At 19.0% G+C, this 57,671-nt stretch carries 50 protein-coding genes, 1 tRNA gene, 1 other RNA gene and 1 other annotated feature (2 of these 53 only partly in view); of the genes, 18 read left to right on the plus strand and 34 right to left on the minus strand.

Going from position 1 to position 57,671, the window contains the following annotated elements; translation table 11 throughout:
• Window positions 1–78, minus strand: a sequence feature (mutual gap in cmsearch alignment for this rRNA model is longer than 100); it reaches 1,495 nt to the left of the window's first position.
• Between the two features lie 203 nt (window positions 79–281).
• Window positions 282–1,094 (minus strand): glutamate racemase, encoded by an 813-nt coding sequence (murI, locus tag GJU00_RS01760; RefSeq protein WP_168893590.1) that lies wholly within the window; start codon window positions 1,092–1,094, stop codon window positions 282–284.
• Window positions 1,095–1,223: 129 nt separating this feature from the next.
• Here murI and GJU00_RS01765 point away from each other — a divergent pair, with 129 nt between their 5' ends.
• The gene (locus GJU00_RS01765; protein WP_168893591.1) at window positions 1,224–2,378 is read left to right on the plus strand and encodes a cysteine desulfurase family protein; all 1,155 of its coding nucleotides are present in this window, start codon (window positions 1,224–1,226) and stop codon (window positions 2,376–2,378) included.
• A 38-nt stretch (window positions 2,379–2,416) separates the two neighbouring features.
• Here GJU00_RS01765 and pykF read toward each other — a convergent pair whose 3' ends face one another.
• The 8 genes from pykF to murJ form a co-directional block, all read right to left on the minus strand.
• Window positions 2,417–3,826: a pyruvate kinase PykF gene (gene pykF, locus GJU00_RS01770; RefSeq protein ID WP_168893592.1), complete on the minus strand. Its 1,410-nt coding sequence runs from the start codon at window positions 3,824–3,826 to the stop codon at window positions 2,417–2,419.
• 39 nt (window positions 3,827–3,865) lie between these two features.
• Entirely contained in the window at window positions 3,866–4,330 is a 465-nt protein-coding gene (sufE, locus tag GJU00_RS01775; RefSeq protein WP_168893593.1) for a cysteine desulfuration protein SufE, read from the minus strand.
• Window positions 4,331–4,332: 2 nt separating this feature from the next.
• Window positions 4,333–5,565 (minus strand): SufS family cysteine desulfurase, encoded by a 1,233-nt coding sequence (locus tag GJU00_RS01780; protein WP_168893594.1) that lies wholly within the window; start codon window positions 5,563–5,565, stop codon window positions 4,333–4,335.
• Complete coding sequence (locus GJU00_RS01785; RefSeq protein ID WP_168893595.1) at window positions 5,555–6,844, minus strand: SufD family Fe-S cluster assembly protein; 1,290 nt, start codon at window positions 6,842–6,844, stop codon at window positions 5,555–5,557. Before GJU00_RS01785 ends, GJU00_RS01780 begins: the two co-directional genes overlap by 11 nt.
• Window positions 6,816–7,559 carry a Fe-S cluster assembly ATPase SufC gene (gene sufC / locus GJU00_RS01790; RefSeq protein ID WP_168893596.1) on the minus strand — a complete coding sequence of 248 codons (744 nt, stop codon included), beginning with the start codon at window positions 7,557–7,559 and terminating at the stop codon, window positions 6,816–6,818. Before sufC ends, GJU00_RS01785 begins: the two co-directional genes overlap by 29 nt.
• Window positions 7,560–7,592: 33 nt before the next feature.
• The gene (gene sufB / locus GJU00_RS01795; RefSeq protein WP_168893597.1) at window positions 7,593–9,035 is read right to left on the minus strand and encodes a Fe-S cluster assembly protein SufB; all 1,443 of its coding nucleotides are present in this window, start codon (window positions 9,033–9,035) and stop codon (window positions 7,593–7,595) included.
• Between the two features lie 4 nt (window positions 9,036–9,039).
• Window positions 9,040–9,426 carry a HesB/IscA family protein gene (locus tag GJU00_RS01800; RefSeq protein WP_168893598.1) on the minus strand — a complete coding sequence of 129 codons (387 nt, stop codon included), beginning with the start codon at window positions 9,424–9,426 and terminating at the stop codon, window positions 9,040–9,042.
• Window positions 9,427–9,641: 215 nt separating this feature from the next.
• The gene (gene murJ, locus GJU00_RS01805; RefSeq protein ID WP_168893599.1) at window positions 9,642–11,189 is read right to left on the minus strand and encodes a murein biosynthesis integral membrane protein MurJ; all 1,548 of its coding nucleotides are present in this window, start codon (window positions 11,187–11,189) and stop codon (window positions 9,642–9,644) included.
• Between the two features lie 172 nt (window positions 11,190–11,361).
• On the opposite strand from murJ, the gene ribA reads away from it, so the two are divergent.
• Window positions 11,362–11,955: a GTP cyclohydrolase II gene (gene ribA / locus GJU00_RS01810; protein WP_168893600.1), complete on the plus strand. Its 594-nt coding sequence runs from the start codon at window positions 11,362–11,364 to the stop codon at window positions 11,953–11,955.
• Here the strand turns inward: ribA and sbcB are convergent.
• Window positions 11,947–13,371, minus strand: a complete 1,425-nt coding sequence (sbcB, locus tag GJU00_RS01815; RefSeq protein ID WP_168893601.1) for an exodeoxyribonuclease I — start codon at window positions 13,369–13,371, stop codon at window positions 11,947–11,949. The genes ribA and sbcB overlap by 9 nt on opposite strands.
• Window positions 13,372–13,427: 56 nt before the next feature.
• Between sbcB and GJU00_RS01820 the strand changes: the two genes are divergently transcribed.
• A tRNA-Ser gene (locus GJU00_RS01820) sits at window positions 13,428–13,512 on the plus strand.
• Between the two features lie 63 nt (window positions 13,513–13,575).
• Entirely contained in the window at window positions 13,576–14,151 is a 576-nt protein-coding gene (locus GJU00_RS01825; RefSeq protein WP_168893602.1) for a DedA family protein, read from the plus strand.
• A 16-nt stretch (window positions 14,152–14,167) separates the two neighbouring features.
• Here the strand turns inward: GJU00_RS01825 and GJU00_RS01830 are convergent, their stop codons facing one another.
• From GJU00_RS01830 to parC, 17 genes are all read right to left on the minus strand, one after another.
• A complete protein-coding gene (locus tag GJU00_RS01830) occupies window positions 14,168–15,634 on the minus strand; it encodes an NADH-quinone oxidoreductase subunit N (protein WP_168893603.1) in 1,467 nt (488 codons plus the stop codon).
• Window positions 15,635–15,675: 41 nt separating this feature from the next.
• On the minus strand, window positions 15,676–17,190 hold the full coding sequence (gene nuoM, locus GJU00_RS01835) for an NADH-quinone oxidoreductase subunit M (RefSeq protein ID WP_168893604.1): 1,515 nt from the start codon (window positions 17,188–17,190) through the stop codon (window positions 15,676–15,678).
• A 63-nt stretch (window positions 17,191–17,253) separates the two neighbouring features.
• Entirely contained in the window at window positions 17,254–19,110 is a 1,857-nt protein-coding gene (gene nuoL, locus GJU00_RS01840) for an NADH-quinone oxidoreductase subunit L (protein ID WP_168893605.1), read from the minus strand.
• Entirely contained in the window at window positions 19,107–19,409 is a 303-nt protein-coding gene (nuoK, locus tag GJU00_RS01845) for an NADH-quinone oxidoreductase subunit NuoK (protein WP_168893606.1), read from the minus strand. The genes nuoL and nuoK overlap by 4 nt, the downstream gene beginning before the upstream one ends.
• Before the next feature lie 46 nt (window positions 19,410–19,455).
• Window positions 19,456–19,953, minus strand: coding sequence for an NADH-quinone oxidoreductase subunit J (locus GJU00_RS01850; RefSeq protein WP_168893607.1), 498 nt, complete (start codon window positions 19,951–19,953; stop codon window positions 19,456–19,458).
• A gap of 26 nt (window positions 19,954–19,979) precedes the next feature.
• A complete protein-coding gene (gene nuoI / locus GJU00_RS01855) occupies window positions 19,980–20,522 on the minus strand; it encodes an NADH-quinone oxidoreductase subunit NuoI (RefSeq protein ID WP_168893608.1) in 543 nt (180 codons plus the stop codon).
• Window positions 20,523–20,540: 18 nt separating this feature from the next.
• Window positions 20,541–21,515, minus strand: a complete 975-nt coding sequence (nuoH, locus tag GJU00_RS01860) for an NADH-quinone oxidoreductase subunit NuoH (RefSeq protein WP_168893609.1) — start codon at window positions 21,513–21,515, stop codon at window positions 20,541–20,543.
• Window positions 21,512–24,232 carry an NADH-quinone oxidoreductase subunit NuoG gene (gene nuoG, locus GJU00_RS01865; RefSeq protein ID WP_168893610.1) on the minus strand — a complete coding sequence of 907 codons (2,721 nt, stop codon included), beginning with the start codon at window positions 24,230–24,232 and terminating at the stop codon, window positions 21,512–21,514. The genes nuoH and nuoG overlap by 4 nt, the downstream gene beginning before the upstream one ends.
• Window positions 24,233–24,315: 83 nt before the next feature.
• Entirely contained in the window at window positions 24,316–25,596 is a 1,281-nt protein-coding gene (gene nuoF, locus GJU00_RS01870) for an NADH-quinone oxidoreductase subunit NuoF (protein ID WP_168893611.1), read from the minus strand.
• Window positions 25,544–26,083, minus strand: a complete 540-nt coding sequence (gene nuoE, locus GJU00_RS01875; protein WP_168893612.1) for an NADH-quinone oxidoreductase subunit NuoE — start codon at window positions 26,081–26,083, stop codon at window positions 25,544–25,546. Before nuoE ends, nuoF begins: the two co-directional genes overlap by 53 nt.
• An 11-nt stretch (window positions 26,084–26,094) precedes the next feature.
• Window positions 26,095–27,918 carry an NADH-quinone oxidoreductase subunit C/D gene (gene nuoC / locus GJU00_RS01880; RefSeq protein ID WP_168893613.1) on the minus strand — a complete coding sequence of 608 codons (1,824 nt, stop codon included), beginning with the start codon at window positions 27,916–27,918 and terminating at the stop codon, window positions 26,095–26,097.
• A 37-nt stretch (window positions 27,919–27,955) separates the two neighbouring features.
• The gene (locus tag GJU00_RS01885) at window positions 27,956–28,621 is read right to left on the minus strand and encodes a NuoB/complex I 20 kDa subunit family protein (protein WP_168893614.1); all 666 of its coding nucleotides are present in this window, start codon (window positions 28,619–28,621) and stop codon (window positions 27,956–27,958) included.
• 29 nt (window positions 28,622–28,650) lie between these two features.
• Complete coding sequence (ndhC, locus tag GJU00_RS01890; RefSeq protein WP_168893615.1) at window positions 28,651–29,034, minus strand: NADH-quinone oxidoreductase subunit A; 384 nt, start codon at window positions 29,032–29,034, stop codon at window positions 28,651–28,653.
• A gap of 29 nt (window positions 29,035–29,063) precedes the next feature.
• Window positions 29,064–30,368 (minus strand): threonine synthase, encoded by a 1,305-nt coding sequence (thrC, locus tag GJU00_RS01895; protein WP_168893616.1) that lies wholly within the window; start codon window positions 30,366–30,368, stop codon window positions 29,064–29,066.
• Window positions 30,365–31,306: a homoserine kinase gene (gene thrB, locus GJU00_RS01900; protein WP_168893617.1), complete on the minus strand. Its 942-nt coding sequence runs from the start codon at window positions 31,304–31,306 to the stop codon at window positions 30,365–30,367. The genes thrC and thrB overlap by 4 nt, the downstream gene beginning before the upstream one ends.
• 24 nt (window positions 31,307–31,330) lie before the next feature.
• The gene (thrA, locus tag GJU00_RS01905; protein ID WP_168893618.1) at window positions 31,331–33,790 is read right to left on the minus strand and encodes a bifunctional aspartate kinase/homoserine dehydrogenase I; all 2,460 of its coding nucleotides are present in this window, start codon (window positions 33,788–33,790) and stop codon (window positions 31,331–31,333) included.
• Between the two features lie 328 nt (window positions 33,791–34,118).
• On the minus strand, window positions 34,119–36,362 hold the full coding sequence (gene parC, locus GJU00_RS01910) for a DNA topoisomerase IV subunit A (protein WP_168893619.1): 2,244 nt from the start codon (window positions 36,360–36,362) through the stop codon (window positions 34,119–34,121).
• 178 nt (window positions 36,363–36,540) lie between these two features.
• Here parC and GJU00_RS01915 point away from each other — a divergent pair, with 178 nt between their 5' ends.
• A complete protein-coding gene (locus tag GJU00_RS01915; RefSeq protein WP_168893620.1) occupies window positions 36,541–37,599 on the plus strand; it encodes a 3-deoxy-7-phosphoheptulonate synthase in 1,059 nt (352 codons plus the stop codon).
• Between the two features lie 33 nt (window positions 37,600–37,632).
• Window positions 37,633–38,703 carry a bifunctional chorismate mutase/prephenate dehydrogenase gene (gene tyrA, locus GJU00_RS01920; protein WP_168893621.1) on the plus strand — a complete coding sequence of 357 codons (1,071 nt, stop codon included), beginning with the start codon at window positions 37,633–37,635 and terminating at the stop codon, window positions 38,701–38,703.
• 99 nt (window positions 38,704–38,802) lie between these two features.
• Here tyrA and bamD read toward each other — a convergent pair whose 3' ends face one another.
• Window positions 38,803–39,522 (minus strand): outer membrane protein assembly factor BamD, encoded by a 720-nt coding sequence (gene bamD / locus GJU00_RS01925; protein WP_168893622.1) that lies wholly within the window; start codon window positions 39,520–39,522, stop codon window positions 38,803–38,805.
• A gap of 74 nt (window positions 39,523–39,596) precedes the next feature.
• Between bamD and GJU00_RS01930 the strand changes: the two genes are divergently transcribed.
• From GJU00_RS01930 to GJU00_RS01945, 4 genes are all read left to right on the plus strand, one after another.
• Window positions 39,597–39,785, plus strand: coding sequence for a S4 domain-containing protein (locus GJU00_RS01930; protein WP_168893623.1), 189 nt, complete (start codon window positions 39,597–39,599; stop codon window positions 39,783–39,785).
• A 35-nt stretch (window positions 39,786–39,820) separates the two neighbouring features.
• On the plus strand, window positions 39,821–40,552 hold the full coding sequence (locus GJU00_RS01935) for an RluA family pseudouridine synthase (RefSeq protein WP_246208895.1): 732 nt from the start codon (window positions 39,821–39,823) through the stop codon (window positions 40,550–40,552).
• 113 nt (window positions 40,553–40,665) lie between these two features.
• Complete coding sequence (locus GJU00_RS01940) at window positions 40,666–41,343, plus strand: DsbA family protein (RefSeq protein ID WP_168893624.1); 678 nt, start codon at window positions 40,666–40,668, stop codon at window positions 41,341–41,343.
• Window positions 41,344–41,385: 42 nt separating this feature from the next.
• A complete protein-coding gene (locus GJU00_RS01945) occupies window positions 41,386–42,246 on the plus strand; it encodes a 5'-3' exonuclease (protein WP_168893625.1) in 861 nt (286 codons plus the stop codon).
• 52 nt (window positions 42,247–42,298) lie between these two features.
• On the opposite strand, the gene yihA is transcribed toward GJU00_RS01945, so the two are convergent.
• The gene (gene yihA, locus GJU00_RS01950) at window positions 42,299–42,904 is read right to left on the minus strand and encodes a ribosome biogenesis GTP-binding protein YihA/YsxC (RefSeq protein ID WP_168893626.1); all 606 of its coding nucleotides are present in this window, start codon (window positions 42,902–42,904) and stop codon (window positions 42,299–42,301) included.
• Window positions 42,905–43,023: 119 nt separating this feature from the next.
• Here yihA and typA point away from each other — a divergent pair, with 119 nt between their 5' ends.
• Entirely contained in the window at window positions 43,024–44,850 is a 1,827-nt protein-coding gene (gene typA / locus GJU00_RS01955) for a translational GTPase TypA (RefSeq protein WP_168893627.1), read from the plus strand.
• A 43-nt stretch (window positions 44,851–44,893) separates the two neighbouring features.
• Here the strand turns inward: typA and ssrA are convergent.
• Together ssrA and smpB are read right to left on the minus strand one after the other, a co-directional pair.
• Window positions 44,894–45,256, minus strand: a transfer-messenger RNA (tmRNA) gene (gene ssrA, locus GJU00_RS01960).
• Window positions 45,257–45,263: 7 nt separating this feature from the next.
• Window positions 45,264–45,740, minus strand: a complete 477-nt coding sequence (smpB, locus tag GJU00_RS01965) for an SsrA-binding protein SmpB (RefSeq protein ID WP_168893689.1) — start codon at window positions 45,738–45,740, stop codon at window positions 45,264–45,266.
• Between the two features lie 287 nt (window positions 45,741–46,027).
• Between smpB and grpE the strand changes: the two genes are divergently transcribed.
• The 3 genes from grpE (at window position 46,028) to rpmG (ending at window position 47,164) form a co-directional block, all read left to right on the plus strand.
• Window positions 46,028–46,672, plus strand: a complete 645-nt coding sequence (gene grpE / locus GJU00_RS01970; RefSeq protein ID WP_168893628.1) for a nucleotide exchange factor GrpE — start codon at window positions 46,028–46,030, stop codon at window positions 46,670–46,672.
• 97 nt (window positions 46,673–46,769) lie between these two features.
• Entirely contained in the window at window positions 46,770–46,988 is a 219-nt protein-coding gene (gene rpmB, locus GJU00_RS01975) for a 50S ribosomal protein L28 (protein WP_168893629.1), read from the plus strand.
• An 11-nt stretch (window positions 46,989–46,999) separates the two neighbouring features.
• Complete coding sequence (gene rpmG / locus GJU00_RS01980) at window positions 47,000–47,164, plus strand: 50S ribosomal protein L33 (protein WP_168893630.1); 165 nt, start codon at window positions 47,000–47,002, stop codon at window positions 47,162–47,164.
• A gap of 92 nt (window positions 47,165–47,256) precedes the next feature.
• Here the strand turns inward: rpmG and rpmE are convergent, their stop codons facing one another.
• Window positions 47,257–47,478 (minus strand): 50S ribosomal protein L31, encoded by a 222-nt coding sequence (rpmE, locus tag GJU00_RS01985; protein ID WP_168893631.1) that lies wholly within the window; start codon window positions 47,476–47,478, stop codon window positions 47,257–47,259.
• A 104-nt stretch (window positions 47,479–47,582) separates the two neighbouring features.
• On the opposite strand from rpmE, the gene priA reads away from it, so the two are divergent.
• The 4 genes from priA to nrdB all read left to right on the plus strand — a co-directional run bounded on the left by priA (window position 47,583) and on the right by nrdB (window position 55,955).
• Window positions 47,583–49,673, plus strand: coding sequence for a replication restart helicase PriA (priA, locus tag GJU00_RS01990; protein ID WP_168893632.1), 2,091 nt, complete (start codon window positions 47,583–47,585; stop codon window positions 49,671–49,673).
• 55 nt (window positions 49,674–49,728) lie between these two features.
• Window positions 49,729–51,615 (plus strand): tRNA uridine-5-carboxymethylaminomethyl(34) synthesis enzyme MnmG, encoded by a 1,887-nt coding sequence (mnmG, locus tag GJU00_RS01995; protein WP_168893690.1) that lies wholly within the window; start codon window positions 49,729–49,731, stop codon window positions 51,613–51,615.
• An 890-nt stretch (window positions 51,616–52,505) separates the two neighbouring features.
• Window positions 52,506–54,788 (plus strand): class 1a ribonucleoside-diphosphate reductase subunit alpha, encoded by a 2,283-nt coding sequence (gene nrdA, locus GJU00_RS02000; protein WP_168893633.1) that lies wholly within the window; start codon window positions 52,506–52,508, stop codon window positions 54,786–54,788.
• A 36-nt stretch (window positions 54,789–54,824) separates the two neighbouring features.
• Entirely contained in the window at window positions 54,825–55,955 is a 1,131-nt protein-coding gene (gene nrdB / locus GJU00_RS02005) for a class Ia ribonucleoside-diphosphate reductase subunit beta (RefSeq protein WP_168893634.1), read from the plus strand.
• Window positions 55,956–56,047: 92 nt separating this feature from the next.
• Here the strand turns inward: nrdB and GJU00_RS02010 are convergent, their stop codons facing one another.
• Complete coding sequence (locus tag GJU00_RS02010) at window positions 56,048–57,436, minus strand: basic amino acid/polyamine antiporter (RefSeq protein WP_168893635.1); 1,389 nt, start codon at window positions 57,434–57,436, stop codon at window positions 56,048–56,050.
• Between the two features lie 119 nt (window positions 57,437–57,555).
• Window positions 57,556–57,671, minus strand: the final stretch of a protein-coding gene (locus tag GJU00_RS02015) for a Nif3-like dinuclear metal center hexameric protein (protein WP_168893691.1). The gene runs 631 nt beyond the window's last position; 116 of the gene's 747 nt are visible here — the last part of the coding sequence; its start codon lies beyond the right edge, outside the window — the gene reads right to left on this strand; it ends in the stop codon at window positions 57,556–57,558.

Here is a 57,671-nt window from a genome sequence, read left to right on the forward strand (position 1 = left end):
ATTTCGCTGCCGCTCGACTTGCATGTGTTAGGCTTGCCGCCAGCGTTCAATCTGAGCCATGATCAAACTCTTCAATTTTAACATAAAACTTTAATAAAATAAATTTACAAATTTTATTAAAAAAAACTTATAAATTTATAATTGCAATGATACTCTCTCAAAGAGTGTCCTTAAAAGTCTTTTATCAATTTTTAAAGAACTATAAAACAGTATTATTATCTTACAGATTCATAATGAATAGTCAAGTATTTTATTTAAAATTTCAATTAAATTTAAATATTTTATAATTTTAAATTAGAAAAAATTGTAAAATTTTTTTTTAAAAATAAAATTTTTATTTTTTTAATATATTTATTTTTTTTAGTGTAAAAAACAATATTTTTTTTTTTACTTAAAATTTCTGAATTATAATTCATATTTTTTCTAAATGTTAAAATAATATTTTTTTTTGAATCTAAAAAACATATTTTTCTAGGTAAAATAATTTTTAATTCATTTAAAATTAATGGAAAATGTGTACAACCTAAAATTATAGTATCTGGAAACACTTCTAAAGAATACCAAGGTTTAAAAATTTTTTTTATTTCATTTATAATAATTTTATATCCTAATAATTTTTTTTCTGCTAAAAAAACTAATTTTGAAGACGATATAGTTTTTATTTTATATTTTTTATTTAAAATATTAATTTTTTTCTGTATTTTATTATTTTTTAAAGTTGTGTTTGTTGCTAAAAGACCAATTACATTATTTTTTGTTTTTTTTATAGCTAGATTAATAACAGGATTAACTCCAATAATTGGAAAAGTAAAATAATTTCTTATTTTTGGTAAAATAGAAACACTAGCGGTATTACAGGCAATAATAGCTAATGAAATATTATAATGATATGATATTTTTTTTAAAATTTTAATTACGCGTTTAAAAATAAAATTTTTTGATTTATTTCCATAAGGAAAATATTTATTATCTAATAAATAAATAAAATTTATATTAAAAAAGATATTTTTTATATAATTATATATTGTAATTCCACCTAATCCAGAATCAAAAATAAATATTGTGTTTTGTGATTCTAAAAATAATTTTTTCATAAAACATCCTAATTTATTTACAATATTTACATATAAAATATATAATATTATTAATTAATAATAAAATATATATTATATGATATATAAAAATTTTATTAAAATATTAAAAAAATATTAATAAATTATATTATGAATAAATTTATTTATTTAGATTATGCTTCTACAACTCCTGTTGATAAAAGAGTTTTAGAAAAAATGAATGATTATCTTACTATAGACGGGGTATTTGCTAATCCATCTTCTTCTCATTATCTAGGAATAAAAGCAAAAGATGAAATTGAACATGCTAGAATTAATATAGCAAATATTCTTGGTTGTATTAAAGAAGAAATCTTTTTTACATCTAATGCTACTGAATCTATTAATTTAGCTATTAAAGGGATTATATATAATTATCTTCCTAATAATAAAAAAAATATTATTACTAGTAAAATTGAACACAAAGCTGTCTTAGAAACCTGTGATTTTATAAAAAAATTAGGAATAAAAGTTATATATATAAAAAATTCAAATACAGGAAGTTTAGATATAAATTTATTAGAAAAAAAAATTACAAAAAAAACTATTTTAGTTTCTATAATGCATATTAATAATGAAATAGGAACAATTAATAATATTAATAAAATTGGTAATATATGTAAAAAAAAAAATGTACTTTTTCATGTAGATGCTACACAAAGTGTTGGTAAATATATATTAAATTTAAAAAAAATTAATATTGACTTATTATCATTTTCTTCTCATAAATTTTATGGTCCAAAAGGAATTGGTGTGTTATATGTAAAAAAAAGTAAATTTAAAATAATTTTAACACCTTTATTACATGGAGGAGGACAAGAAAAAGGATTAAGATCAGGAACTTTAGCTACTCACCAAATAATTGGTCTGTCAACAGCATTAAATCTTGCTAATAATGAAATAAAAAAAGAAAAAAAAAGAATAAAAATATTAAAAAATAAATTATGGAATGGTATTAAAAATATTTCAGGTATATATTTAAATGGTAATTTAAAAAATAGTTCTCCCTATATAATTAATATAGGTTTTAAAAATGTTTTTAATAAAATTCTTATGATAGAAATGAAAAACATTATTATATCAACTTCTTCTGCATGTAATTCGAATAAATATAATATATCTCATGTTTTAAAATCCTTAGGATTAACAGAACAATTAATTCAATGTTCTATTCGTATTTCTTTTGGGAGATTTACTACTGTAGAAGAAATTAATATTTTAATTAAAAATTTACATGTTTCTATAAAAAAAATTAGAAAAAATTAATATTTTATTAATTTTATTTAATAATCTAGACTAAAAGATTATATAATATGTACGGAAGTTGTATTAGTTGTCCCACTTGGTACCAAAGCTCCAGAAACCATTACAATAACATCTCCTTTAATAGCATATCCACTAGCTAAAGCTACTTTTTTCCCTATAATATAAAAATCATCTGTAGATGATATTTTATCTACTAATTTAGTTATTATCCCTTTACTTAAAATTAATTGTTTAACAGTTTTTATATTTGTAGTTAAAGCTAAAATTATAGCTTTAGGAAAATATTTTCTTATTGATTTTGCAGATTTTCCTAATTGAGTAGCTACAATTATTAAGGGAGCTTTCAATTTTTCTGCTATCTCAACTGCACTACGACATACAGCATCAGTAATACTCATGTCAGTATTATCATAAAAATTAATTCTATTCGTCATAGTAATATCTGTTCTTTCACAAATTGTAGACATAATAGATACAGATTCTAATGGATATTTACCTTTAGCACTTTCCCCAGAAAGCATTACTGCATCTGTACCATCTAAAATTGCATTAGCTACATCACCAGCTTCTGCTCTAGTAGGTCTAGGATTTTTAATCATAGAATCTAACATTTGTGTTGCAGTTATTACTATTTTACCAAAATAATTACATTTTTTAATTATCATTTTTTGAGCAAAAATAACATTTTCTACAGGAATTTCTACTCCTAAATCACCTCTAGCAACCATTATACCATCAGCTATTTCTAATATTTCATCAAAATTATTTAATCCTTCCTGATTTTCAATTTTCGCTATAATTTGAATATCATTACCATTATATTTTTTTAAAAAGTTTTTTATTTCTATAATATCTTGTTTTTTACGTATAAAAGATGCAGCAATATAATCTATTTTATTTTTACATGCAAAAATTAAATCATATTTATCTTTTTCTGATAAAGAAGGTAATTTTATTGATACCCCAGGTAAATTAATACTTTTATTTTCTGATAATTTTCCACTATTTAATATTCTACATATTATTTTATTATTAATTATATTTAATACTTTCATTGAAATTAAGCCATCATCTATTAAAATTTTATTTCCTTTTTTTAGATCATTTATCATATTTAAATATGTAATAGCAACACATTTATTATTACCAATAACAGATTGATCAGTAGTTAAAATAAAAATTTCTCCAGCGTTTAAATATACATCTTCTCCATTACATAATTTCATAGTACGTATTTCAGGACCTTTTGTATCTAATAAAATTGCTGCGTTTTTACCTGTTTCTTTTATAATTTTTTTTAAAGTATTAATACGTTTTTGATGTTCTTCATGATTACCATGTGAAAAATTCAATCTAGCAACATTCATACCTAAATTTAATAAATTAGATAAAATATCTTTAGATTCAGAACTAGGACCTATAGTACACACTATTTTTGTTTTTTTCATAAAATTTATATTTCCTAAATTATTATTATTTAATAAATATTAAAATTTATTTTTTTCTATATTATTTTTATTTATCTCTAAATTATAAATTATTTTTTTTAGTTTATTTATAATAGTTTTTATGATAATACTAATACCTTGTATTCTAGAATTAGTTAAATATTTATTAAAAGATAATTTTTTAAAATATGATTGAATATCAAAAGTAATAATTTCATTATAAGTTTTTTTATTATAAAAAACAAAAATTATTGTTAGTAATCCTTTAATGATAGAAGAATCACTATCACCTTTAAATTTAACATAATTATTTTTAGTAACTTTAATTTTAATCCAGACTCTGCTTTGACATCCTGGAATAAAATTTTCTAAAGAATATTCTTTTTTTGGTAAAATAGGTATTTGATGACCTAATTCAATTATATATAAATATTTTTCTTCCCAATTACAACAACTTCTTAAATTATTTTCAATTTCATTTTTACTAGGTAAAATATATGACATAATTATTTATTTAATAACTTATTTATATAAATTAATTTTTCTATAAAATAGTTAATATCATCTATATTATTATAAATAGAAAAAGAAATTCTACACATTGATGAAACTTTAAAATATCTCATAATTGGTATAGAACAATGATGACCAGTACGAATAGCTATACCATATTGATCTAAAAAACTACCAATATCATAAGAATGAAATTTTCCTAGGTTAAATGAAATTATACCTATTCTATTTTTACTAAAATATTTATTTCCGTATATTTTAATATTCGAGATAGAATTAAGTTTTTCCAAAGTATATTTTGTTAAAAACTCATTATGTTTTATAATATTTTTTATATTAAATGACATAAACCATGATATTGCAATTCCTAAACCTATAATACCAGATATATTAGGAGAACCAGCTTCAAATTTCCAAGGAATTTTTTCCCAAATAAAATTATTTTTGTATATATCTGTAATCATACCTCCTCCTCCTTGCCATGGAGGCATTAATTCTAATATTCTTTTTATTCCATATAAAATACCTATACCAGTAGGACCAAAAATTTTATGACCAGAAAAAACAAAAAAATCACAATTTAAATCTTGAACATCAATTTTTTTATTTGCAATTGCTTGAGCACCATCTATTAAAGTTATAATATGTTTTTTTTTAGCTAATTTAATTATATTTTTAATAGGATTTATAGTTCCTAAGACATTTGAAATATATATAATCGAGATCAAACAAGTATTTTTATCAATTAAATTATTAACTTTATTTAATTGTAAATCTCCATTTTTATTTAACGGTATTATACGTATATCAAAACCTATTTTTTGAGATAATATTTTCCAAGGAATAATATTTGAATGATGTTCCATTTCAGAAATAATAATATTATTATGTGGTAATATATTATTTAAACCCCAAGTATTTGCAATTAAATTAATACTTTCTGTAGTACTTTTAGTAAAAATTATTTCTTCAGTATATTTTGCATTAATAAATGTTGCTATTTTATTACGTATTTTTTCCATTTTATTTGTTAAATTTATACTTAAATTATATATACCTCTATTTACTGAAGAATATTCATTTTTATAAAAATGATTTAATGCTGAAATTACTTTTTTAGGTTTATGAACAGTAGCTGCATTATCTAAATAAATAAATTTATTACCATTAATTTTATTAAATAAAATTGGAAATTGTTTTCTAATATTTTTTATATTAAAATTCATGAAAAAAATTCTCTACTGACAAATAACATGATATTTTTTTTAAAAAAATTTCTTTTAAATTATCATTATTAATTTCTTTTAAAGAATCTAGTATAAATGACATATATAATATACTATATGCTTTTTGAAAATTTATTCCTCTCATTTGAAAAAAGAAAATTTGATTTTCATCTATTTTCCCAGTAAAAACACTATGTGTGCATTTTACATTATTATTTAAAATATCTAATCCTGGTTGTATATTTATTTTTGATAATTTACTTAATAATAAACTACTATAATTTATTTGTCCATCTGTTTTTATAGCAAATTTATTAATTTTTAATAAACTAATTAAATTTATAATAGAATTATCTAAAGTAATTGCTTTATGTTTTTGAATACTACAACAATTTTTTCCGTCATGTTCTACATAATTATTTGTATTTATTAAATTATCATTTTTAGCAAATGATATACTTTTATATATTAACTTTGAGTTTTGACCTATAAATTTAAATCTATTATTTTGTTCTATATATTTAGAAGACATTAATAAATCATATTTTTTAAAAAAAACATTATTATATAAATAAAATTCATTATTAATGGTACAATAATTTTTATTATTATTTTCATTTGTAATAAATTTATAATATTCTAACTTAGAATTATTATCTAAAATTAAAGTATTAAAAATATTATTAAAATATAACTGATTTATATTTATATGATGTTCTATTAAAATAATAGGATAAATATTATTTATATGTATATAATTTCTATAATTAGACATAAAAATTTTTTTATTTTTATTACCTATATTAAAATATACTAAATAAAGAGGTTTGGGATTAAAAGATTTTGTACAATTTATAGATATAAATTCTTTTGTTAAAGATTCAGATAAGTGAGAATAAATATTATGTTTAAAAAAATAATTTTTATAATTAATATTATTATGTTTATCAATATTTATTATATAATATGAATTATTTATATTACTAATATTTTTATCTATTTTACCATTAATAAAAAATAATATAACAGCATCTATTTTAAATAAAAAATTTTTTAATTGATTTATATTTACATATAATTTTTGATTATTTGTTAAAATATTTTTATTAATATATTCAAAAAAAAATTTTTTATTGTTATATGGTTTTTTTTTTAATAAATTTTTTAATTTATACCAATGAATTTCTGATTTTTTAGAAAAATGATATTTTTTATGTAATTTATAAATATTTTTTAGTTGTTTATAATGATTATTTTCCATCAAAGTATCCATATCCATATTTTTCTAAATTAGAAATAATATTAAAATCTCCTGATTTTATAATTCTTTTATTATATAATATATGAATAAAATTAGGTTTTATATAATCAAGAATACGATTATAATGAGTAATAATTAAAAATGATCTATTTAAATTTTTCATAATATTAATTATTTTACATACTAATTTTAATGCATCAATATCTAATCCAGAATCAATTTCATCTAATATACATAAATCTGGTTCAAGTACAAACATTTGAAATATATCATTAATTTTTTTTTCCCCTCCTGAAAAACCAACGTTAACAAAACGTTGTAAAAAATCTTTTGGTTTTTTAAAAATTTTTAATTTTTCATTTATAATATTATTATAAGTAAATCTATCTAATTTTTTTTTTTCTTTATATTTTTTTATTGCTTTTAAAGAATTATATAGAAATATATTATTGCTAACTCCTGGTATTTCAATTAAATATTGAAAAGATACAAAAATTCCTTTTCTAGCTCTAATTTCAGGTTTTATTAATAATAAATTTTCATTTTTATAAAAAATTTCTCCTTTAGAAATAATATATTCTTTTTTACCAGCTAATATATATGATAAAGTACTTTTACCCGAACCATTCGGTCCCATAATTGCATGTATTTCTCCAGGATTTATATTTAAATTAAATTTATTTAGAATATTTTTATTATTTATATTAACATGTAAATTTTTAATTTTTAACATAATCTTCTTTTAATTATCATTAAATATATGGTTTTATCCTATACTGTCTTCTAAATGAATAGATAATAATTTTTGTGCTTCAACTGCAAATTCTAAAGGAAATTTAACAAAAACTTCTCTACAAAATCCATTAATAATTAGAGAAATAGCATTTTCAGTATCTAATCCTCTTTGTAAACAAAAAAATATTTGATCTTCTTCAATTTTAGAAGTAGTAGCTTCATGTTCAATTTGTGCTGTATTATTTAATATATTTAAAACAGGATAAGTATGTGCACTACATTTAGAACCAATTAAAATTGAATCACATTGTGTAAAATTACGAGAGTTGTTTGCCAATTTATTAATAGATACTAATCCACGATAAGTATTTTTACTATATTCTGTAGAAATACTTTTAGATATAATTTTAGATTTTGTATTTTTACCTATATGAATCATTTTAGTACCAGTATCTGCTTGTTGATTACCATTTGTTAAAGAAACAGAAAAAAATTCTCCTATAGAATTATCTCCCTCTAAAATAACACTAGGATACTTCCAAGTAATTGCTGCTCCTGTTTCCGACTGTGTCCAAGACATCTTACTATTTTTTCCTTTACATATTGCTCTTTTAGTTACAAAATTTAAAATTCCTCCTTCATTTTTTAAATTTCCTGGAAACCAATTTTGTACTGTTGAATAATTAACTTGAGCATTTTTATGTAAAATTACTTCAACAACAGCTGCATGTAATTGAGACTTATTTCTAATTGGTGCAGAACAACCTTCTATATAATTAAGATAACTATTTTCATCTGCAATTAAAATAGTACGTTCAAATTGACCAATATTTTTTTCATTAATTCTAAAATAAGTAGATAAATCTATAGGACAACGTGTATTTTTAGGAATATAAATAAATGTACCATCAGAAGCTACAGCTGCATTTAATGATGCAAAAAAATTATCATTAGCAGGGACCACAGAACCTAAATATTTTTGAACTAATTCAGGATAATTTATTATAGCCTCATTTAAAGAACAAAAAATAATTCCTTTGTTTAATAATTTTTTTTGATTTGTTGTAATAACTGAAACAGAATCAAAAATAGCATCTACAGCTATATTTGTGTTATTATTAATAGGAATATTTAATTTATTAAATGTTTTTTTTACTTCAGATGTTAAATATTTATTTTTAATATGATTATTTAATTTTAAATTATTTAATGGAGCTGAATAATAAATATAATTTTGATAATTTAATTTTTTGTAAAAACCATTTAACCAATGAGGTTCTTTTTTATTTATCCAGGAATAATATCCTTGTAATCTAAAATTTAACATCCATTTTGGTTCATTACGTATTTTAGATATTTTATATATTATATCTAAATTAATACCAGGAATAAATTTTTCATTTTTTAATTTAGTCTCAAATCCTTCTTTATATATTTTTTTTTGTTCTCTTAAATATTGTAATTTATTATTCATATTATTAATTCTTTTTTAAATCAATGTTAAAACTTTTTTTACACCCACAAAATTGTTTAATTTTATTATTATAAAATTCAAATGATTGATTAAAATCATTTTTTATAAAATCAATAATAGTTCCATCAATAAAAATAATATCTTTATTATTTACAAAAATATATATATTTTCTTTTTTAAATAAAATTTCATTATCAAGTTTTTTTTTTACTAACAAAATTTTATATTTAAACCCAAAACAACCAGATTTTTTTAAAAATAATTTTATTCCTTTATTTTTATATTTTTGAATTATTTTATTTATTTGTAAAAATGCATTTTTTGTTATGTATAAACCTTTATAATTACTTGTATGACATTTTAAATGTAATAATTTTTGTTTTATTATCATATTATAATAACCTAAAAATAGATTTTTTTATATATTCTAATAGATAAAAATAAAAAAAAGAATTTAATATATAAAAATTTTATTTAAATATATTATAAATATTAAAAATAGAATATTAACAATTTTTATAACTTTTTTTGTTATAAAAAATATATTTATTTATTAATATTAAAATAATTAATAATATAAATTATATTTATTATTGAAATAAGAAATTATTTTACTATACTTTTTAAAGAAAAATCTTTTAAACGAAATCCTAATAAAAATAACATAAATATATATAATATGAAAATTATAGAACAAATACTTAATAAATAGAACATACGTATTTTAAAAGAAGATAAAATTAACCATTTTTCAGAAATTATATTTGATATAAATAATAAAACTATACTTAAAATAATTGTTATGATCATAATTCGAAATAAAAAATTAGACCAACCTAATTCTGGTTTATAAATATTTTTTTTAACTAATTTATTAAATAATAAAATAACATTTAAAAATGCTGCAAAACATATAGATATAGGAAATCCTATATGATGTAAAAAAAATATAAAAAAAGGACTAAGACATTGAGTAATAATTAAAACAATTATATTAATTTTAACAGGTGTCTTTACATCTTGTCTTGCATAAAATCCTATTGCTAATACTTTAGCAATAATTATAAATATCAATCCTACTGAATAAATAATAATATTTACTGCAGTCATTAATACATCAAAATATGTAAAAGCTCCATATTGAAATAAAGAAATTAATAATGGTCTTGATAAAAAAACTAAAATTAAAGAACTAGGTATTATTAATAAAAAACATAAACGTAAACCTATATCCATTAGTTGATTATATTCTTTTTCTTTATTTTGAGTAAAAGCATCAGTAAGAGCTGGTAACAATACTATTGTTAATGCGATTCCAAACATGCCTACAGGTAACTCCATTAACCGATCAGCATAATAAATCCAAGTAATAGATCCTGTAATTAAAAAAGACGATAAAGCAGAATTAATTAATAAAGATATTTGCGTAGCGGCTACACCAATAATAGCTGTACCCATTTTTTTAAAAACTCTAGATACTCCTTGATCAAAATTTTTAAAATGTGGAAAAATTAACATATTTATTTTTTTTAAATAAATTAATTGATAAAAAATTTGTGATAAACCCCCAATTAAAACAGCCCATGCTAAAATTAAAATTGAAGGTTCTAACATATTAGGAAATATAATAATTAATAGAATCATGCTTATATTTAATAAAATAGGGGTTACTGCTGGAACAAAAAAATTTTTCCAAATATTTAAAATAGAACTAGCTAATGAGGATAATGATATTAATAATATATAAGGAAAAGTCATTTTTAATATTTTTACCGTAAGTTTTAATTTATAATCTGTATTAACAAATCCAGGAGCAATTATAGAAATAATTAAAGAAGAAAATAATATTCCTATTATTACTATTATAGAAAGTATAATAATTAATATACCTAATGTAGAAGCAATAAAATTTTTTGTATCATTTTTACTTCTTTTATTTTTATATTCTGCTAATATTGGAGTAAAAGCTTGAGAAAATGCTCCTTCTGCAAATATACGACGTAATAAATTAGGTACTTTAAAAGCTATAAAAAAAGAATCACTATAAACTCCTGCGCCAAAAACTTTAGCTATAAGACTGTCTCTAAGAAAACCTAACAATCTAGAAAATAATGTTATTATACTAACTGTCGTTAATGACTTTAATAAATTCATATAATTCCTAAAAATAATAGTTTATTATATAAATAAATTATTTTAATAAAAAATTCAATATAATAAATTATTTCTTTAATAAAAATATTTTAAATATATTATTTTTTTAATAAAATATTTTAATAAATCTTTGTTTTTATAAAATTTTTAAATTTTTTATAGGTAAAATATTATGAATATAAAAGAAATATCTAGAGCAAAACTTCCAACAAGATGGGGAGAATTTATTATAATAGGTTTTAAAGAGATAAATACAGGTAAGCATCATATTGCATTAATATATGGATTAGAAAAAATATATAAAAATTCAATTATTTTAACAAGAATACATTCAGAATGTTTAACAGGAGATGTTTTTTCTAGTTTACGGTGTGATTGTGGTTTTCAATTACAATTATCTCTAGAAAAAATTTCTCAAGAAAATTGTGGAATTTTAATTTATCATAGACAAGAAGGTAGAAATATTGGACTTTTAAATAAAATTAAAGCATATAATTTACAAGATCAGGGATTAGATACTGTAGAAGCAAATTATAAATTAGGTTTCCATGCAGATGAAAGAAATTTTATTTCTTGTGTAAATATACTAAAAATATTAGGTATTTTAAATATTAAATTATTAACAAATAACCCATATAAAATAGATATTTTAAAAAAAAAAGGTATAAATGTAATAGATAGAATTCCCTTAATTATAAATTATAATTTTTATAATTATAAATATTTAAATACTAAAAATATAAAATTAGGACATATATTATATTAATTTTTTGTATAAATATTTTGTATACTTTAGTAAATTTTTTAAAACTAAAATTTTTTTTTTACAAAGTTGATTTTTTAAAAGTTTTTTAATTTCTAAAATATAATTATCTAAAAAATTTTTATTAAAAATATTTTTTTGATATCTATTCCATTGTTTTTGCTCCACTTCATTTAAAATAAATGGAAAATTTCTTGCTTTATATTTTAATAATAAAATATTAGCTCTTTTATCTTTAAAAAAATTTTTACTTAAATTTATATTAATAAATTTTTTATCATGTATTTGTTGAAATTTAAGTAAATCAGTATTTGAAAAAAAATTTTTATATAATTGTTCATCTACATTAAATATATTTGTTTCAGTGTATATTTGATTAAATTTAATTAAACTTAATTTAATAATTTTTTTTATTTTAAAAAAATTTTTTTTAAGTTTTATAAAATTATTGATATAAAATATAATATTAAAATTTAATCTTTGAATATCTATTTTTTTTAAAATACTAATTGGCATTATTAATGGAGATTTACTAAAATTAATAAATTTTATGTATGAAAAAATATTTTCTTTATTTAATTGATTTTTATTTTTTAAAATTTCTAAAAAATTATTTATATTTTTTATTAAATTAAAAACAATTAGTATATTTTTATTTTTTGGATGCCAAAACAAAGGTGTAATACAATTTATATTATTATTTTTATTTTTATAAATATTACTAATATGAATTAAAATTTGAATTTTTGAAAAATTTATAATTTTTATTAATTTTTTTTTATTTCTATATTTTAAAAAATATTCATATAACAATGGTTGTTTTTTTTTTATTAATTTAGCAACAGATATTGTTGTGTATACATCAGATAATGCATCATGTGCATTATAATATCTTATTATATTATTTAATGTAGCTATTTTTTGAAGATTAAATATTGGTATGTTATTTATTTTTGGCCATAAAATACCATTTGGTCTTAATACATAACATACTCTAACTAAATTTAATATGTCCCAACGACTATTATTATTTTTCCAAAACCAACTATATGCATCATAAAAATTACGATAAAACAAAAATTTACTAAATTCATCATCAAAATTAATATTATTATATCCTAAAATACAAGTATTAGGATATGAAAATATTTTATTAATATAATTTGCAAATTTATTTTCTTGTAATCCTTTTAAATTTACTAAATAAGGACTTATATTATGAATAATAGTAGATTTAGGATCAGGTAAATAATCATTAGGTAATTTACAGTAAAATACTGTAGGAGATTCTATTATATTTAAATTAATATCCGTACGTATACAAGCAAATTGTGCAATTCTATCTTTTTTAGGATTTAATCCAAAAGTTTCATAATCATAAAATAAAAAATTAAATTTTAATTTTTTTTTCTTTAACATAGTATATAATATTAATATAATATTAATATTTTGACAATATTTATTATATAAATTATGGTGAGATGGCCGAGTGGTTTAAGGCGCATGCCCGGAAAGTATGTATATGGAAACATATCAGGGGTTCAAATCCCCTTCTCACCGAGATATTTTATTTTTAATAAATATAAAATATTAAATATTTATTTTATAAATGTGATATAAAATATGTTTAATATAAATACAACTAAAATAATAAATCAATATGGCTATTTAATTATATTATTAGGATCATTAATTGAATGGGAAACATTTATTATTATTGCTGGGATGTTAGCTCATAAAAAAATATTGTTTTTACATAAAATTATTATTATCACTATTACAGGATCTGTAATAAGTAATCAAATATTATTTTTTATAGGTAAAAAATATAGTAAAAAATTTCTATATATTTTTAAAAATTACAATTTCAAAATTCAAAAATATCGTAAATTAATTATAAATTATCCTTATATATTTATTATTATTACAAGATTTATTTATGGTTTTAGATTAATAAGTCCTATTACAATAGGTATTGCAAACATTTCTAATATGAAATTTTTTTTATTAAATATTTTTGGTGCTTTTATTTGGACTATTTTCTTTACTATTACTGGATATTTTTTTGGTGAAATTATATCCACTTGGATACAAGATTGTACTAAAATTATTAAATATTTTTTATATATTTTTTTATTATTTTTAATAATTAAAATATTATTAAAAATAATAAAAAAATATATTTTAATTTTTAAATAAAAATTTAAATATTTCTTTAAATTAAATTTTTTATACATTTAATAATTAATTCAGGATATATGCCTAATATAATTGTTGTTATTGTTAATAATAAAAATAAATTTTTAATAAAAAAATAATACTTTTTATTCTGTATTTTTACAATATACCAATTTTTATTTATCTTAGATGGAATTAAATATAAAATAATAATAAAACGTAGATAATAATATAATCCTATAGAACTTCCTAATATAATAAATGTCGTTAAATACCATATTTTACTTTTTATACTTAATGCTATTAAATAAAATTTAGATATAAAACCTATAGTTAAAGGAATACCAGCTAGAGAAAATAACATAATTGTTAATATAAAAGTAATAATTGGATCATACCAAAATAATCCTCGATAATAATATAATTTATCTGTATTTTTTTCTTGATAATTTAAATTTGTAAATAAACTGATTATTCCTAAAATAACTAAATTATTTATTATATAACTTATTATATATATTCCCATTATTTCTAAAGAAAAAATATGTTTCGTATATTTTTGATTATAAATTAAAATTGTAAGCATATAACCAATATGTGCTATAGATGAATATGCTAATAAACGTTTAATATTATTTTTTGTTTTAATCCCCATAAAATTACCAAATATTATAGATAATATTGATAATAAAATTAATATTTTATACAAAAAATTTTTACTATTATTAATTTGAGAAAAATAAATTAAAAATTTTACCAAAAATATGAAAATAGATGATTTATTAAATGTAGTTAAAAATAATGTTACAATTGTAGGTGCTCCTTGATAAACATCAGAAGTCCAAAAATGAAAAGGTACTATTGATAATTTAAATAATAAACTTGAGATAATTAAACAAAATCCAATTATAGTTAAATAATTTATTAAAAATTTATTATAAATTAAAAAATGATTTAATAAAAATGTAAAATTTAAACTTCCATTATCTAAATAAATAAAAGATATTCCAAGAATCATAAAAGATGACGCTATTATCGATAAAATTGCATATTTAATACTAGCTTCTAAAGAATATTTTGATTTAATGTTATAACTTATTAAACCAATAATAGGAATAGATATTAATTCAATACCTAAAAACATAGAGATAAAATTATTTGAATTTATTAAAACTATACTTCCTAGTGTTGATATTATAATTAATACATAAAATTCATCTTTATTATATTTTAAAGTAGATAACCATTTATATGATATTAAACAAGTTATAATATTATTACAAATTAATATTATTATATAAAAAATTGAATAAGTGTCATTTAAAAACAAATAATTTATTGGGAAATTATTATTTTTAGTATATAAAATAGATATTATTATTAATATAAATCCAAAAATTGTAATAATTAAACTTATTAAATTTTTTCTTTTAAATGATATTTTAATTAATAAAAATATTAATAATGTAATAATAATAATTAACGGCATTAATAATTTAGTCATAAAGAATTCTATTTTATTTAAAATTTAATATAAATTTTATTTTAATAATTTAACATAACTCTATTATAAATACTATTTATAGGAGAATCTGATATATTTAAAATAATTTGTGGATAAAAACCTAAAATTAATAATAAAATTACAAGTATAAAAATAATAATTTTTTCTCTTAAAAACATTTCTTTTATAAAAATATTTATTTTAGTTTTAGGACCATAAAAAATTTTTTGCATCATATTTAATGAATAAATACTAGAAAATAATAAACTAAAAGAAGCAATACTTGCACATATAGGATATTTATGGAAAGTTCCTAATAAAATTAAAAATTCTCCTATAAAATTTCCTGTACCAGGTATACCAATACTAGCAAGAGAAAAAAATAAGAATAATCCTGGTAATGTATTTATTTTATTCCAAATACCCCCCATTAATTGAATATTTCTTGTTTTTAATCTTTCATATATTTGCCCACAAAGAATAAACTGTGCTGCAGCAGAAATTCCATGTGATATCATTTGTATTATAACACCCTGATAAGCTAATTTATTATGACTATAAATTCCCATTAAAATAAATCCCATATGAGATATAGAAGTATATGCTATAATTTTTTTTATATCAGACTGAATACAAGCCATCCATGACCCATAAAATATACCAGATATTCCCAATAATATTGCAAAAAATGAAAATTTTAATGATGAGAGAGGAAATAATGGTAAAGTAAATCTTAATAAACCATAAGCTGCTGTTTTTAATAAAATACCAGCTAAATCAACTGAACCTGCTGTTGGAGCTTGACTATGTGCATCAGGCAACCATCCATGAAATGGAATAATAGGCATTTTAACAGCAAAAGCTATAAAAAAAGATATCATTAATAAAAATTCTGTTTTTAAATTTAAATGATTATTTAATAAAATATTGTAATTAAAAGTTAATATACCAGTTGACTTTTGGTTTAGAAAAACTAGAGATAAAATTCCATATAACATGAATAAACCACTAGATTGTGTATAAATAAAAAATTTAGTAGCAGCTTTTATACGACTATGTCCTTTTTCCCCTTTATGTCCCCATAGAGATATTAAAAAATACATAGGTATTAACATAATTTCCCAAAACAAAAAAAATAAAAACATATCTACAGATAAAAATACACCAATAACTCCACTTAAAATCCATAACAAATTTAAATGGAAAAAACCATGTAATTTTTTAACTTCATTCCAAGAACATATAACTGCCATTACACCTAATAATCCAGTAAGATTAATCATTAATAATGATAATCCGTCTATTGCTAAATGAAAACTTATTCCAAATCTAGGAATCCAATTAAATATATATTCTGACATCCAGATAGGATATATAAATAATAATTTTTCATGAAAATGAATTTTATATATAAAATATTCTAAAATTGATAAAAGAAAAATAGAACTCATAGAAATTAGAGATATCCAACGAGGTAACTTAAAATTTATTTTTTCACTTTGCCAACAAATTAAACCACTAATAAAAGGAACTAATATGAACCATGGTAATAACATAAGATTTCCTAATTATATTTTAATATTTTCTATATAAATATGAATTTTATTATAAAGTTAATATCAATTATTAACTAATACTATTAAATATAGTATGATTAATATCACTCCTAAATATATTGATGATATATACCAACGAATATATCCATTTTGACTTATTAATATTATATTTCCTATTTGATTTATTGTTTTTATTGTTAATAAATCTATAAATCTAGAAATAGGATCATTTTTTATAATTAATAATATTTTTTTAAAAATATCTACAAAAACTTTTTTATAAATAAAATCTATATAACAACCATTTAAAAAAAAATTATTTATAAAAGAAAATCTATAATAATATTTATTATTAAAATTATTTTTTTGAAAATAAAATATATATAATATAAAACTAATAATAAATATTATTATAGATGTAATTTCTAATATATGATTATAATTATTATTAATTAACAATATTTTATTAGGTAATAAAATACTATTTTTTATCGGTAAAAATTTTATCCCTATATAACTAGAAAATATACTTAATATTATTAATGGAAAATTATGTGTAATTTTATTTTTACCTTTGTTAACAGGTAAAATATGATTTTTACCATAAAAGATAATATAAATCATACGTATAGTATATAAAGAAGTAAAAATACTACCTATTATACTAATAATAAATAAAATTATTTGTTTATTTATTAAAATTTCATACAATATTTTTTCTTTTGTAAAACTACTCATTGTTATAAAAGGAAAAGATGCTAAAGATATAGAACCGAATAAAAAACAATAATATATAAAAGGAAGATATTTTTTTATTCCTCCTAATTTAAATATATTTTGTTCATTATTACATGAAGTAATAATTGATGCTGTACATAAGAAAAGTAATGCTTTAAAAAAAGCATGTGATACTACATGAAATAAAGCAGCATGAAATGAATGAATTCCAAGAGCTAAAAACATATATCCAATTTGACTCATAGTTGAATAAGCTAAAATACGTTTTATATTATTTTGAATTAATGCAGACCAACCAGCTGATAATAGTGTTATTGATCCAATAATACTAGTTAAAAAAAGTATATTATTATTCATTAAAAATAATAAATCATTACGTAATATTAAATAAATTCCAGCTGTAACCATAGTTGCTGCATGTATAAGTGAAGATACAGGTGTTGGACCAACCATAGCATCTATTAACCATGTATTTAATGGGAATTGAGCCGATTTTCCTAATGCTCCTATAATTAACATTATAGCAATTATTTTTAAATAATATGATTTATAATAAATATAAGAAGATGTTATTAAATATGATATTTCTGAAAAATTTAGAGTATTAAATATTTTAAATATTAAAAAAATACCAATAATTAAAAAAATATCACTAAAACGAGTTATTAAAAAAGCTTTTATAGCAGATAATCCATTTAATGTTTTTTTATAAAAAAAACCTATTAATAAATAAGAACATACTCCTACACCCTCCCAGCCGAAAAACATTAAAATAAAATTATCAGCTAATATTAATAATATCATATTAGCTATAAATAAATTAGTATATGCAAAAAATCTAGAGTATCCTTCTTTATTTTTCATATACCAAATTGAAAAAATATGTATGAAAAAACCTATCCATGTGGTAAGAATTAACATAATTAATGATAATTTATCTAAATATAAAGAAAAATTAATATATAAATTATCAATTTTTAATATTTCCCATAAATCTTGTTTATATAATAAAATATTATTTTTAGTAAAAATATATCCTATAATTAGTGTACAAAATGCACTTATTCCTATAAAACTAACTCCAATAATTGAAATTTGATTTTTATTAAAATAATTTGAAAACAATGATAATATTAAAAAACTAATTAATGGCATTAAAAAAATTAAAAAAATAAATTTCATCCATTCATCTCACTAATTGAATCAACATTAATATTATTTTTATAATAATATAATTTTATTAATAAAATTAAACTTATACATGTTTCTATTGCTGATATACTAATTGATATTATATACATAATTTCTCCTTCCGTTTGTTTCCAATAATTACCAGAAATTATACATGATAATGCTGAGGCATTTATCATGATTTCAGTACAAATTAAAATATACAACATATTATTTCGAATTATTGTCCCTGTTAATCCAATAATAAATATTATTATTATAAGTATTAAAACATAATATAAAGGTATCATTTTTATATTCTTCTTTTATTTTTTACAATTTAACATTATTTTTTTATTATTCTTTTATTGTACCTATATGTAAAACAATAATTATACCAGATAATAAAAGTATTGATATTAATTCAATAATTATTTTATAATGTGTAAATAAATTTACTCCTATATCAATTATATTAATAAAATTCATAATAATATATTTTTGATTATATAAATTTTTTAAAATATAAAATATTAATATTAAAAATAACAAATTAATAAGAAATATAGTAATTAAAAATAACATTTTTTTAAATAAAAAATTTTTTTCTTCTAATTCAATATTTTTATAATTTAAGAACATTAAAACAAATATAAATAAAATAACGATAGCTCCTGCATAAATAATAATTTCTAATGAACCTGCAAAATAATCTCCTAAAATAAAAAATATACATGACATTGAAATTAGCGAAATTAAAAAATATAATAATGTATAGATAGGATTAATACTAATAATAATTAAAAATGTAAAAATTATAGATATACCTCCTAAAATATAAAATATGATTTCCATATAAAATACCTTTTTTAAAATTTAAATTATGGTAATATATTTTTTATATCTACTTCGATATTTGAATATTTATCCTTTTTATTACGATTATGTTGTATATCAACTCCTGAAATATCATAAAAATTATATTTTAAATATTTTCCTTGATTATTTATTAATAAATCATTTTTTTCATAAATTAAATCCTTTCTATTAAATTCACATAATTCAAAGTCTGGAATTAATTGTATTGCTCCTGTAGGACAGGATTCTTCACAAAATCCACAAAAAATACATCTAGACATGTTAATTCTAAAAAATTTCGGATAAGATCTACCATTTTTATTTATTCCTTTTTGTAAAGTTATACAACTAACTGGACATGAAACAGCACAAAGATTACAAGCGACACAACGTTCATTATTATTTGAATCAGATGTTAATATAATTCTTCCTCTATATCTTGGTGGTAAATAAACTTTTTCTTCTGGATACATTATAGTTTCTCTTTTATTAAAGAGATTCATAAATACTAAAAAAATACTTCTTATTTGACTAATTAATGCAATAAAAAAATTTTTTATTTTCATGATTATTTTCAAATATAATTATTTTAATACTACAAAAAATGCAGTAATGATAAGATTAATTAATGTTAATGGTAAACATATAAACCAACTAAAATACATTACGTTATCATAACGGGGCCTAGGTAATGATGCTCTTATTAAAAAAAATAATATTATAAAAATAATAGTTTTTCCTATATACCATATAATAGGAGGTAAAAAGGGACCTAACCATCCTCCAAAAAATAAAATTACAATTAAAGAAGATAATACTATTATATTAATATATTCTCCTACAAAAAAAAGGCCAAATTTCATTCCAGAATATTCAATATGATAACCATCAATTAGTTCTTGTTCTGCCTCTGGTTGATCAAAAGGATGTCTATGGCATAATGCAATAGAAGCTATAAAAAACGATATAAAACCAAAAAATTGAGGGATTATATTCCAACAATTTTTATATTGATAATAAACTATATCAAAAAGGTTAAAAGAACCTGTTTGACATATAATCCCCATTACTGATAAACCTAAGAAAATTTCATAACTTATTATTTGTGCAACACCTCTAATTGAACCTAGTAAAGCATACTTATTACAACTAGATAATCCTGCAAATAAAATAGAATAAATTGAAATACTAGCCATCATAAAAAAAAAAAGTATTCCAATATTTAAATTAGATATCATTAATTGAGGAGTAATTGGTAATATAGCAAATACAGATAATAATGTATTAAAAGCTATAATTGGTGCAATATTAAATAATATTTTATTTGAAAAATTTGGTGTCCAGTCTTCCTTAAAAATAATTTTTATCATATCTGCTAATATTTGTAAACATCCATATAATCCAACTCTATTAGGACCATAACGATTTTGAAATAAAGCTAATATACGCCTTTCAGCAAAACTTAAGAAAGCACCACTTATTATTAATAATAATAATATTAATATTGTCTTTAATAAATAAATTATTTTTATAGAATTTAAAAAAGAAAATAAAATCATTTTAATACCTTTATTTTTTCAATAGTTTTTCCTAAAAAAGATAATGGAATTTTTTTTACCCCTAATGGGATACTAATAAATCCTTGATGTAAAAATTCTGAAATACATGCTTTTAATATAAAAAAATTATTTAAACAATGTAACTCAATTAAATTATTATCTAAAATTTCTAATTTTTTAGCATCTTTTTTATTTAAAAAAACATAATGATTAGGAAAATATTTTTGTATTAAAGGAGATTTTTGTATTAAACTATTACTATGAAATAAAGTATAATGTGATATAATTATTAATTTATTAGATAAAACAAATTCATAATTATAATTATCTTTTTTTATTTTTACTATATAATGTTTTTTTCTAAAAATTTTAAATCCTGTAGATCCGTATTTTGATGAAACTCCTATTTCTTTTTGAAATTTATGTAATGATTGCGAAGAATTCCATCCAGGAGACCATAAAAATGGTATATGTTTACAATTAATATTTGAGTTATAATTTCCTTCCATAGAAAAATTAAAAATAGTATCGTTATCTTCTGGTTGCTGTGGTTCATGTATATTTATATTAGATAATATTGATGTTCTTCCACTATATCTAGCAGGAGATCTTGCAAATTTTCTATTATATATTTTATAAGTAGAATTAGGTGATGCTAAACTGATACCATTTAATATTGGAATATATTTTTCACATTTTTTAATAATATCATCTAAAGTAATTTTATTATTTAAATTTTTTAATTTTGCATAAATTTTATATATCCATTTCCAACTAGATTTTCTATCATTTTTTTTATTATAAAAAGAAGGTTTATATACTTGAAAAAATCGTTGTGCTCTACACTCATTATTAATTACAGTACCATTACTTTCTATAAAATTTGATACTGGTAATATTATATGAGCTTTTTTCATAGTTTTAGTAAAAATATGATCTAAAACAATTATATTCGAAATTTTTGAAAAAAAATTATTTAATTTATTTTTTTCTTCATAAAAATATAAATCATTTTCCATAATAATAATTGTATCTATATTAAAATTATTAGATTTACTTTTTATAAATAGATCACATAAAGACTTACCTTTAATTAAATTAACTCCCATACTATTTACTTTATTTAATACATAAAATAAGCCTACATTTTTTTTTTTTTCTTTTAATGCTTGTGCTATAGCATAAGATGCAGCAATTAGTTCTATAGAACTAGCTCCAGTTCCAGAAATAATTAAAGGTTTTTTAGCATTTAATAATATTTCTTTTATTTTTAAAAGTTTATTTTTTAATTTTTTATCATTTAAAGAAAAATTAATATTATTATTCTTAATATAATTAGCTAATATAAAAGCAAATTTAGATTGATTAGAGGTAGGTGCATAATAATTCCAGAAGGAAATATCATCTAATAATGTTTTGTCATTACTTGTGATAATTAATGGATTAATAGATTGATTTCTTAAATTCAAAATTGCATCAAAATTCCAATAAGGAATTTTTTTATTTGTTTTAATATCTAAATTATTTTTTACAGCTTGTCTTACCGCTAAAGCTGCTCTAGGATTAGTATTAGTTAAATCTTCTCCTAATATTAAAATAGCATCATAATCTTCTATTTCAGATAATGTAGGAAAATATATATTTTTATTTTGTAATATTTTAATAATATAATTAATTTGTTCTTGTTCATTTTTTAAAATACCTAAATAAAAATTATTTTTTCCAACTAATTTTTTCAAAATAAAATTACTTTCTATACTAGCTCTAGGTGAGCCAATACCAACTATTTTTTTTGATTTTGATATTAAATTAGCAATTTTTTTAATAATTTTTTTATCATTTAAAATAAATTTTTTATTATTTTTATAATATATTATTTTAATAGGATTATTTTTTAAAAAAATATATCCATAACCAAAATAACCTCTGTCACAAAGAAAGTAATGATTTATTTTTTCATGAAATCTATTTTGGATACTAGATAATTGTCCATAACGTTCTCCTATAGAAATATTACATCCTAACGAACAATGTTGACAAATACTGGGAGCGTACTGAAGATCCCATTTTCTTGCATAATTTGTATTATATGTTTTATCAGTAAAAACTCCAGTTGGACATATTTCAATTAAATTTCCAGAAAAAGGATTTTTTAATTTACCATCTAAATATCTACCAAAGTAAATATTATCTTTTGAACCAAAAACATTAAAATCTTTCCCATCTGAATAATTTTTATAAAATCTTAAACAACGATAACATGTAATACAGCGATTCATTGTATGTGATATAAATGGACCTAAATATTGATTTTTATATTTTCTTTTAGTAAAATTATACCTACGTATATTATGTCCTGACATAACAGTCATATCTTGTAAATGACAACTACCTCCTTCATCACATACAGGACAATCATGTGGATGATTTAACATTAATAATTCAATATTTTTTTTACGAAAATTAATTGAATCTTTATCATTAATTAATATATATGAATTTTTTATAGGAGAAGACATACAGGACATAATTATTTGTCCATTTTTTTTAAAATTATCATATTGTTTTATTGCACATTGACGACATGAACCTATACTACCTAAAATTGGGTGCCAACAAAAATACGGTAAATTAAAACCTAATGATAAACATATTTTTAATAAATTATCTTTTTCATTAACTTTATATAATTGACCTTCTATATTAATATTAATCATAATATAAATTCCATAATATTATTTTAGTATATATCAATACTCTAATTTAGAAATATGATAAATAAATATTTTATATAAAAATTTTATTTAGCAATACCAGATTCAAACTCATGTAAAAAATATTTTAATGCACTATTTAAAGGTTCCATTGCACCTGGTGCATGTGCACAAAAAGAACCTCCATTTGTTAATTGTTGACTTATTTCTTTAAGAAGAGAAATATCTCTTTTAGAACCTCTTTTTTTTTCTAAATTATCTAATATTTTAACAATCCAGGGTAAACCTTCTCTACAAGGAGTACAAAAACCACAAGATTCTCTTGCAAAAAAAATTTCTAAATTTTTTATTAAAGATAAAATATTAATGCTATTATCTATAGCTAAAGATATACCTGTTCCTAATCTACTACCTGCTTTACTAATATTTATAAAATCCATCGGTAAATCTAAATGATTTTTTGTTAATAGGCCAGTTCCTGCTCCACCTGGTTGCCATGCTTTAAATATAAAACCTTTTTTCATTCCTCCTGCATACTTTTCTAGAATTTCTCTAGCAGGTATACCAAAAGGTAATTCCCATAATCCAGGATTTTTTACATTTCCAGAAAAACCTAACATTTTTGTACCAGTATCATATTTACTTCTAGATATTTTTTTATACCAATCAGGACCGTATTTTATTATACCAGGTATATTAAATATAGTTTCAACATTATTAATACATGTTGGTTTACCCCATAAACCAACTATAGCTGGATATGGAGGTTTAAATCGTGGATTTGCACGTTTACCCTCTAAAGAGTTAATTAATGCTGTTTCTTCTCCACATATATATCTTCCAGCTCCTATATGAAGATATAAATCAAAATTAAAATTACTATTTAATATATTTTTACCTAAAAAATTAAAACTATAAGATTCCTTTATTGCTATATTTAAAATATTTAAACAATTTATATATTCCCCTCTTAAAAAAATATATCCTTTATTAGCCTGAATAGCAAAAGCACTAATTATTATACCTTCTATTAATTGATGAGGAATATGTTCTATTAAAAAACGATCTTTATATGTTCCAGGTTCCATTTCGTCGGCATTACATAAAAAATAACGAATTTCTTTATTATGTTTTTTAGGAGGTATTAAACTCCATTTTAATCCAGTATAAAATCCTCCACCTCCTCTACCTTTTAATTTTGATTTTTTAATAATATTTATTATATTTTGAGGAGTATTTTTTAATAAACTATTTTTTAAACTTTGATAACCATCTTGTTTTATATATTTTTTTAAAAATATTGTTTTATTTTTATTAATACGCCATGTTAGAGGATGTGTTTCCGGATTGGGATTTATGATTTTCATTAATATAATTATCCAATATTTGATTTATATAATTAATAGATAATGAAGTATAAATTTTTTCATTAATCATTATAACAGGACTATTTTCACAATGTCCTAAACAACATATAGGTATTAGAGTAAATAATTTATCAGAAGTTGTTTGTCCTGGTTTAATATGTAATTTATTTTCAATATATTTTAATATTTTTTCATATTTTGTTATATAACAAACAATACTATCACAATATTTAATAACGTATTTTCCTACTGGTGATCTAAAAATTTGACTATAAAATGTAGCCACACTATCAATTTCAGAAGGATTTATATTTAAAATATTAGAAATAATAATAATAATATCATCAGATATCCATCCATATTTTTTTTGAAAAAATATTAATATTTCAATAATAGCCGCATTATTATATTCATAATGATTTTTAATTTTATTAATTATTTTAAATTCTTCTTTACTTAAAGATATATTATTAATTATTTTTTTCATAAAATTATATTTTAACGGTCTACATCAGACATAACAAAATCAATACTTCCTAAGTATGTAATTAAATCTGATATTAGACTACCTTGAATGACAGATGGTATTTGTTGTAAGTGAGGAAAACTAGGTGTTCTAATTCTAGTTCGATAACTCATCGTACTACCATCACTAATTAAATAATAACTATTAATTCCTTTAGTAGCTTCAATCATTTGAAATGCTTCATTAGCAGGTATTAATGGTCCCCAGGATACTTGAACAAAATGATGGATTAAAGTTTCTATATGGTTTAACATTTTTTCTCTAGGAGGTGGTGTTGTTAAAGGATGATTAACTTTATATTCCCCTTCAGGCATATAATTTAGACATTGTTTTATAATATGTAAACTTTGCCAAATTTCTTCAAATTTTAATAAAATTCTTGAATAACAATCACTAATATTATTACCTATAGGAATATCGAAATCAAAGTTTTCATATCCAGAATAGGGACGCCATTTACGAACATCAAAATTTAATCCAGTAGCTCTTAAACCAGTTCCAGTAATCCCCCAAGATATTGCTTCTTTCTGATTATAAAATGCTATATTTTTAGATCTAGATATTAAAATACTATTTTGTAGTGCTACTTTTTTATATATATTTAACCTTTTAGGTAACCAATTTAATAATTTTTTTATTAAAATATTCCATCTATTGGGTAGATCTTGTGCTAAACCTCCGATTCTAAACCATGCAGGATGCATTCTAGCTCCTGTAATAGCTTCAATTATATCATATATTTTTTGTCTATCGGTAAAAACTAAAAATATAGGAGTCATTATACCTAAATCTTGCATAAAAGTAGATAAACAAAGTAAATGGCTATTAATACGAAATAATTCAGATAACATTATTCTAATAACTTTAATTCTATCTGTTATAATAATATTAGCTAATTTTTCAATTGCAAGGATATAAGGCATTTCGTTTATACAACCGCCTAAGTATTCAATACGATCGGTATATGGTATATATGTATGCCATGTTTGTCTTTCTGCTATTTTTTCAGCTCCTCTATGATGATATCCAATTTCAGGTATACATTGTATAATTTCTTCTCCAGATAATTGTAATATTATTCTAAAAGCTCCATGTACTGAAGGATGATTTGGACCTAAATTAAGATACATATAATCATTTAATTTATTTTTTATAGGTAAATTATAATCTTCTGGTTTAAACTCAGTAGATTTAATATCTTTTTTATATTTTTTTTTTGTTAATATATAAGGAATGGATTCAGTAGCTCGTGAAGGAAAATCCTTACGTAAAGGATAACCATTATTCCAATTTTTAGGTAATAAAATATGTGATAAAGAAGGATGATTAATAAAATTAATTCCGAACATTTCCCAAATTTCTCTTTCATACCAATTAGCATTTTGAAAAAAATTTGTAATAGTATTAATATTTAAAAATTTTTCTTTTAGAGGAATTTTTATAATAATATCAGAATTTCTATTAATAGATATTAAATGATAAAATAATGAAAAATCCATTTTTTTCATTAGTTTAAATTTATTAAAATGTAATCTTTCATCTATACCATGCATATCATATAACATATTATATGGATTTTTTATTTCTGAAAAAAATTTTATAAATTTTATTAAATCATTTGATCTAATCCAAATAGTAAATGGAATTTTATTATTAAGATTATTTTGTATAATAAAATCTTTAAAATTAAATTTTTTATTTAACTCACCTATAATAGGTTCTGTATTTTTCTGAGAAAAAGATTTATTATGTATATCTCCTATTTTCTTAATTACATTATCAAAAACGTTATTCATATTCATAAATAGACCTTATTATAAATATTTTTTAATACTATATATTTTTTATTGATTTAAATTTAATATTTTTATCATTAAAATGTTTCTTTGATGATTTTTTAAATCTAGCTTTATAAATACCTTGATCTCCTATAACCCAAGATAATGGACGTCTTTCATAATTTATAGCTTTTTGTAATAATAATAATGCTTGTATATATGATTCTGGTCTAGGAGGACATCCTGGAATATAAATATCTACAGGTAAAAATTTATCTACTCCTTGAACTACAGAATATATATCATACATTCCTCCAGAATTAGCACAAGATCCCATTGAAATTACCCATTTAGGTTCTAACATTTGATCATATAACCTTTGTATGATAGGAGCCATTTTTAAAAAACATGTTCCTGCTATTACCATAAAATCAGCTTGTCTAGGAGATGCTCTTAAAACTTCTGAACCAAATCTTGAAATATCATTAATAGATGTAAACGAAGTAGTCATTTCAACATAACAACAAGATAGTCCAAAATTATAAGGCCATAAAGAATTTTTTCTACCCCAATTAATAATTTTATTTGTAATTTTTTTTAAATTACCTAAAAAAATATTTTTACTAATTTGATCATTTAAAGGATCTATATCAATATTTTTTTTTTTTTCTAAAGGGTAACTTTTTTTATTATTTTTAATTTTATTTAGAATAAATTTCATTTTAGTATATATATATTTTTTTTATATAATTAAATATTTTTATATTTCCAATTTAAAGCTTTCATTTTAAATAAATAAAATAAAGTAATTAAAATAGTAAAAATAAAAAAAATTCCTTGAAGAAAACTTTCTAATTTTATTATTTTAATAGTAACAGACCATAAATATAAATATAAAGATTCAATATCAAATATAATAAAAAATATTGCTATTAAATAATAATTAATATGTATTTTCATTTGAGTATTACCATAAGAGTAAACACCTGATTCAAATGGTATCTGTTTATCTAAACCGTATGAACGTCCTCCTAAAAATGAGGAAATAAATATCATTAAAGAACTAATAATTATCGCAAAAACTTGAAATATTATAAAATATTGAGGATTATATATTAATTTATTTATTATCATAATTAATTTCTTTTTTTATAAGAATATATTTATATCACGTAATTTTGTATTAAAAATTTTTTTAAATAAGAAAAATTATTAGATAATTTGTAAGATAGATTTTTTTTTTCTAAACAATGAATTAAAATATTAGGTAATAATATTTTTTGATGTAATGTTTTATAAATATAATCTTGAAATTTAGCTGGGTGAGCAGTACCAAGAAATATATTAAATGTATCTTTTTTTAAAATTTGTTTTTTTAATGCACAAAAACTTACAGCTGAATGTGGTTCTAAAATATATTTATATTGATTATAAAAATTTATTATTGTATTAGTTGTTTGTATATCTGTAATTGGGAAAGACTCTAATTTTTTTAAATTCCAATTATTTTTGTTAAAAATTTCTATAATTCTAGGCCAATTATTAGGAATACTAACATCCATTGCATTAGATAATGTTGGTATTGTTTTCTTAGGTTTCCAATATCCTTTTTTTAAAAATCTAGGTATTGTATCATTGATATTAGTTGCAGCAATAAACTTATGTATAGGTAACCCCATTGTTTTAGCTATTAATCCAGCTGTTAAATTACCAAAATTACCACTAGGAATTGAAAATACTATTTTATTTTTTCTTTGATTTAAAGGAATTTGTGAAAAAGCTTCAAAGTAATAACATGTTTGTGCTATTAATCTACTAATATTAATTGAATTTGCAGAATTTAAATATAATAATTTTTTAAGTTCTTTATCATTAAATACTTCTTTTATAAGTTTTTGGCAATCATCAAAATTACCTTTAATTGCAATTGTTTTTATATTATTTCCTAATGTACAAAATAATTTTTCTTGTAAAATAGAAATTTTTTGATAAGGATATAATATCACAACTTCAATATTTTTCATTTTATAAAAAGCATGAGCAACAGCAGCACCAGTATCACCAGAAGTAGCAGTTAAAATAATAATTTTTTTTTCTTTATTAAAAAAATTTAACATTTGTGCCATAAAACGTACACCAAAATCTTTAAATGCTAAAGTAGGTCCATGGAATAATTCTAAACAGGCAAGATTTTTATCAATTAAATTTAATAATATTGGGAAATTAAATGCTTTAGTTATTTTTATTTTTAATTCATCTAATAAAATTTCTTTTTTATTTAAAAATAATGAAATTATATAATTACTTCTATCTATAAAATTAAGTTTTAATATATTTTTAATTATTTTATTATTTAGTTTTGGTATATTTATAGGAAAAAATAAACCTTGTTTTTTACCTAAACCTTTTTTTAAAGCTTGACTAAAATTTTTTTTTTCTTCATGATAATTAAGATTATAAAATTTCATTTTTGCTCCATAATTTGAGTACCTATATTATTAATTTTACATATATAAACAAATCCTGTATTATTTTTTAAATAATTTTTTTTAAACCAATCGACCATATTATAAGCAATATTTAAATTATTAAAAATACTAAAAACTGTAGGTCCTGATCCTGAAATTCCGTAACTTAATGCACCTAATTTTTTTGCTGTATAAGAAATTTTTTCAAAGTTGGGTATAAAAGATTTTCTATATGGTTCAGCAATAAAATCTTTCATTAATTTTGATGCTAACAATTCTTGTTTTGTATGACTAGCATTAATAAACCCTGCTAAATATTGACTTTGTTTAATAAAAATTTCTTTTTTATATAATTTCGGTAAAACTTTTCTAGAATAAAAAGTAGATAATTTAATTCCCGGATATGCTATAACCCAGAACCAATTTTTAAAAATTGGGATATTTTGAATAATTAAATTATTTTTATTAATAATTAATATTAATTTCATTCCACCTAATAAACAAGGAACAATATTATCATAATGTATATTACCAGATAATAATCCTTCCAATTCTCCCATTAATTTTAATAAATCAATATTATTTAGTGGATTATTACAAAATAAATTTATTGCTTTTAAACAAGCAACAATTGAACAAGCACTAGAACCTAATCCTGATGCTACAGGAATATTTTTTTCTAAAATTATTTTTACAGGAATTTTTTTCCCAATTTTCTTACAAAATTTTGTCCAACAATGAAAAATAATATTTTCATGATTATTTTTTGGTAAATCATTAAAAAAAAGACCTTTATTAATTAAAATAAATTTTTTAGATGAAGAAATTGTTATAAAATCTCCTAGAAAACCTTTATCAACTCTTGATAATGCTATTCCTAAAGTATCAAAACCTACATTTATATTTCCAATTGAAGCAGGAGAATAAATTTTAATCATAAATAATAATTCCTTATAATTTAATTAAATTAAACGTAATAAATCATTTAAAACTCCTGCTGCAGTAACATTATTTCCTGCACCATATCCTCTTAAAATTAACGGATATGGTTGATAATAATTTGTATAAAAAGCGAAGGAATTCTCTCCATTTTTTATTTTAAAAAAAGGATGATTATTATCAATTTGTATAATTTTTACTTTACATTCACCTTGTGAATTTATACTACCTATATAACGTAATACTTGATTATTTTTTTTTGCTTCTTGAATTTTTTTTGTATAAATTATATCTAATTCTGATAAAGAATTGAAAAATTCTGTAAGAGATTTTTTTTTATTAAATGTATTAGGTATAATTGATTCAATCATAATATCATTTAATTCTATATTTAAGCCAATTTCTCTAGCTAATATAAGTAATTTTCTAGCTACATCTGTTCCAGAAAGATCCGATCTTGGATCTGGTTCTGTAAAACCCATTTCTTTAGCCATAATTATTGATTTTGATAAAGTAATTCCTTCTTCTAATTTACCAAAAATAAATGAAAGTGAACCTGATAAAATTCCAATAAAATTATTAATTTTATCACCTATTTTTATTATATTTTGTAATGTATTAATTACTGGTAATCCAGCACCAACATTAGTTTCATAATAAAATTTTAAATGTAATTTATTTGCTGTTAAACGTATTTTTTTATAATATTCTATTGTAGAAGAGTTTGCTTTTTTATTAGTAGCAATTATATTAAAACCACGATATAAAAAATCTATATACTGATCTGCAATTATTTGTGAAGAAGTACAATCAACAATTACAGGATTAATAAATTTATATTTTTTAAATTTATTTAATAAATTTTTTATTGTATTATTATCATTAGTATTAGTACCACTATTAATTTCTTTTTTCCAATTTTTAATATCAATACCATTTATATTAAATAAAAAACCTTTTGTATTAATAATACTACAAATTTTTAAATTAATATTTTTATTTTTAAAATAATATTTATTTTGATTAATTTGTTTTAATAAAGTATTACCAATACCTCCAGTACCTATTATAAAAATTTCTAATATTTTTCCCTTATTTAATAATATTTGATGTGCTATTTTTATAATATTTTTTGCATATTTTTCTTTTATAGCAACAGTAATATAATTTTGAAAAATATTTTGCGATACAGTAAATATTTTTGTATTTGTTATTTTAAAAATATTAAAAAAATTAGAAATTAGACTTGTAGAATAATTAATATTATTATCAACTAATGTAATTAATGATAATTCTTTAATTACTTTAATTGATTTAATTAAATTATATTTAAATTCTAAATTAAACTCTTCTTTTAATGAAATATGTAAATTATTTAAATCTTGATCTAAAATTAAAATATTAATATTACAATCTTCTGAAGATTGAGTTATAAAATAAATAGATATTTCTAATTTAAATATAAAAAATAATATTCGTGATATAATATTTTTAATTTGTTTATTTTTATCACCACTAATATTTAACATCGATATATTTTTTAACTCAGTAATTCCTTTAATTTTAGGTAAGATATTTTTTTTTTTATCAAAATTACTAATTAAAGTTCCATTAGATTTTATATTCATTATATTTTTAATAATACAAGGTATACTATTTTTTAACATTGGTGCTAAAGTTTTATAATGAATAACTTTAGCTCCAAAATATGCTAATTTTATAGCTTCTTTATAAGTAATAAATTTTAATAAATGAGTATTTGATATTAAATTAGGATCAGCTGTATATATACCACTAACATCAGTCCAAATTTCACAACATTTAGCTTTTAAACAAACAGCTAATACTGCTGCTGAATAATCAGAACCATTTCTACCTAATAATACTGTTTCCTTTTTTTCATTAACAGCAGAAAATCCAGGCATTAATATTATATCAATATTTAATAAATTAATATTTTTAATATTTTTAAAAGTTAAATCAATATCTACTGTTGATTCTAAATAAGTTCCATAGGCTAATAAATATTTTTTAGGAGAAATTATAAATATTTTATATTTTTTTATTTTTAATAAACTTTCTAATAAAAGAATAGAAAACTTTTCACCTTGTGATAAAATTTTTGCTTTAATTATATTAGGACAATAATTAAGTAAACTAATACCATATAAAAGTTTTTCTATCTTATTAATAATTTTATTTATATTATAATTTATAATATAAATATCTAAATTTTTTATATTTTTTTTTAAATTATCAGTTAATTTTATAAAAAATTCTTGAATATAAGTTATATCTTTTTTATAATTTTTTTTTTTTATAGATTTTTCTATCATTTTTTCTAAAATATTTGTAATATTTGCTGGTGCAGACAAAACAACAGCTATTTTTTCATTCTTTAGATAAATTTTAATTATATTAATTATTAATAAAAATTTTTCTGCATTTTTTAAAGATGTACCACCAAATTTCAATACTCTCATATTGTTAAACCTACCTAAAATTTTAAAATATAAAAATATGAATAAATATATTTATAATTTTTATCAAATAAATATATAATAATGATTATATTATTTAAATCGAAATATTTGATTTATTTAAATTATTAAATAAATGAAGTTTTTTTATTTTAAATAAAATTTTAAAAAAAAGACTATAAATAGTTTAAAATACAAAATAATTTTATTTATATAAAATTATTATTTTTTATAATTTTAAATTTATTTACGCATATTATAACATGAATAATATATTATTAATTAAATAATTTAATAGTTTATATAAACATTTTTATAAAACTAAATTATTTTATTTTAAAAAAACATCTTTAATATTTTTTATATTTTTGTATAAAAAACCTTTTCCGCCTTTAACTGAAAAAAATTTTTTTAATTCTTGATATTTTAATTCAAATTCTTTATTACTTGTTTTTATACAAACTATAGAATTTTTATTTATAAGAAATATCCATTTTAGTTTATCTTTTTTTTGAATAAAATCTTTATTATTAATAAAAATTAATCTATTTCCTTTACCTCTAGAGAGTTTAGAAATTTCATTAATAGAAAATAATAAAAATTTACTTAAAAAAGATATAGCTAATATTTTAAAATTTTTATTTTTAATTACTAATGGTGGTAATATCTCAGCATTATCTGATAAATTAATAGATAATTTTCCATTTCTATTGCAAGCTATTAAATCATTAAATTTACAGATAAAACCATAACCAGAACTAGAAGAGAGAATTATTTCTTTATTATTAGACTCCATTAATAAACTTTTAATTATAGATCCTTGTGGAATATTTAATTTCCCATTTAAAGGTTCTCCTTGACTACGGGCAGCAGGTAAAGAAAAAGAATCAATACTATAACTACGTCCTTTTGAATCTAAAACTACTATGGTTTGATTTTTTTTTCCTTTTACTGAAATTAAAAAAGAATCTCCTGATTTATAATTTAAATTTAAAGGATCTATAGTATGACCTTTAGCACATCTGATCCATCCCATTTTAGATAAAATAATTGTAATAGGTTCACTTAAAATTAATTCAGATTCATTTAATAATTTTGCTTCTTTTCTTTTTTTAATAATTGAACGACGAGTATTTCCATAACTATTAGCAGATAATAAGATTTCTTTTTTTAAAAGTAAATTTATTTTTTTTTCTGAAAATAATATTTTTTCAATTTTTTTATGTTCTACTTCTAATTTTTTTTTTTCATTTATTAAATTTTTTTCTTCTACAAATGAAATAGAACGTAATTTAAAATTAAGTAATGTTTCTATTTGTATATCAGTAAGATTAAATTTTTTTTTAATAATAGAATGAGGATTTGGATTTACACGAATAATTTTTATAAAATTTTCTAAATGAGAATAGATTATTAATAGTCCTGTAATTATATGTAATCTTTTATTTATTTTTTTTAAATAAAAATTTAAACGTTTTTTTACTATTTTTTTTCTAAATAAAATCCATTCTGATAATATTTCTATTAAATTTTTTACAGCAGGCTTATTGTCTAAACCTATCATATTTAAGTTAATACGATAACTTTTTTCTAAATCAGTAATAAAAAATAAATGATACATAATTTGTTCAATTTTTAAATAATTAAAATTATTACGAATTACTATAACTATTCTAGTAGGATTTTCATAATCAGATTCATCTCTTATTTCTTCAATCATTGGTAATTTTTTATTTCTCATTTGTGTTGTAATTTGTTCAATAATACGTATTCCAGAAATTTGATATGGTAATGATGTAATAATTACTGTATTATCTTGTATTTGCCATACTGATCTTAATTTGATAGAACCTCTACCTTTTTCATATATTTTATAAATTTCATTTTTAGGTGTTATAATTTCACTCCCAGTAGGAAAATCTGGACCTTGAATAATATTTAAAATTTCATTTAATTTAATTTTAGGATAATCAATTAATTTTATTATAGCATTAGATATTTCTTTAATATTATGGGGAGGAATATCTGTTGCCATTCCTACTGCTATTCCTGTTGATCCATTTAAAATTATATTTGGTAAACATGCTGGTAATATTTTAGGTTCTAATAATGTTCCATCAAAATTAGGTATAAATTTTACAGTACCTTTTTCTACTTCATTTAATAATATATCGGAATATTTTGCTAAACGAGACTCTGTATATCTCATTGCAGCAAATGATTTAGGATCATCTTGAGAACCCCAATTTCCTTGACCTTCTATTAAAGGATATCTATAAGAAAAAGGTTGTGCCATTAAAACCATTGCTTCATAACAAGCTGCGTCTCCATGAGGATGATATTTACCAATAACATCACCAATCGTTCTAGCTGATTTTTTAAATTTACATGATGATTTTAATCCTAATTCAAACATAGCATATATAACTCTTCTCTGTACTGGTTTTAATCCATCCCCAATATGGGGTAATGCTCTATCAGAAATTACGTAGATAGAATAGTTTAGATAAGCATGTTCTGCAAATTTATCTAATAATATTGATTCTATTATATTTTTTTTTATTAATTTACTCATTTATTACCTTCTAAATATAATTTTATATAAAATATATGTTTTTTATTATAAAGAAACTTTATGATATTTTAACTATCAAATAATAAAATTTATATTTAAATTTTAATTATTAAATTGAATATTAAAGAATAAATATGTTATTTTTATGCAATAATATTTTTATTTTGGATATTTTATTATGCAAAAAATTTATTTTAAAAATAAAAGATATTTAATAACTCCAAAAGAATTAAAAGACACATTACCAATTTCTCATGAAATAAAAAAAAATATATTAACTTCACGTTCAATTATATCAAATATTATTTCAGGTAAAGATTATAGATTATTAATCGTTTGTGGACCTTGTTCTATTCATAATATTGACGAAGCAATAGAATATAGTAAGTATTTAAAAAAAATATTTTCTAAAATTAGTCATAATATATATCTTGTAATGAGAGTATATTTTGAAAAACCGAGAACAATTTTAGGATGGAAAGGATTAATAAATGATCCATATATGGATTATTCTTTTAATATAAATAAAGGATTATATTTAGCACGTAAATTACTAATAAAATTAGTTAAAAATAATATTCCATTAGCTACAGAAATTTTAGATCCTAATACATTAAAATATCTTGATGATCTTTTAAGTTGGATAGCGATTGGAGCACGTACAGTTGAATCACAAATACATAGAGAAATAGCTTCTTCAGTTAATATACCTGTAGGTTTTAAAAATAATATAAATGGTAATATTATTTCTGCTATAAATGCAATTCAAGCTTCTTCTATAGAACATCATTTTATGAGTATAGATAAAAATGGTAAAATTTGTATTATTGATACTAAGGGAAATAAAAATTGTCATCTTATTTTAAGAGGAGGACAAAAACCTAATTATTATAAATCTGATATAATAAAATGTGAAAAATATTTACTAAAATTAAAATTAAAACCTAAAATAATGATAGATTGTAGTCATGGTAATTCTAATAAAGATTTTAAAAAACAAATTTTAGTTATTAATTCAATAATTTCTCAAATTAAAGAAGGAAATAATTCTATTATGGGAATCATGATAGAAAGTTACATTAATGAAGGAAATCAAATTTTAAGTATTAATAATTATAAAAAATTAAAATACGGTATATCAATTACAGATGGATGTATAAGTTTACAAACAACAAAAACTATTTTATATAAAATAAGTGATGAATTAAATTCAATACTTAAAATACGTTCAATATAAAATAATATTAACAAAATATAATTATAAAAAAATATGTTAAATAAATTGAATTTATTACGTGATAAAATTGATATTTTAGATATAAAATTACTAGATATTTTATCAAAAAGATTAGAATTAGTAAAAAAAATAGGATTAATAAAAAATAAATACGGACTACCAATTTATGTACCAGAAAGAGAAAAATATATAATTAGTTTAAGAAAAAAAGAAGCAAAAAAAAAAGGAATATCTCCTAATTTTATTAAAGATATATTGTATCGTATAATTAATGAATCATATTTTTATGAAAAAACAAAAAAATTTAAAAAAATAAAACCTAATTTTACAGAAATATTAATTATTAGTCATAATAAAAAAATTAGTTATTTATTTAAAAAAATGTTAACTATAACTGGATATAATATTAAATATATAAAAGAAAAAAATTTAAATCTTAATAATATAAATTACTTATTTAAAAATATAGGAATGATTATTTTAGATATATCTAAAAGTTTTTTTGAAAAATTTGTTAATAAATTATTTCTTTTACCTAAAAACTGTATTTTAATTGATTTATCTCCTATAAAAGAAATATCTATAACAAAAATATTAAAAATATATAAAGGACCTGTTTTAGGTTTATATTATTTTTTTGATTATCAAAAAAATTTTTTATTTAAAGAATCTATAATATATTGTTATGGTCGTAAAAAAAAATATTACCTTTGGTTTTTAAAACAAATAGAAATTTGGGGATTAAAAATTGAATATATGAATTTAATAGAACATGATCAATATGTTTTTTTTATAGAATCATTAAAATATTTTTTTACATTAATATATAGTACTTTTTTAATAAAAACAAAGATATCATTTAATAAAATTTTAACTTTATACAAACCTATATCTTATTTAAATGTATTTATTTTAAAAAATTTTTTTTTAAAAAATCCAGAATTATATATAAATTTAATTACAGATTCAAAAAATAATATTGAAAATATTCAAAAACATTTAGATTATATTAATAATTTATCTTTTTTAATTAATGAAAAAAAAAGAATAAAAATAATTAATATTTTTAATAAAATTAATAATTTATTAATAAATAGTAAATAAATTTTTAAATTAAATATGAAATATATTTTAAATTAAAAATTTAGATATAAAATTTTAAAAAACTTAATATTAAAATAAATAATATTAAGTTTTTTTATATTATTTATTAATATTTGTTTTATTATATGAATCTTGTAAAATTGTTTTAATTAAATTACTTTCTATACTATTAGGATATTCTTTTAAAAAAATTAAACATCTAGTAATTGTTGATATATAATTTTTTTTTTTAAAAAGAGATTTTATAATATTTAAATCAAATATTCTTACACGTTTTTTCATAATAATTAATTTTTTTTTTAGATCATTAATATATATGCTATTAGGATAATTTTTAATGAATATTTCTGTATCATTAATAGCTAATTGAGTATAAAAAGGATTGCAATTTTTTCTATTTATTCTAAATAAAGTTTGCATTCTAGTATTAGAATCTAAAGATATTTCAGATAAAATTCTAATATAAAGGACATAACTCATAAATGGAGAATTATTATATGATTGCATAAATTCTTCAGTTAATTCTAAAACATTTAAAAAATTTTTCTTAAGATAACTTAGATACATTAAATAAACTAAAATTTTTCCAGTATATATATTGTACGGATAATTAACATATAAATTACTAAATTTAATTAAAGCTTTTTCATATTTTTTACTAACTAAAGTTTTTATAGCCTCTAAATATTCTTGTTTTAGAGAAATTTTGTAGTATTTTTTTTTTGAAGTATAATAATATTTACAATTAGTTGTAAATATTAACAATATACATATTAAAATATTAATAAAAAAAAATTTATTTTTTGTAAAAATTTTCATTTTAATCTTTTAAAAAAGAAATATATTATATTAATATATACTAATTTAATTTTTTAATTCTAGATATTAAATATATGAAATCTATAAATTTAATTTTAAAAGTTTGTTTAAAATATGATAAAAAAAGATTAGATTTATTTCTTACTAAAAAAATTATACAGTTTTCAAGATCACAAATAAAAAAAATTATTCTTAATAATAAAGTAAAAATAAACGATTTTATTATAAATATTCCTAAAAAAAAATTTTTTTTAAAGATATAATTAAAATTAATATATCAATTTTAGATGAAAATAATATATGGAAGGCGCAAAATTTACATTTAAATATAGTTTATAATGACAAATATATTTTAGTTATAAATAAAACAACTAATTTAGTTGTACATCCTGCTAATAAAAATCAAAATAATACATTATTTAACTCTTTATTATATTATTATCCTTATTTAAGAGATATCCCTAGAGCAGGTATTATACATAGATTAGATAAAAACACAACAGGATTAATGATTATAGCAAAAAATATGAATTCATATTTATTTTTAAAAAAAGAATTAAAAAATCATAATATTATCAGAGAATATGAAGCTATTGTAAATGGAATCATTGAAAACAACGGTATAATAAATTATCCAATAAAACGTATATATAAAAAACATAATATTTATATGCAGATTAATGTATTAGGTAAAAAAGCAATAACAAAATATTTTGTAAAAGATATCTTTAAAGCCCATACTTATTTAAGAATTAGATTACAAACAGGAAGAACACATCAAATTAGAGTTCATTTATCATATATTAATCATAGTATTGTTGGTGATCCAGTTTATAAAAAATCTCAAAATACTTCTTTAATTAATAATTTTTATAAAAAAAAAATTAATGAAATTATTCAAAGACAAGCTTTACATGCTTGTTATTTAAAATTTATGCATCCATTTTTTAACATAAATATTAAATTATATTCAATATTACCAAATGACATAAATAATTTAATTAATTTTTTAAAAAAAAATAAAAATTAAAATATTTAAAAAAATAAAAAATATATTTATTTAAAAATAATTTTATTAAAATAAATAATTAGTTTATAATGATAAAATCAAATTTTATCTTTTAATTAAGAGTGATAAAAAATATGATAAATATAAAAAAATATATGTTGTTTTTTAGCATGTTATTTTTATTATTAGTTACATCTAATAATTGTTTAGCATCTAGTGAATTATCTGATTTTTCTTTATATGATAAATTAACAAAAGAAGAACAACAATTATTTACTAAAGAATTTGGGAAAAAACCAGTTATAGTTGAGTTTTTTTCATTTTTATGTTCTCATTGTTATGAACTTTATACAGGTATTAATCAAAAAATTTTAAAAAATAAAATACCTAAGAATGTAAAAATTATAAAAATTCACTATAGTAAAATAGGTCAAGAATCAGGTTTATCTACTGTATTAGGATATGCTTGGGTTGTGGCTAAAATGTTAAATGTACAAGATAAAGTCCTTGGTCCAATTTTTGATGGTATTCATAAAACATCATCTATTCATGATCATAATTCTATAAAAAGAATTTTTATGAGAAAAGCTGGAATTACAGGTAATATGTTTGACGCAGCATGGAATAGTAATATAGCAAAAATATTATTTGAAAAAGAATATGATACAGTTGAAAAACTTAATATCCATTTAGTCCCAGATGTATATATTAATAATAAATTTGTAATGAATATTTCTGCATTATACACTAGTGACAATGATAATTTTTATCAAAACTATATTAGTTTAATAAAAAAACTTTTAAAAAAATAAAAATTTAAAAAAAAAGATATATTTTAAGTATATTTAAAAAATATGAGAAAAAAAATAATTTTAATTGATGGATCATTTTGTTTATATCGTGCTTATTATGCTTTACCTAATTTAATTAGTACTAAAGGATATCCTACAGGTGCAATATATGGTTTTATTAAAATTTTTAATAAAATTATAAAAATGAACATAAATAGTTATTTTTTAATTATATTTGATACTAAAGGAATATCTTTTAGAAAAAAAATTTTTAGTGAATATAAATCAAAAAGAATTAATATGCCTGATAATTTAATTTTACAAATTAAACCTTTATTAAAAATTATACAGGCAATGGGATATAATTTTATATCTATAAAAAATATAGAAGCAGATGACATAATTGGTACTTTATCATTAATAGCAGAACAAAAAAATTATTTAGTTTTTATTTTTAGTTTAGATAAAGATATAACACAATTAGTTAATGAAAATATAAAAATAATAAATCCTATTAATTATTCTATTTCTGGACCGAAAGAAATATATAAAAAATATGGAGTGTACCCAGAATTTATTAGTGATTTACTAGCTCTAAGTGGTGATTCCATTGATAATATTCCTGGAGTTCCAGGAATAGGAAATAAAATTAGTCAAAAGTTAATAAATAATTTAGGAAATTTAAAAAACATTTATAAAAATATAAATATTATTAATAATATGAATTTTAGAGGAGGTTATAACATAAAAAAAAAACTTATAAAATATAAAAAATTAGTTTTTTTATATCATAAATTAACAAAAATTAAAACTAATATTAATATGAATGTAGATTATTTTAATTTTTTAAAATTTAAAAAAAAAACACAAACAAATTGTTTGAAATATTTATTTCAAAAATATGAGTTTAATAAATTAAATTAGAATTTTTTATAATTTATTTTATATATTATTCTATTTATTATAAATATTTAGATTATAACCAATAATTAATATTATTTTTTATTTTTTTTAAATTTTTTTTTTCAATTGTAGAAAATGTAATTAATTGAATATTATTTAAAGATAAATTATTAATTTTTTTTCTTAAAATTTTTGTTATTTGATTTATATTATTTTTTATATTTTTCTTAGATATTTTATCAGTTTTATTTAATATTAATAAAATTGGTTTTTTATAAAAAATTATCTTTTTTAAAATTATTAAATCTATTTTTTTTAAGAAATGACGGATATCAATTAAAAGAATAACTACTTTTAATGAATTTTCATGTTCTAAATATTTTCGTAAAATATTATAATACTTAAATTTATATTTTTTAATAAATTTATTATATCCATATCCAGGAAAATCTAAAAAACGAATTTTTTTTTCACTATTTTCAAATACATTTATAAATAATGTGGATCCAGGAGTTTTACTTACATAAGCTATTTTTTTGTTAAGTAAAAGATTTATAATAGTAGATTTACCTACATTAGAATAACCAATAAATATAATATCACGACTATTAACCATATTAGTCAAATTATTAATATTTAAAGTACTATAATTAAAATTAATATTATTAAAATTATTCATTTTTTTTATATAATTACAATTATTAAAATATAAAATGTTAATATTTTTATTAGATACAATTTAATTATATATTAATAAAAAATTTAAACAATTAAATAGTATTTTATTAGGATTTATTTATGAAAAAAATACGTAATATAGCTATTGTTGCACATATAGATCATGGAAAAACTACACTAATAGATAAATTATTACAAGAATCTGATCATTTTAAAAATACATTTAAAGATAGTAATAATATAAATAGGGTAATGGATAGTAATGAATTAGAAAAAGAAAAAGGAATAACTATTTTTTCAAAAAATACATCTATTTTTTGGAAAAATTATAAAATCAATATAATTGATACTCCTGGACATGCAGATTTTGGTGCAGAAGTAGAACGTATTTTATCAATGGTAGATTCTGTATTATTACTAGTTGATGCTGTTGAAGGTCCTATGCCTCAAACACGATTTGTTGCATTAAAATCTTTTGCCTATAATTTAAAACCAATTGTAGTAGTTAATAAAATAGATAGAAATTTTATTAGACCAGATTGGGTTGTAAATCAAATATTTGATTTATTTGTTAATTTAAATGCTTCTGATGAACAATTAGATTTTCCTATAGTATATACTTCTGCACTTAAAGGAACTTCTGGATATGATGTTAATGAAATGGGAAAAAATATGGATATATTATTTAAAACTATTATTGAACATGTTCCCTCTCCAAGAGGAAATATTAATAAACCATTTCAAATGCAAATATCTCAAATAGAATATAATAAATATATAGGTAATATTTGTATTGGTTTAATAAATAATGGAAATATTAAAAAAAATCAATATGTTAATATTATTAAAAAAAATAATAAAGTGAAAAAAGCTAAAATTTTATATATTATATTTAATATAGGATTAAAACCTGTTTATACTGATAATGCTAAATCTGGAGATATCGTAGGTATTGCTGGTTCAGGATTTGAAAATGTAAATATTTCAAATACAATTTGTGATATTAATCATTATATATCTTTACCTTCTCTCATAATAGAAAAACCTAAAATAGGAATGTTATTTCATGTAAATAATTCTCCATTTTCTGGTATGGAAGGAAAATATATAACATCTAATAAAATATTTAATAGAATTAATAAAGAATGTTTACATGATGTTGCGTTAAAAATAACTAAAACAAAAAATAGTAATATTTTTTATGTTTCTGGTAGAGGAGAATTACATTTAATTGTTTTAATAGAGAATATGAGAAAAGAAGGATTTGAGTTATCGGTATCTAAACCAGAAATTATATCTAAAATAATTAATGGGTTAAAACAAGAACCATTTGAAATATTAATTTTAGATTTTAAACAAGATAAAAAAGGTAATATAATTCAATTAATTAGTAAAAGAAAAGCTATTATAAATAATATTATTTTAGATGATTATAATAATAGAATTAAAATTGAAGCAATTATTTCAAGTAGAGGATTAATTGGTTTTCGAAATGAATTCATAAATATAACTTCAGGTACTGGTATAATGAATTCTTTTTTTAGTCATTATGGTGTTAATCAATACCATATAATTGGGGAAAGGAATAATGGTGTTTTAATTGCAAATAAAGAAGGTTATGCAGTTTCTTTTGCTTTACATAATTTACAATCCAGAGGTAAATTATTTATTAATCCAGGAGAGAAAGTTTATGAAGGACAGGTAATAGGTGTTCATAATAAATCAAATGATCTTACTGTGAATTGTTTAATTAATAAAAAATTAACTAATATGAGAGCATCAGGTAGTGATAATCCTATTAATTTAATTTCTGTAAAAAAAATATCATTAGAAGAAGCCATAGATTTTATTAATAATGATGAACTAGTAGAAATTACACCAAAATCAATTCGTATTCGAAAAAAATATTTAACAAAATCCCAGCGTAAATTAACAAAAAAAATATAAAAATTTAAATATTATTTATTTATTTATATAATTAAATAATAATTATTGGAGCTGGGGGGATTCGAACCCCCGTCCAAAATTACTACACTTTTAGAACTACATGTTTAGTTTTATTTTATAAAGATTTCTTAATATAAACTAATAAAACTAAGTTTTATATTATATAGTCTAATAATAACTTTAATATATAATTTTAAGACTAATTGTATACGATCTCTTTTTTTATGACCTGTTTGCTTTTATCAAAGAGAAAAATAATAAGAAACAGGGCTTCCTGCAGTTTTTTATGCTGCTAAAGCGTATTTTTCAGTATTTGCAACTATATTATACGGTTTTTTTACAAGGCCTACCGTTCCTTGACATGCTCTTCAAGTTTTATAACTTTGTCAAATCCATAATCAGCCCCATAAATTTTAAATATTCTTTTTTAAAAAACGTAATTTATTAATATTCCATTCTTTATTTTTTATAATATTTCTTTTATCGTATTTTCTTTTACCTTTTACAATAGCAATTCTTAATTTACACCAAGATTTTTTCCAAAAAAGACCAATAACTACAGCAGTAAAACCTTTTAAATTTATATAATTTTTTAATAATTCTATTTCTTTTTTTTTTAATAATAATTGTTTTTTTCTATTATTATCATATTTTATATGATTACAAATTGTCTTTATAGGATTAATATCTAAATTAAATACATAAACTTTATTATATAAGAAACTTATATAACTATTAATAATATTAACTCTATTTAATCTTAATGATTTTACTTCCCAACCTTGTAAAATAAGACCTGCATTAATTTTTTCCTTAATAAAAAAATTATGGTAAATTTTTTTATTAAAAATAATATATTTTTTTTTTCCATAATAAAAATATTTTATTATTAAATATTATTAATTATAGTCTTTATATTTAATAAGATCAATATATTAAATAATATATATTTTAAAAAATATTTTTTAAAAATTAAAATATATTTATTAATTAAAATTTTATATATTATAATCTTATTATTTATTAAATAAATATAATATTCTATTAATTTAAAATTTTATTTTATAATTATTTAATAAATTTTTTAATATTTATTATTATAAAAAATAATATATATTATTATTTATAATAAGTATTTATTTTTAAATTTTATATAAAACTTATATAAGGATGATATATGAAAAATAATCAATCATCAATTGATATTAAAAAAAATAATATAGAAAAAAAAGATGATAAAAATATAAAAGAAAAAAATTGTAAAAATATAAAAAAAAATGAAAATGTTAAAAAACATGATATTGAATATTTTAAAGAAAAAAATAATAAGTATAAATTTAAAATTATTGAACTTAAAAAACAATTAAAAGAAAATGAAAATAATATATGGGATTTAAAATTACGATCTCAATCTGAAATTGAAAACATAAGACGTAGAACTTTATTAGATATAGAAAAAGCTTATAAATTTTCATTAGAAAAATTTATTAATGAATTATTACCAGTAATAGATAATTTAGAAAGAGCTATAGATTTAAAAAAAAAACAGAAAAATAATATTGATTTATCTATAATAGAAGGTATTGAATTAACATTAAAATCGTTATTAGTATTAATTAAAAAATTTGGTGTAAGTATTATAGATGAAATTAATATACCATTTGATCCTACTCAACATCAAGCGATGTCTATTATAGAATCGGATGTAATTAAAGAAAATTATATTTTAAAAATTTTACAAAAAGGATATTTTCTTAATATGAGATTATTAAGACCTGCAATGGTAATTGTATCTAAAACTAAAAAAATTAATAATAATTAATGTTTATTTTTGTTAATATGTTTATTAACTATTATAGTTAATGAACATATTATTTTTATAAAATATTCTTAAAACTTTGAAAAATAGGATTTTATAAATGTCTAAAATTTGTCAAATAACAGGTAAGAAAACAGTAAAAGGTAATAATCGTTCTCATGCAATGAATGCAACTAAAAGAAAGTTTTTACCAAATATTCATTTTCATAAGTTTTGGATAGAAAAAAAAAAAAAATTTATAACTATAAAAGTATCAGCAAAAGGTATGAGATTAATAAATAAAAAAGGTATTGAAAATATTTATTTATATAAAAAATAAAGGTTATTTTTATGGCAAAAAAAACACGTATTTTAATTAAATTAATTTCATCTGCTCAAACTGGTCATTTCTATACTATTACTAAAAATAAAAAAAATATAAAAAAATTAGAAATAAAAAAATTTGATCCTTATATTAGAAAACATGTATTATATAAAGAAAAAAAAATTAAATAGAGTTTAATTCTTTAAAATTAATAATTAATAATATATTAATCAATAATGTTTTTAACAATTAACAATTATTGATTAATATTTTTTAAAACAAATTATTCAAAGATTTTAGAATTTTTAAATCTTTTCTTAAAATTTTCAACACGTCCTTTAGTATCAGTTCTTTTTTGTTTTCCTGTATAAAAAGGATGACATATATAACATACATCTAAATTTAATTCTTTATTATTTTTTAAAGTTGATCTAGTATTAATAATATTACCACAAGAACATTTTACAGTAATTTTATTATATTCAGGATGGATATTTTTTTTCATAAATTACCAATAATATATTTTTAAAACAATTTATTTACATATTTTATAAAAATATTTTATTATTACAAGGAAATTTTTATAAAAAAGAATAAAAACTTTAAATTATGAATATTATTAAAGTAGTATTTAATAATTCTGTTCTATATAACAAATTTGATTACTTATTACCTAAAAATACATCAATTTATATTGGATGTAGAGTTATAGTTCCTATAAAAAAAAAAAATTATATAGGTATAGTTATCGAAATTAATAATTTTTCTAAAATATCTATAAAAAAATTAAAATTTTTATATAAAATTTTAGATAAAAAACCACTTTTTAATTCTTCAATTTTAAATTTTGCAAATCAAATTTCTAAATATTATAAATATCCTATTGGATTAATTTTATTTCAGATATTACCAATATTTTTTAGAAAAAAAAATAAATATAAAATAAATTTAAAAAATACTTTACAAGTAGAAAAAATAAATATTTTAAATAATATAAAATTAATAAAATTATATAATTTTATTAATATAAAAAAATTTTTGTCAAATAAAAATAATACACATTTTTTTTATAAAAAAAAAAATAGTAATTTTAATCAAGAAAATATAAATAAAATATTACAATTTTTAAAAAAAAAAGATTTTCAGAAAAATTTTTATGTTTGGATAACACAAGACAATATTATTTTTCTTGAAAAAATAAATATTTATTTAAATATTATAAAAATGATTATATCTCAAAAAAAACAAGTTTTAATAATAGTACCTCAAGAATATCATTTTTTTTATTTATATCAATATTTTATATCTAAATTAGATATTTCAGTATGTTTACTATATTCAAATTTTAAAAATCAAAAAACATTATCAATTTGGGAAAATATAAAAAATGGTAAAATATTAATTATCATTGGTACAAAATTTACTATTTTTACACAATTTTTTAAATTAGGATTAATCTTTTTAATAGAAGAACATAATTTTATATATAAGAAAACAAATATATATAAATATAATATAAGGAATCTTGCTATTTTAAGAGCAAAAATAGAAAATATTCCTATTATATTAAGTTCAAAAACATTAAGCTTAGAAACATTATATAATATAAATATCGGAAAATTTAAATTTTTATTTAAAAATAATAAAAAAATATTATATACAAATTTTTTTAAGTTTTTAATTTTAGATGTAAATAAACAAATATCAAAATTACAGTTATTTCATAAAAATTTAATAAAAAAAATACAATTATGTATTAAAAATAATGAACAAATTATTATATATTATAAATATCAAGGATATTCTAATCTTATATTATGTAATTTTTGTAAAAAACCTTTAAAATGTAAAAATTGTAATAAAAATTATATTTTCTTTAAAAAATTATGGAAATTATATTGTATATATTGTAAAAAAAATATAAACATGTTAAGTTTTTGTCCTTTATGTAAAAAAAATTTTTTTATACCAATAGGTATTGGACAAGAACAATTAATTGAATTTTTAAATAAATTATTTCCAAAAACATTAATTTTAAATATTAATAGTAAAAATTTTTTAAAAAAAATTTTATTAATTAAAAATAATAAACCGTTAATAATAATTTCTTCTCAAATTTTATATAAAGAATATTTTTCTTTTTTAATTAATACTTTAATTATTATTTTAAATATAGATAATATTTTTTTTTCTAAAAATTTTAAAATAACAGAATATTTTTCTCAATATATTTTTAGTATATTAAATAATCATTTAGATATAGGTATTAAAAAAAAAAAAGTTATTCTTCAAACAAATTACCCATATAATGAAATTATTAAAAGAATTTTTAAAAAATATAATGAATATTATAAGATTGCACATCTTCTTTTAGAAGAAAGACAAATAATGTTATTACCACCTTTTACTAATCATATTATTTTAATTTTAGAGTCTTATGATAAAAAAATTTTATTAAATTTTTTAGAAATGTTAAAAAAACAGATAATGTATAAATATGTAAATGAAAAAAATTTCTTTATTATTGGTCCTTTATCATTATTACAAAATAAAAGAAAAGGATTATTTAGAAAACAAATTATTTTACAACATACTTTAAAAAGTAAATTACAATTTATTATTAGTTATATTATCTCTATAATTAAAAAAATTATGAATTTTAATAAAATTAATTTCATAATTAATGTTGATCCAACATAATTATAAATTATAAAAATAACTTAATATTTTATTATTAAATATGGTAAATAATCTTATGTTTAATTTTAATAAATTTGATGTAATAGTTATAGGTGGAGGACATGCTGGTACAGAAGCTGCTATAGCTAGTGCTAAAATGAAAAAAAGAACTCTCTTAATTACAAATAATATAGATACAATAGGACAAATGTCTTGTAATCCAGCTATAGGAGGTATTGGAAAAAGTCATTTAGTAAAAGAAATAGATGCATTAAATGGAATAATGGCTACTGCAATTGATTATTCTGGAATTAATTTTAAAATACTTAATATTAGTAAAGGTCCTGCAGTTAGATCAACAAGAGCACAAGCAGATAGAGAATTATATAAATCTCAAATCAAATTATCATTAAGTAAAGAAGAAAATTTATTTATTTTTCAACAAGAAGTAAAAAAAATTATAATTAAAAATTATAAAATAATAGGTATCATTACTAAAAATAATGATATTATTAATACAAAAACTGTAATTTTAACTACTGGTACTTTTTTAAATGGAAAAATTTATATTGGATTAAATAATAAATATTATGGAGGAAGAATTAATGATCCTTCATCTACAGAATTAGCTGATTTTTTAAATGAATTACCTTTAATAAAAGGAAGATTAAAAACAGGTACTCCTCCCAGGATTGATAAAAGAAGTATTAATTTTTCTAAATTAGAAATTCAATATAGTGATAATCCTTTACCTTTTTTTTCTTTTATTGGTAATTCTAAACAACATCCTAAACAGTTACCTTGTTATATTACATATACGAATAAAAATACACATAAAATAATACTAGATAATATTATTAAAAGCCCAGTATATAGTGGTTTAATTAAAAGTAAAGGACCTAGATATTGTCCTTCTATTGAAGATAAAATTATCAGATTTCCAGATAAAGATAAACATCAAATTTTTTTAGAACCAGAAGGTATATTAAGTTATGAAATTTATCCTAATGGTATTTCAACAAGTCTTCCATTTGATATGCAGTTTTCAATTATACAATCAATTAAAGGTTTAGAAAATGCTTATATTACAAGACCAGGATATGCTGTAGAATATGATTTTTTTGATCCTAGAGGATTAAAACCTACAATGGAAAGTAAATTTATAAAAGGATTATTTTTCGCAGGACAAATTAATGGTACTACTGGTTATGAAGAAGCTGCAGCACAAGGATTAATAGCTGGATTAAATGCTTCTCTTTTAATTGATAATAAAAAACATTGGTTTCCACTAAGAAATCAAGCATATATTGGAGTATTAGTAGATGATTTATGTACTTTAGGGACAAAAGAACCATATCGGATGTTTACTTCTAGAGCAGAATATAGATTAATATTACGTGAAAATAATGCAGATATAAGATTAACAGAAATAGGTCGTAAATTAGGTTTAGTGGATGATTTACGTTGGAAAAAATTTAATGAAAAATTAGAAAATATTGAAAAAGAATATCAAAAAATTAAAAATTTTTGTATTAATTTAAATGACAAAGAAAATATTAAAAAAATAAATCTTTTATTACACAATCCTATTAAAAAAAATATAAATGGTATAAATTTATTAAAACGTTCTGAAATTAATTATTTAGATTTAATAAAATTAAATATGTTTAATTTTAAAAAAGAAAGTATAGAAATTATTGAATATATTGAAACAGAATTAAAATATGAAGGATATATAAAAAGACAAAAAGAATTTATTAAAAAATTTAAAAAAAATGAAAAAACATTAATACCAATAAATATTAAATATTGTAATATTAAAAGTTTATCATACGAAGCAATAGATAAATTTAGTTTATATAAACCTTTTACTATTGGACAAGCTTCTAGAATACCTGGTATAACACCAGCAGATATTTCAATACTTTTAATTTATTTATTAAAAAATAAAAAAACATATTAGTTTAGCATATTGATTATTAATTTTTTATTAAATATTTAAAATATAATTATAAAAAATATTATTATTTTTAATAAAATATTAAATATATAAATATTATTTATTCTTATTTAGAAAAGTTAATCATATATATTCTAAATTTTCTAAAATATTACGTATTATATACTTTAATAAAATTTTTTTTTAATTAAAAAATTTTTTAAAATATTAAAATATTAATAATATAAAAAATATTAATATTAATTTAAATCTAAATGATATTTTTTATTTAAATAAATAATAAAATAAGAAAAAATATTAGTAATTTTATAAAAATTAAACATATTAAAATTTTAATATTATATAAAAGAATTAAGTTTAAATTTTTTAATATCTGTAAGTATATTTTTTAATTAAAAGTTATATTTATATATTTTTAGTTTAATAAAATTTAAATTAATATAATTACAATAAATATTTTATAAATTATTTAATTAATAACATTATTTTTATTTATTTTAAAATATGAAATTTTATATTATATAAAAAATTATAAAAAATAATTAATAGAAATTATTTTAAAAAAATAAATTTAATATGAAAAAACATATTCTAGTAATTAATTAATTTAAAATATTATTAGTTATTCTTATAAATTTTTTTTTAAATTATATTACTAATAATATTATCATTATTATAATTATAATTTATTATATTAAAATAAAAGAAAAGTAATAATATTAATTATACTTATAATTTTACTAAATTTATTATTGTTTAATAAATATTTTTAAGATAGAAATTCTGTTTTTTTATTTTTTTTAATAAAAAATTAATTAAATATTTTTATAAAATTAATTTTTTTAAATTTATTTAATATATTATTTATATTTTTTATGTAAAAGGTATTATATATGAAACAAAATTTATTTGTTATAAAAAGAAATGGATGTAAAGAATTAATAAATATAGATAAAATAAACACATTATTATCTCATTCATCACAAAATTTACAAAAAATATCTTTATCACAAATAAAAAAACAATTATTTCTACAAATATATAACAAAATTAGTACGGTAAATATTCATAATATTATAATTAAAATAACAGCTGATCTTATTTCAGAAAAAAATCCTGATTATCAGTATATGGCTGCTAGATTAGCTATTTCATATTTAAGAAAAGAAGCATATGGAAAATTTATTCCTCCTAAATTATATGATCATATAAAAAATATGGTGTATTTAAAAAAATATGATAAATTTCTTTTAAAAAAATATACAAAAAAAGATTTTGATTTAATGGAAAAATTTCTTGATCATAATCGTGATATGAATTTTTCATATGCTGCAGTTAAACAATTAGAAGGAAAATATTTAATAAAAAATAGAATTACAGGAAAAATTTATGAAAGTGCACAGTTCTTATATATACTTATTGCAGCATGTTTATTTGCAAAATATCCATCTAATAAAAGAATAAATTATATTAAATTATTTTATGAAGCTATTTCAACATTTAAGATTTCTTTACCAACCCCAATTATGTCTGGTGTACGGACTCTTACAAAACAATTTAGTTCATGTATTTTAATTGAATGTGGAGATAATATTGATTCAATTAATGCTACTACTAGTAGTATAGTAAAATATGTATCTCAAAAAGCAGGTATAGGTATTAATGCAGGAAGAATTCGTGCAGTAGGAAGTCCAATTAGAAATGGAGAAGCATTACATACTGGATGTATTCCTTTTTATAAACATTTTCAAACAGCAATTAAATCTTGTTCACAAGGAGGGGTGAGAGGAGGAGCTGGTACATTATTTTATCCTTTATGGCATTTAGAGATTACTAATTTATTAGTTTTAAAAAATAATAGAGGAGTGGAAAATAATAGAGTAAGACATCTTGATTATGGAGTACAAATTAATAAATTATTATATCAACGATTAATTAATGGGGAAAAAATTACTTTATTTAGTCCTTCAGATGTTCCTGATTTATATGAATCTTTTTTTTCAAACCAAAAAAAATTCAAAGAACTTTATAAAAAATACGAAAAAAATATTAAAATTAGAAAAAAAAAAATCAGTGCTATAAACTTATTTTCGTTAATGATGCGAGAACGTACCTCAACTGGAAGAATATATATTCAAAATGTTGATCATTGTAATACTCATTCTTCATTCAATCCTAAATTAGCTCCAATAAAACAATCAAATCTTTGTTTAGAAATTACTCTTCCAACAAAAATTTTAAATAAAATTGATGATCCTAATGGAGAAATAGGATTATGTACTTTAGCTGCTTTTAATTTAGGACAAATTAAAAATTTAAAAGAAATAAAAAATTTATCAAATTTAATTGTAAGAGCATTAAATTGTTTATTAGATTATCAAAAATATTTAATTCCTGCTGCTAAAAATTCTGCTTTAGGTCGTAGACCATTAGGTATTGGAGTAATTAATTTTGCATATTATTTAGCAAAAAATAATGTACGTTATTCTGATAATAGTGCAAATAATTTAACCCATAGAACATTTGAAGCTATACAATATTATTTATTACAAGCATCTAATAATTTAGCTAAAAGTGAAGGACCATGTCCTTTATTTAAAGATACAAATTATTCAAAAGGTATTTTACCCATTGATACTTATAAAAAATTTATTGATAATATCCATACAGAAAATTTACATTATAACTGGGAAAAATTACGAAAAAATATCAAAAAATATGGATTACGTAATTCTACTTTATCAGCTTTAATGCCATCTGAAACTTCTTCTCAAATATCAAATGCTACTAATGGTATTGAACCTCCTAGAGGGTTTATTAGCATTAAAACCTCTAAAAATGGTCTTTTAAAACAAGTAGTTCCTGAATTTTTAAAATTAAAAAAAAAATATGAATTATTATGGGATATTCCTAATAATAATGGATATTTAAAATTAATAGGTATAATGCAAAAATTTATTGATCAATCTATTTCTTCAAATATAAATTATGATCCTCATCGTTTTAATAAAAATAAAATACCTATGCAACAATTATTAAAAGATTTATTAATTTCATATAAATTAGGGATTAAAACTTTATATTATCAAAATACTCGAGATGGTGCTAAAGATAATCAAAATGAAAATTTTTTAGAAGAAAATAATGTATGTTTTAATGGAACTTGTATAATTTAATTTTACATAATTTTTGATTATAATTAGGATAATGAAATGAGTTATACTACTTTTTCAAAAAAAAAAAATAATCAATTAAAAGAACCTATGTTTTTTGGACAATCTGTAAATGTTTCTCGTTATGATCAACAAAAACATTCTATTTTTGAAAATTTAATAGAAAAACAATTAAGTTTTTTTTGGAGACCTGAAGAAATAGACATATCATATGATCGTATTCACTATCAAAATTTACCAAAAAATGAAAAACATATATTTATTAGTAATTTAAAATATCAAACTTTATTAGATTCTATTCAAGGTAGAAGTCCTAATATAGCATTGCTTCCTCTTGTTTCTATCCCAGAATTAGAAACGTGGATAGAAACATGGTCTTTTTTTGAAACGATACATTCTCGATCATATACGCATATAATTAGAAATATTGTAAATGATCCATCAATAATTTTTGAAGATATTGTTACCAACAATAATATAATTCTTCGTACAAATGATATAATTAAATATTATGATGATCTTATTAAAATTACTAGTTATTGGCATTTATTTGGTGAAGGTACTTTTATAATAAATAAAAAAAAAGTTACCATTAATTTATATAATTTAAAAAAAAAGTTATATTTATGTTTAATGAGTGTGAATATTTTAGAAGCTATTAGATTTTATGTAAGTTTTGCATGCTCGTTTGCTTTTGCAGAAAGAGAATTAATGGAAGGTAATGCTAAAATAATTAGATTTATAGCTAGAGATGAATATTTACATTTAATTGGTACACAATATATAATTAATATGATGCAAAAAGGAGAAGAAGATAAAGATATGGCAAAAATTGCTATTGAATGTCAAAAAAAATGTTATCAATTATTTCTAAATGCATCTATACAAGAACAAAAATGGGCAGAATATTTATTCTGTAATGGATCAATGCTAGGATTAAATAAAAATATTTTATGTGAATATATTAAATATATTACTAATATTAGAATGGAAAAAGTTGGTTTAAAAAGTCCATTTAATATTCGAAAAAATCCTATTCCATGGATTAATTCTTGGTTAATTTCAGATAATGTACAAATGGCACCTCAAGAAGTAGAAGTTAGTTCTTATTTAATAGGACAAATTGATTCTACAGTAGATATTAAAAAATTTAAAAATTTTAAATTATAAATTTATTATTTTATGACTGTTATATATTAATATTTAAATAACAGTCATAATTGATTTTAATTATATATTATTTTTAAGCAAAAATTAAATATTTATTTTATTAAAAAATATAAAGCACAAAATGATAATATTAATAAAATAAAACAAAAAAATTTTTCTATTTTATTTAAAAATAAAATATTTGGATTATTAATTTTAGTTAATATTAAAAATATTAATCCAGGAGTATATAATATTAATGATAATAATAAATTTAAAAAACCAGCTGCATATAATAACCATATAGAATAGATACAAGAACCAAAACTTATAAATAAATTGAATTTATTTTTTTTTAAAGATATTTTAAATAAATATGCACCTACTAATAAATATGGGATTAAGATCATTTCAGATGCAATAGTTAATAATTTATTATAATCTATTTTAGTTATCCAAATTAATATTAAACATATTTGCATACTTATATTTGTAAATAATAAAGCATATGAAGGGGCTTTATAAATATTTTGTTTAGATAATATATTAGGAAATATATTATTTTTAGATGCTATATATGGTACTTCTGCAGCCATAATAGTCCAACTAAGATAAGCTCCACAAACTGATATAATTAGTCCTATTGCAGTAAATAAATTTCCAAAATTACCAATTAAAATTGTCATTATCCCTGCCATTGAAGGATTTCTCATACTTGCTAGATCAATTCTATCCATAATTCCAAAGGATAATAAAGTTACTAATAAATATATGAATAACGCAATAATAACTGCTAATAAAGTAGCTTTACCTACATCATTTTTATTTTTTGCTCTAGATGATAAAATTACAGCACCTTCTACTCCAATAAATACCCATAATGTTATTAACATTGTATTTTTAATTTGTTTCCAAATAGGAATATTTAAATTTAATTCCATTAAATTTATTTTAAATATTTCAAAATTAAAAGCAATAAAAGATAAAAATATAAAAATAATTAAAGGAATTAATTTACATAATGTAGTTATTATATTAATAATAGAAGCAGTTTGTGTTCCATTAAGTAATAAAAAATGAACTAACCATAATAAAATTGAGGCTCCTAATATAGCTTGCCATGTATTACCATTACTAAAAATAGTATGATTTGGAGTATCAATAAAAAAACTAATAGCAGAAAATACAATAACTAAATAAGAAATGTTAGCAATAACAGCACATAACCAATATCCCCATGCAGAGTAAAATCCAATTAAATTACCAAATCCATCTTTTGCATATGCAAAAATTCCTCCTTGTAAATCAGGTTTTAATTGATTAAGTAATAATAATGTTGTAGCTAAAAAAATAATTCCAATTCCAGTTATACTCCATCCTATAATTAAAGCTAAAGGACCTGCATTTAGAGCCATATTTTGTGGTAAACTAAATACTCCAGCTCCTAACATAGAACTAAGAACTAACGATATAAGTGATATTAAATTTAATTTTTTATCCAAAATAATTCCTTTTTCTATATAAATTATTAATTTTATATTTTTAATTTAAAATATTAATTTTAACAAAATTTATAACAAGATATTTTTATATAAATTTTATAAAAAAATAATTATTTTTTTCATACTGGATTATGGATATTAATAAAATTAGTTTTTAACTTAAATTTATTTTTTAACCACTTTCCTAACATAATTACTCCTCCTTTTTCAGTTGCATGATGTCCAGCACTAATAA

The organism is Enterobacteriaceae endosymbiont of Donacia simplex (assembly GCF_012568645.1).
GTDB lineage: Bacteria > Pseudomonadota > Gammaproteobacteria > Enterobacterales > Enterobacteriaceae.

Bases quoted from the DNA above. Each gene is read 5' to 3' on its own strand.
- murI (WP_168893590.1), bottom strand. From the start codon at position 1,094: ATGAAAAAATTATTTTTAGAATCACAAAACACAATATTTATTTTTGAT.
- GJU00_RS01765 (WP_168893591.1), top strand. From the start codon at position 1,224: ATGAATAAATTTATTTATTTAGATTATGCTTCTACAACTCCTGTTGAT.
- pykF (WP_168893592.1), bottom strand. From the start codon at position 3,826: ATGAAAAAAACAAAAATAGTGTGTACTATAGGTCCTAGTTCTGAATCT.
- sufE (WP_168893593.1), bottom strand. From the start codon at position 4,330: ATGTCATATATTTTACCTAGTAAAAATGAAATTGAAAATAATTTAAGA.
- GJU00_RS01780 (WP_168893594.1), bottom strand. From the start codon at position 5,565: ATGAATTTTAATATAAAAAATATTAGAAAACAATTTCCAATTTTATTT.
- GJU00_RS01785 (WP_168893595.1), bottom strand. From the start codon at position 6,844: ATGGATATGGATACTTTGATGGAAAATAATCATTATAAACAACTAAAA.
- sufC (WP_168893596.1), bottom strand. From the start codon at position 7,559: ATGTTAAAAATTAAAAATTTACATGTTAATATAAATAATAAAAATATT.
- sufB (WP_168893597.1), bottom strand. From the start codon at position 9,035: ATGAATAATAAATTACAATATTTAAGAGAACAAAAAAAAATATATAAA.
- GJU00_RS01800 (WP_168893598.1), bottom strand. From the start codon at position 9,426: ATGATAATAAAACAAAAATTATTACATTTAAAATGTCATACAAGTAAT.
- murJ (WP_168893599.1), bottom strand. From the start codon at position 11,189: ATGAATTTATTAAAGTCATTAACGACAGTTAGTATAATAACATTATTT.
- ribA (WP_168893600.1), top strand. From the start codon at position 11,362: ATGAATATAAAAGAAATATCTAGAGCAAAACTTCCAACAAGATGGGGA.
- sbcB (WP_168893601.1), bottom strand. From the start codon at position 13,371: ATGTTAAAGAAAAAAAAATTAAAATTTAATTTTTTATTTTATGATTAT.
- GJU00_RS01825 (WP_168893602.1), top strand. From the start codon at position 13,576: ATGTTTAATATAAATACAACTAAAATAATAAATCAATATGGCTATTTA.
- GJU00_RS01830 (WP_168893603.1), bottom strand. From the start codon at position 15,634: ATGACTAAATTATTAATGCCGTTAATTATTATTATTACATTATTAATA.
- nuoM (WP_168893604.1), bottom strand. From the start codon at position 17,190: ATGTTATTACCATGGTTCATATTAGTTCCTTTTATTAGTGGTTTAATT.
- nuoL (WP_168893605.1), bottom strand. From the start codon at position 19,110: ATGAAATTTATTTTTTTAATTTTTTTAATGCCATTAATTAGTTTTTTA.
- nuoK (WP_168893606.1), bottom strand. From the start codon at position 19,409: ATGATACCTTTATATTATGTTTTAATACTTATAATAATAATATTTATT.
- GJU00_RS01850 (WP_168893607.1), bottom strand. From the start codon at position 19,953: ATGGAAATCATATTTTATATTTTAGGAGGTATATCTATAATTTTTACA.
- nuoI (WP_168893608.1), bottom strand. From the start codon at position 20,522: ATGAAAATAAAAAATTTTTTTATTGCATTAATTAGTCAAATAAGAAGT.
- nuoH (WP_168893609.1), bottom strand. From the start codon at position 21,515: ATGATTTTATTTTCTTTTTTAAATTCTATAAAAATAATTTATTTATTA.
- nuoG (WP_168893610.1), bottom strand. From the start codon at position 24,232: ATGATTAATATTAATATAGAAGGTCAATTATATAAAGTTAATGAAAAA.
- nuoF (WP_168893611.1), bottom strand. From the start codon at position 25,596: ATGAAAATCATAAATCCCAATCCGGAAACACATCCTCTAACATGGCGT.
- nuoE (WP_168893612.1), bottom strand. From the start codon at position 26,083: ATGAAAAAAATAATTAATAATATATCTTTAAGTAAAGAAGAATTTAAA.
- nuoC (WP_168893613.1), bottom strand. From the start codon at position 27,918: ATGAATAACGTTTTTGATAATGTAATTAAGAAAATAGGAGATATACAT.
- GJU00_RS01885 (WP_168893614.1), bottom strand. From the start codon at position 28,621: ATGAAATTTATTCTAAATAAAATTAAAAATAATAAAAAAAGTTACCCT.
- ndhC (WP_168893615.1), bottom strand. From the start codon at position 29,034: ATGATAATAAATAAATTAATATATAATCCTCAATATTTTATAATATTT.
- thrC (WP_168893616.1), bottom strand. From the start codon at position 30,368: ATGAAATTTTATAATCTTAATTATCATGAAGAAAAAAAAAATTTTAGT.
- thrB (WP_168893617.1), bottom strand. From the start codon at position 31,306: ATGATTAAAATTTATTCTCCTGCTTCAATTGGAAATATAAATGTAGGT.
- thrA (WP_168893618.1), bottom strand. From the start codon at position 33,790: ATGAGAGTATTGAAATTTGGTGGTACATCTTTAAAAAATGCAGAAAAA.
- parC (WP_168893619.1), bottom strand. From the start codon at position 36,362: ATGAGTAAATTAATAAAAAAAAATATAATAGAATCAATATTATTAGAT.
- GJU00_RS01915 (WP_168893620.1), top strand. From the start codon at position 36,541: ATGCAAAAAATTTATTTTAAAAATAAAAGATATTTAATAACTCCAAAA.
- tyrA (WP_168893621.1), top strand. From the start codon at position 37,633: ATGTTAAATAAATTGAATTTATTACGTGATAAAATTGATATTTTAGAT.
- bamD (WP_168893622.1), bottom strand. From the start codon at position 39,522: ATGAAAATTTTTACAAAAAATAAATTTTTTTTTATTAATATTTTAATA.
- GJU00_RS01930 (WP_168893623.1), top strand. From the start codon at position 39,597: ATGAAATCTATAAATTTAATTTTAAAAGTTTGTTTAAAATATGATAAA.
- GJU00_RS01940 (WP_168893624.1), top strand. From the start codon at position 40,666: ATGATAAATATAAAAAAATATATGTTGTTTTTTAGCATGTTATTTTTA.
- GJU00_RS01945 (WP_168893625.1), top strand. From the start codon at position 41,386: ATGAGAAAAAAAATAATTTTAATTGATGGATCATTTTGTTTATATCGT.
- yihA (WP_168893626.1), bottom strand. From the start codon at position 42,904: ATGAATAATTTTAATAATATTAATTTTAATTATAGTACTTTAAATATT.
- typA (WP_168893627.1), top strand. From the start codon at position 43,024: ATGAAAAAAATACGTAATATAGCTATTGTTGCACATATAGATCATGGA.
- grpE (WP_168893628.1), top strand. From the start codon at position 46,028: ATGAAAAATAATCAATCATCAATTGATATTAAAAAAAATAATATAGAA.
- rpmB (WP_168893629.1), top strand. From the start codon at position 46,770: ATGTCTAAAATTTGTCAAATAACAGGTAAGAAAACAGTAAAAGGTAAT.
- rpmG (WP_168893630.1), top strand. From the start codon at position 47,000: ATGGCAAAAAAAACACGTATTTTAATTAAATTAATTTCATCTGCTCAA.
- rpmE (WP_168893631.1), bottom strand. From the start codon at position 47,478: ATGAAAAAAAATATCCATCCTGAATATAATAAAATTACTGTAAAATGT.
- priA (WP_168893632.1), top strand. From the start codon at position 47,583: ATGAATATTATTAAAGTAGTATTTAATAATTCTGTTCTATATAACAAA.
- mnmG (WP_168893690.1), top strand. From the start codon at position 49,729: ATGTTTAATTTTAATAAATTTGATGTAATAGTTATAGGTGGAGGACAT.
- nrdA (WP_168893633.1), top strand. From the start codon at position 52,506: ATGAAACAAAATTTATTTGTTATAAAAAGAAATGGATGTAAAGAATTA.
- nrdB (WP_168893634.1), top strand. From the start codon at position 54,825: ATGAGTTATACTACTTTTTCAAAAAAAAAAAATAATCAATTAAAAGAA.